Raw genomic sequence first — 55332 nt, 5'->3', positions numbered from 1 at the left:
ACGCTATCAAGAACGGCGCCAGCGACGCGGAGATCGAAAGGGCGATGAAGGAACTGCGCGAGGCGATGAACCAGTTCCTGCAGGAATTCGCCGAGCGCGCCAAGCAGAATCCCAACGCCCCGCAGATGCAGCAGAACGGCCAGGAACTGCGCCAGATCGACATCGATCGCATGATGGACCAGATCGAGAACCTGGCGAAGTCCGGCGATCGCGACAAGGCGCAGCAATTACTGTCGCAGCTGCAGGACATGATGAACAACCTCCAGGCAGGCCGCCAGCAGCAGGGTGGCCAGCAGGACAGCCAGATGCGCCAGCAGATGGACAAGCTCGGCGACATCCTGCGGCGCCAGCAGGAGATGATGAACGATACCTTCCGCATGGACCAGATGCAGCGCGGCGAGCGCCAGCGCGGCCAGAACCGCGACGAACAGCTCGGCGAAGGCGGTGGCGAGGATCAGGACATACCGGGCGCAGGCGAGGGCCGCGATCCGCTCGCCGGTCAAAAGCCGATGACGCCGCAGGAATTCGCCGATGCGCTGAAGCAGTTGCAGGAAGGCCAAGGCCAGTTGAAGAACGACCTCGAGCAGTTGAAGAAGGGGCTCGAAGGCATGGGCATGGAGCCCAATGAAGGCTTTGGCGAGGCCGGCAAATCAATGGGCAATGCCGAGCAGGCCCTGGGCGATGGTGAAGGTGATCAGGCCGTTGGCCACCAGGGGCGCGCGCTGGAGGCGCTGCGCAAGGGCGCCAAAGACATGATGAAGCAGATGCAGGCGATGCAGGGCGACGAAGGCGGCAGCCAGGAAGGCGGTCGCCAGCAGAACGCCGATCGCGATCCGCTCGGCCGGCCGCGTGCCAGCCAGGGTCCCGATTTCGGCGATTCGGTGAAGGTGCCGGACGAGATCGACGTGCAGCGCGCCCGCCAGATCCTGGAAGCGATCCGCAAGCGGCTCGGCAATGCGCTCAGCCCCGATATCGAGCGCAGCTATCTGGAACGGCTGCTGGAACTGAAATAGGGATCGCCGCCGCGGCATCCGCTGGGAGCGGCTGCAACATCATGCCCAAACTCGGCACAGTGACGCCCATCCTGCGCATCTTCGACATTGCCAAGGCCCACGAGTTTTACGTCGGCTTCCTCGGCTTCCAGGTGCTGTGGGAGCACCGCTTTGACGACAACGCGCCGCTTTACATGGCGGTCGGCCGTGACGGCTGCATCCTGCATCTGAGCGAACACCATGGCGACGGCGCGCCCGGCATCGCCATGCGCATCAAGGTCGAGGACATCGCCGCCCTGCATCGCGAGCTGATCGGCAAAGCATACCGTTTCGCCAGGCCGGGCCTGGAAAAGACGCCGTGGAAGACCCGCGAGGTGTCGGTTGCCGATCCGTTCGGCAACCGGCTGCATTTCTACGAGGATGCGGCCGGCTGAGTCTGCCTGTTGACGAACGCCTCGCGGATCGCCTCTTGCATGCCGTCGATCGCCTCGCCCGACGCATTCGGGTTGCGATGCATCACCACATTCGAGGAATCGATGTCGCCGAAACCGTCGGCGGACGTCAACTCGCGGCAGCCGTCCGGAATGTTGCTGCGCGAAATCGGTGCGATCGCCAGTCCCGAGGTGACGGCAAGCTTCAGGCCGCCGGTCGTGTCGCTGGTGTAGGCGACACGATAGCCGAGCCCGCGCTGCTCGAGCGATTTGATGGCGAAATCCTTGCACCAGCCGGCCCGGTTATAGAGCGCGATCGGCACCGGACGCTCCTCATGCATGTTATGCAGGATCGATGTCACCCACACCGTCGGATCGTTCATCAGCACTTCGCCGCCGGAAGGATCCTGCCATTCGAACACCACGCAAAGATCGAGCTCGCCGGCGGCAAGCGCCGCTATCTGCGCCCCCGAATGGGCATAGCGCACGGTGACCTCGACCTTGGTGTGACGCTTCGAGAATGCGCCGAGCGCGCGCGACAGGATGGCATGGCCATATTCCTCCGGAATGCCGATCCGCACCGGCCCGCCGAGCGGCGCCGCCGCCATCGACGCTGCCGTCTCGTCGAGCAAAGAGACGATGCGGCGGGCATTGACAATCAGCTCGCCGCCGCGCCGCGTCAGCGCCACGCCGCGCGACCCGCGCTCGAACAGGCTGTCGCCGATGACGCTTTCGAGCTTCTTCATCTGCATCGAAACCGCCGATTGGGTGCGGCCGGCCTGCTCGGCCGCCTTGGTGAAATTGCCTGCTTCGACAATGGCCACGAAGGTGCGCAGGAGATCGCTGTCGAGAGTGGGTCGCATCCCGTCCGCCATAAGGAATTTTGATTGCTGGTATCATTCCAATTCGTTTGCAACATGTCAAACACGGGATGATAGTTGCTACACCCATTGGATATGTGGCTGAGGATTCGGCCACGGACCAATCAAGAGTCCTCACTCATGCCCGCTGCCCGAAACGGTGGCGGGTTCTTTTTAGCTTGCTGCAAGCTTGCTTGCGCCCTGGTACGGGAGCTTGGGATCCTCATGCGCAATCGGATGGTGCTCGGCATGCTGAGCCTGTGCCTGGGCGTGTTGGTCTTCTCGCTGCAAGACCCGCTCGTCAAGGCGGTGTCGGGCGGCTACTCCGTGACTGAGGTGATGGCCATCCGCGCGATCGTCGCCCTGCCGATCCTGATTGTCCTCGTCCATGCCGATGTCGGGCTGCGAGCGATCCTGTCGCGGCGGTTCGGCATGCTGACCATGCGCGCCTTCATTCAGTTCACCTCCTACACCATGTACTACCTCGCCATCGCCGCCTTGCCCCTGGCCGATGCCGTGGCGCTCTATTTCATGGCCCCGCTGTGCATCATGGTGCTGGCCGGGCCCTATCTTGGCGAACGGGTCTCCTGGCAGGCGCTGGCGACCGTGTTGATCGGGCTGCTTGGCGTCGTCGTGATGCTGCGCCCCGGTGTGGGACTGTTCGACTGGGCGGCGCTGCTGTCGCTGGGCTCCGCGGTGCTCTACGGCTTCTCGCAACTGATGGCGCGCAAGATCGGCGACACCGAATCTTCGACTGTGATGGCTTTCTACCAGAACGGTGCCTATCTCGCCGGCGCCGCACTGGTCGCAAGCCTGTTCTGGCTTGCCGGCATCAATCATGCCGCCCATCCCAGCCTGGAATTCCTGGTGCGGCCCTGGCTGTGGCCGACGCTGCCGGATTTCCTCAAGATGGCCGCCTGCGGCTTCGTCGCCTCCGCCGGCATGATCTTGCTGTCGCAGGCCTACCGGATGGCGCCGGCAAACCGCGTCGCCACCTTCGAATACACCGGCATCCTGTGGTCGCCGCTGTGGGGTTTTCTGTTCTTCGCCGAAGTGCCGCGGTCGACGACCGTGATCGGCGCCGCCCTTATCATCGGCGCCGGCCTGCTTGCGCTCAACACCGGACGGCGCAAGCTCCCGGTACTCGTCGCTGCCGATCCCGCCTGATCAGGCGAAAATGCTCAGCGCCCGTTCGACGCGTGAACGGATTTCGGCCAGCGTGAACGGCTTCTGCACGACGTCGAGGATGATGCCGTTCAACTCCTCGGCGCGCTCGCGCTGATCGGCATAGCCGGTCATCAGCAGTATCTTCATCGACGGGAAAAATGCCGAAGCTGCAATCGCCATCTCGATGCCGTCCATCTCGGGCATGCGGATGTCGGAGACGACGAGATCATAGGCGCCCTTCGCGGCGCGTATCAGCGCCAGCCCTTGCGCGCCGTCGGCGGCGATGTCGATTGTGTGCCCGGCGCGTTCGAGCGCCCGGGCTGCGAGGGTGCGGACGGACTCATCGTCCTCAACGATCAGAAGCTTTGCCATGGCCGGCATGTTTGGCGAGCAAACGTTGACTTTTTCTGAAGGGCCCGGCGCTCCGGCATGGGTTATTTTCTTGAAGCCGTTAAGGCCTTTTTCAGTATTTGCCGCTGCCTCACGCATCGCCTTTGACGACGCCGACGAACGGCAGTTCGCGAAAGGCGTGCGCGACATCCATGCCGTAGCCGACGACGAAATAGTCGGGGCAGTCGAAGCCGACATAATCGGCATTGAGGGTGGTCTGGCGACGCATGCGCTTGTCGAGCAGCACCGCGATGGCGCAGCTTCTGGCGCCGCGTGACAGCATCAGGTCGCGGGTGAAGCTCAGCGTCTTGCCCGACTCCAGAATGTCGTCGATCAGAAGCACGTCGCGGCCGGCGACCTCGTTGTCGATGTCGCGCAGCACCCTCACCTCGCCGCTTGTGGTGCCGGCGCCGTAGCTGGAGATGAAGATGAACTCGACCTCCGGCGACAGGCCGACATCATGCATGGCGCGGATAAGGTCTGCGGCGAAGATGAACGAGCCCTTCAGCACCGAGATCACCAGAAGATCGTGATAGTCGTGCCCGGCGATCTCCTTGGCGAGTTCGAGATTGCGTCGGGCGATGGCCGACGCCGAAAACAGGACCTCGATGTCCTTGCCGCGCACAACTGGCATTCTTCGTCCCTTCAAGATTTTCAAAGGCCTTCGCGCACCGGAAGCGCTGACATCAGCCGTTTGCGGGCCGGCCTCACCTGTCGCACATGCTATTCCGCGAAGGTGACCGACACCGTCCTTACGCCGTTTCTAGGGACGTCTAGCCGGCTGGCAAAGCCGAATCTTTCACTTGGCGCCAATGAGCGGCTGGATGTCCCCAAAGTATAGCGCGTTGTGCGCCCATCATTGCCGGTGACGCGGATCTCGAGAGGCGGCAGCGTCGCCGGACTTGCACCGTCATTGGCGGCCTCGCCGTCGACGAACAGCACGGGGTTCGCCCCAGACGCGTCCACGCGTGACGTCACCCCTGAAATGCTCAACGCCGAGGCCGGTCCGCCCGCGGCGGGCGGCGCCTGGCGCACCAGTGCATGCCCGCCGGAGATCCAGAAGACGGCAAAGGCGGCGCCGACACCGGCGATCCAGAAGATCGGACCGCCGCGCGGCGCCGGCGGCCGCACCGGCGGCGGCTCGGGCTTGCGCAGCATGTCCATGCCTTCGAGGGATGGCATGGACATCACGCGCCGCGGTGAAATGGCTTCGGCATGGGGCATGGCCCGCGGCACCACCACATAGTCGGCATCGACGATATCCGCCGCGCCAGCGCGCAGGATACGCTCCGGCGCGGCATTTGCCGGCGGGTCGGTCATGATTTCGCCGGAAACCGGGCGCGCGGTTCGATCCTCAGCCATCATGGCCCCAGCATTGCAGCACGTTCGCTTTTCGTTTCTTTTGCGTAAAGGCAAATGGTTAACGCTTCCCCACCGGAGCCCTTGTGACGAGCCGAAACAACCCGCTAATTAACCGCCGGTTAACCATGCCGGCCGATGGTCTTTTCCCAGAACAGGCCGGCTTGCCGCCGACGGATTCCGATTTCAGGTCAAATCGACCTGAAATCTGAATCCGCCTCCGAATTAGAGTGATAGAGCATGATGTCGCCCGAAAACCGCCTCACACTTTTCGGCATCACGCTCTAGGAATTTCAGGTCGCCGAAAGTGATTCGCTTCGAAAATGTCGGCCTCCGCTATGGCATGGGTCCGGAAATCCTCCGCGACATTTCCCTGCACATACCGGAGCGCTCGTTCCAGTTCCTGAGCGGGCCTTCGGGCGCCGGCAAGACGACGTTGCTGCGGCTTCTCTTCATGTCGCTGAAGCCGACGCGTGGGCTGATCACCATCTTCGGCAAGGACCGCTCCCGCATCTCGCGCGCCGAACTGCCGCATCTCAGGCGCCGTATCGGCGTGGTGTTCCAGGATTTCCGCCTGCTCGACCACATGACCACCTATGAGAATGTCGCGTTGCCCTTGCGCGTGCGCGGGCGCGAGGAAGCGAGCTATCGCACCGACGTCACCGAGCTGTTGAAATGGGTCGGGCTCGGCGAACGCATGCATGTGCTGCCGCCGGTCCTGTCGGGCGGCGAGAAGCAGCGGGCCGCGATCGCCCGCGCCCTGATCGAGCAGCCGGAGATCCTGCTGGCCGACGAGCCGACCGGCAATGTCGATCCGCCGCTGGCGCGACGCCTGCTCAGGCTTTTCATCGAACTCAACCGCCTGGGCACCGCCGTGGTGATCGCGACCCACGATCTCGGCCTGATGGAGCAGGTCGATGCGCGCCGCATGATCCTGGCCGGCGGGAGGCTTGATATCTATGACTGAGCTTTCCGCCGAACACCTCGACGCACAGGCCGACGAAGCGGCCGCGCCAAGGCCGCGCGTCCAGCGCAAGATGGCGCCCATCGTGCCGGCGCAGAACATCGCCGGCCGCGCCCTGGTGCTGGTCATCGCCATCATGACCTTCCTGTCCTGCCTGACCTTCGGCGCGGTTACCCTGGTGCGCGACACCGCCTCGGTCTGGGAAAACCAGATCTCGCGCGAGGCGACGATCCAGATCAAGCCGGTCGACGGCCTCGACATGGAGGCAGCCCTTGCCCAGGCCTCGCAGATCGCCGGCGAATTCCCCGGCGTGAAGGCGACCAGGATCATCGACCGCGACGCCACCGCCAGATTGCTGGAGCCGTGGCTGGGTTCGGGCCTCAACATCGACGAACTGCCGGTGCCGCGGCTGATCATCGTCACCATCGACGAGAGCAACCCGCCCGATTTCGCCGCCATGCGCGCCGCGATCACGCCGAAGCTGCCGAGCGCATCGCTTGACGATCACCGCACCTGGGTGGACCGGCTGGTGGCCATGGCCCGCACCACGGTGACCATCGGTATCGCGGTGCTGGCGCTGATGCTCTCGGCGACGGTGCTGACCGTGGTGTTCGCCACGCGCGGCGCCATGGCCGGCAACGGCCACATCATCGAGGTGCTGCATTTCGTCGGCGCCGAAGCGCGTTTCATCGCCCGCGAGTTCCGTCGCCATTTCCTGATCACCGGCATGAAGGGCGCGGCCGCCGGCGGAGCCGCCGCGGTCGCCGTCTTCATCGTCTTTTCCTGGTGGTCCTCGCGCAACATGGCGACCCCGCAGGCCGACCAGGCGACTGCGCTATTCGGCAACTTCGCCATCGGCTCGGCCGGCTATCTCGGTGTCGTGCTGATGGTGCTGGTCATCGGCGCGCTGACGGCTGCAACCTCGCACGCCACCGTCGTCGCCTATCTCAGCGACATCGACGTGCGCCAGCCTGAAGCATGACGACGTCGAATGACCAGGATCGATCACGCATGAAGAACCGCCGTAACGCAAATTGCGATTTTTACCTACCAAAGGCCGCATTTCGGGATTAACCATGTCATGATGGAGGTGCGGGACTCGACCAGTACCGTTGGACCGATGCCGGCGTTGGCGGCGCGTCCGCATGGACGCGGCCGGGTTTCGGCCGTGCTGCGCGTTTCTTCTTTCGCCTTGCTTGCCCTGGTCGCCCTGTTTGCCGGCGGCTTCGGCTGGTTCGCCAACACCGTCAGCCATCTGACCACCCCTGCCAACCCGGCCAAGGCCGACGCGATCATCGTGTTGACCGGCGGCCAATCGCGCCTCGATGCGGCGATGGAACTGCTGGCGTCCGGCAAGGGCGCGCGGCTTTTGATCAGCGGTGTGCATCCCTCCGCCAGCCGGCGTCAGCTTCAGGCCGCGACCGGCGGTGACATCAGGCTGTTTTCCTGCTGCGTCGACATCGACCGCGCCGCGCTCGACACGATCGGCAATGCCGAGGAAAGCGCCAAATGGGTCGAGAGCCATGCCTACGGCACGGTGATCCTCGTCACCAACAATTACCACATGCCGCGCAGCCTGCTGGAAATGGGCCGGCTGCTGCACAAGGCCAAGCTCGAACCCTATCCGGTGGTCAACAGCAATCTCGACAATGGCGGCTGGCTGACCAAGCCGCGGGCGCTGCGCGTGCTGTTCACCGAATACAATAAATATCTGCTCGCATTGGCGCGCGGCATCGTTCCGGTGAAGCCGACGCCGGACGGCATCGCGTTGGCCGAGATCGCCGCCGGCAGCTGAACCTGCTCGTCATTTGGTGACGACGGATCCCGGCGCCTGCCGCAGGCGAGCGACTTCCTGTTCGAGCCGTTCGATCCGCCTGTCCCGTTCGGCCAGCGCCGCCGCCACATCGGCGGCCTCGAAACGCTGCGGAATGTGCTGCGGACAATTGGCATCCCAGGTCGCTACGGTGAACAGGATGACCTGTTCGGGCCGTGCCGCATAATCCCGCGGCATCAGCCTCGCCATCAACTCGGCGTCGCCTTCCACCACGCGCGCGCTGCCCCAGATCTTGACGCGCCGGCGATGGGCATAGTCGATGAGGAACAGGAAGGCCTGCGGATTGTCGGCGAGATTGCCCTGGGTGATGAACTGTCTGTTGCCGGCGAAATCGGCGAAGCCGATCGTCTTTTCATCGAGCACCTTGAGGAAGCCGGCCGGCCCGCCGCGATGCTGGATATAGGGCTGGCCAACACCGTTGGCCGTCGACAGGAAGACGCTGGTCTGCATCTCGATGAAGGCCGCAAGGTCCGATGTAATCACCGACTGCCAGCCACCGCGTTCCTCGACCCGGGAAAAGGCCTGGCGAGAGCCCTTGCGGGCCTGGATCGCCTTGACGGTCGGCGTGAAAGCGACGTCGCTGGTAAAAGCATGCGCGTCCATCGATAGCCTTTCTTACCCGGAGAGGTTAAAGCCCGAGTTCAGACAGCGACGGATGGTCGTCCGGCCGTCGGCCGAGCGGCCAGTGATATTTACGGTCGGCAGCGCCGATCGGCAGGTCGTTGATGCTGGCGATGCGCAGCCGCATCAGCCCATGTTCGTCGAATTCCCAGTTCTCGTTGCCATAGCTGCGGAACCACGAGCCGCTGTCGTCATGCCACTCATAGGCGAAACGCACCGCGATACGGTTGCCATGGAAAGCCCAGACCTCCTTGATCAGCCGGTAGTCGAGTTCCCGGCTCCATTTGCGCGTCAGGAAAGCCTGGATGGCATCGCGGCCTTGCAGGAACTCGGCGCGATTGCGCCAGCGGCTGTCTACCGTATAGGCAAGCGCGACACGGGCTGGATCGCGCGAGTTCCAGGCATCCTCGGCCATGCGCGCCTTCTGCGCGGCGGTTTCCGCGGTGAATGGCGGCAGCGGCGGGCGCTCTTGCGACATGACAATTCCTTCTTGACCCGGGTCGTCTGCGTCACGGCCAATATGGAGGCTTCCATCAGACAGATGTAGATGCCATATTTGTAATCTATCCTTCCAATTTCCGGAAGAATCGATGGACCGGCTCGAAGCCATGTCGCTCTTTGTCGCCGCGGCGGAGGCCGGCAGCCTGTCTGCCGCCGCGCGCCGTTTTCGCATTCCGCTGGCGACGGTCAGCCGCAAGGTTTCCGACCTGGAACGGCATCTCAAGACCCGCCTTCTGAACCGCTCGACGCGCCGGCTGACGCTGACCGATGCGGGCCAGGCCTATCTTGCCGCCTGCCGTCGCATCCTGGGCGAGGTCGGCGAGGCCGAGCGCATGGCGGCCGGCGAATACAGCGCCCCGACGGGCGAACTGGCCATCACCGCGCCGGTCGTCTTCGGCCGCCTGCATGTGCTGCCGGTCGTGACCGGCTTCCTCGCCGCCTATCCCGACGTAGACATCCGCCTGACCCTGGCCGACCGCATAACCCGGTTGGTCGAGGACCATTTCGACCTCGCCATCCGCATCGGCCGGCTTCCCGACTCCAGTTTTGTCGCCATGCGGATCGGTACGATCCGCCGTGTCGTTTGCGCGAGCCCCGGCTATCTGGCCGAACGCGGCGCCCCGACGGCGCTTGCGGACCTCGAGTCCCACAGCTGCATTACCTTCGAAGGGCCGGGCGCGCTCTCGACATGGAGCTTCACCGTCGGGAAGGCCGAGATGCCGATTCGGGTCCGCTCGCGGCTTCAGGTCAACACCGCCGAAGCTGCGATCGATGCCGCGCTCGCCGGCGTCGGGCTGACGAGGGTGCTGTCCTACCAGGTCGACGCGGCGGTGCGGTCAGGCGCGCTGTGCGTGCTGCTGCGGGAGTTCGAACCGGAACCCTGGCCGGTAAGCCTGGTGCACGCAGGCCACGGCTTGCTGCCGGTCAAGCTGCGCGCATTTCTTGACTTCGCCGCCCCGCGCCTGAAAGAAAGACTGGCGCGGCTGATGTAGCGCGGCTGGGCCGTGGGCGAAGCCGAAACGTCTTTCGGCGCCGTTCGTGGGCATCTTCGACCATTTCCTTTTTGCGCCCGCTTGGTGTAACCAACGCACACCTCCTTACCGGGCCTCCCCCAATGCTCCAAGTCCGATCGCTGGCGTTCAATTTCGTCTTCTACGTCAATCTGATCGTCCAGATGATCCTCTGGACTCCCTATTATTTCCTGTCGCCGCGCCATCGCGCCTGGTTCGTGCCGAAATTCTGGTCGCGCACCTCGATGTGGCTCTACGACAAGATCGCCGGGACCAAGAGCGACATCACCGGGCTGGAAAATCTGCCCGAAGGTTCCTTCATCCTGGCGCCCAAGCACCAGTCCTTCTGGGACGCGATCGCCTTCTTCCCCTATCTCCAGGATCCACTCTACATTCTGAAGCGCGAGCTGACCTGGATTCCGTTCTTCGGCTGGTACATCCTGAAAATGCGCATGATCCCGGTCGACCGCGGCAGCCGCTCCAAGGCGCTGAAGGCGGTGGTTGCGGCGACCAAGGAAGAAATCGCGCGCAACCCGCGGCAGCTCATCATCTATCCCGAAGGCACCCGCCGCGCGCCCGGCGACGAACCCGCCTACAAATACGGCATCGTCGAAATCTATGCGCAGCTCGGCATTCCCGTGGTGCCGGTCGCCCATGTTGCCGGCCTCTATTGGCCGCGCCGCAAGTTCCTGCGCTATCCCGGCACCATCAAGGCGCGCTTCCTGCCGCCGATCCCGCCGGGCCTGGACAAGGAGGAATTCATGCGGCGGCTGATCGGCGAAACCGAAACCGCCTGCGACCAGTTCCTCATCGACGCGTCCCGTGCACCCAATCCGCCCGCCTTGCCGCCGACGGCGGTCAAGCGGCTGCGGGAACTCGGCGCCAAAGCCTGAAGTGCGGCCTTCGGCGCGCCGATGGCGGCTCGCGCAACGTTCAAGCGAACACAGCCAGTGCGGTCGTCAGCACCAGCGTCGCGGCAAAGACCAGATTGATGATGCGCGAAGCCACCGGCCTGCGAAGAAAGCGCGCGAAAGCAGCGCCCGCAAGCAGCCACACGGCATGGATGGCGACGATCATGAATGCGAGAGCGGTCAGCTTCGGCCCGGTGCCGATGGCGCCGGCGCCCGAATCCGCGGACGCGCCGGCGAACACCGCGGCGATGGCCACATAAGCCTTCGGGTTGGCCACCGCCAGCAGGAACCCGCCGGTGAATGTCGGTCGCGCGGCCTCGCCGGCATCCGCCGCCAGGGGCGGCGCGCTGGCAATCTTGAACGCGAGATGGAGGATATAGGCAGCCGACGCCGCGACAAGCAGCGGCGCGAGCCGCGGCATCGCGGCAAGCATGGCGCTCACCCCGCTTGCCACGACCAGAAGCACGGTGATCGTGCCCAGGATGACCCCCAAGGCGTAGCTCAGGGAACGGCGAAGGCCGAACGCCGCGCCGACGGCGGTGACGCTTATCGTCGCCGGTCCTGGGCTGCCCATGACGGCCGTGGCGGCAAGCATCAGCGCAACGAGCTGACGCCACATATCCGGCTGCGAAAAAAGCGGGCCTGCCATCCGCGCCTCCTGTCTTGCCAAGCGTCAATGACGGTATGTCAAGGTCGGGGCGACCGTCTTGGACGATCGTGCGCGCTGCTGACGGCTCAGCCGCTCGCCTTGTCGAGCTCGGCCATGTCGTCGGCGCTCAGCTCCAGCGACACCGCCTTGATCAGGCTGTCCATCTGTTCAGGCTTGGTGGCGCTGGCGATAGGCGCGGTGACGCCCGGCCGGGCAATGACCCAGGCAAGCGCCACTTCCGCCTGTTTGGCCGAATGCCTGGCGGACACCGCGTCGAGTGCCGCGAGGATGCGCATACCGCGCGCATTGAGGTAATCTTTCACGCCGCCGCCGCGCGGGCTTTGACCGAGATCGGCCTCGCTGCGGTATTTGCCACTCAAGAAACCCTTGGCCAGGCTGAAATAGGTGATCACGCCGATGTCCTCCGCCATGCAGAGATCGCGCAGCGGGCCATCGAACGACGAGCGGTCGTAGAGATTGTATTCCGGCTGCAGCACTTCATAGCGCGGCAGGCTGCGCAGGCTTGCCACGTCGAGCGCGGCGCGCAACTGGCCGGCGTCGAGATTCGAGCAGCCGGCATACCGGATCTTGCCCTTGGCGAGGAGCTTTTCATAGGCGCCGAGGGTTTCCTCATAGGGCGTGGTTGGATCCGGCCAGTGCGACAGATAAAGATCGATGAACTCGGTCTGAAGCCGCTTCAGCGATGCATCGACGGCCTTTTCGATGTAAGCGGCGGACAGGTCCTTGTGGCCCTGCCCCATGTCCGAGCCCACTTTGGTGATCATCACGACCTTATCGCGGTTGCCGCGGTCCTTCATCCATTTGCCGATGATGGTTTCCGATTCGCCGCCCTCGTGGCCGGGCACCCAGCGCGAATAGGCATCCGCTGTGTCGACCGCGTTCAGGCCGGCGCCGACGAAGCGGTCGAGCAGGTCGAACGACGTCTTCTCGTCGGCGGTCCAGCCGAAGACATTGCCGCCCAGAACCAGCGGCGCGATGGAAAGGTCGGTGCGACCGAGACGGCGTTTCTGCAAGGCTGATCTCCGTGTTGGTGGGATTGGGCGGCTATCGCCCGTTGAGAGTCGGAGCCTAACCTAGGTCTCGCCGCATCGAGGTCAAAGACCTCGCCGGATTTTTCCGCAAGCCAGCGCTTCACAAAGGCGCGATCCGCCTGGCCACGTCTTCCAACCAGTGATCGCGGATGCCGAGCGCCCGGAGATGGTCCAGCGTGCTCGACACATAATCCTCATTATTGCCGGATTGGCCGACAGCGCCGCGCACCACATCAGCGGCGTGGGCCGCATCGAGCGCACCGGCATACTGCTCATGATTGCGGTCGACGATATAGGCCACGGCCTCGACCGTGCCGCCGCCGTCAAGGCGGACATTGAGCATGCGCTCGAGATAGACATTGGTGACCAGCTCGCGCTCACGCAGATAGGCGATGACCTCGTCCCGCAACTCGCCCGGCACCCGGAAAGCCAGCCCGACGCAGGAACCCCCGCGGTCAAGGCCGAGCACCAGCCCCGGACGTTCCCGCGTGCCGCGATGCACGAAGGAATAGACGCACAGCGCGCGACGATAGCCATGCAGGCGCGCCCGCCTTGTCTCGACATGCGCGAACCCCGGCCGCCATATCAACGAACCATAGCCAAACACCCAAAAATCGCCCATATCGCCGTGCCTGATTGCGTAAGAATGGCAACACCACACCGGAATCGGTGTTTTTTCCGTCCATCTCTGTCTACCTATTGTCGTTGCCAGAATCGACAGCCCGCCCACAGCCCCCATGCGTGAACGAGAACCGCAGCATGACGTCCACTGACGAACGCCAGCCGAAGCATCGCCGCCGCCTGTTCTGGCTTGCAGCGTTTGTCATCGCGCTGTTCGCCATCTACAGCGGCGGCTGGTTCTATCTCGCCGACAGGGTCCGGAGCGAAGCCGACAAGGCGATCGCCACGCTCAACAAGAGTGGCATCGAGGCCGGCTGCGCCAATCTCCAGGTCAGCGGTTATCCCCTGAGCTTCGCCGTCTCCTGCGACAATCTTGCTTATGAGGACGACGCCAAGAACCTTGCCGCCTCTGCCGGCTCCTTCAACGCCGTCGCCCAGATCATCCAGCCGCTGTCGCCGGTCGCGGACCTGCGCGGTCCGCTCAGGACCTCGGTTCCGGGCATGGTGCCGCTGTGGATCGACTGGGATGATCTTAAGGCCAACGTCAAGCTCTCATGGCCGCTGCCGCGACGCATTTCGCTCACGGCCGAGGGCCTGTCCGGCCAGACCGATCCGGCCGACGACACCGATCCGGTGCAACTGTTCAGCGCCGGCAAGGCGGCGGGCCAGCTGCAGCCGAACGGCAGGGATATCGACTATATCGGCAGCTTCGGCGATCTGGAGATCGACCCCGATGCGATCGGGGGCCGCGTCCTGCCGCCGCTCGACGCCAGTGGCAAGGCGACGCTGAAGAACGGCCTGGCCCTGATCGGCACGCAACTGAAAAGCCTGCGCGGCCAGGCCGTCGAGATCCGCAGGCTCGATTTGTCGTCGGGCACGGCGCACGTCACCGTTTCCGGGCCGCTGTCGGTCGACGCCGAGGGCCTGGTCGATGCCGATCTGATGATCAGACTGAAAGACCCGAAAGCCGTGGCCGCCATTCTCGGCGCCGCCATACCCGAGCAGAAGAACCAGATCGAACAAGGCTTTGCCGCCCTGGCGCTGCTCGGCAACGAACCGTCGATGCCGCTCAAGGTGGTCAAGGGCAAGGCCTCGCTCGGCTTTATCCCGCTGGGCAAGATCAAGCCGGTCGACTAAGCATCCCCAATGGACAGACCGGCAAAACTCCTGAGCGTCGGCGCGCTGACGCTCGACACCATTCTTCGCGTCGAAGCGCTGCCCATCCATCAGGGCAAGTTCATGGCCGCCGATGGCGTCCAGATCGCTTCCGGCATGGCCACGAGTGCCGCCTGCGCCGCACGCCGGCTGGGCGCCGAAGTGTGGCTTTGGGCGAGCGCCGGCGATGATCAGGTCGGCGACCAGCTGATATCGGGCATAGAGGCGGAGGGCGTCGATTGCAGCCTTGTCCGTCGCGTCCCCAGAGCGTCCTCGGCGCTGGCCGCGATCCTCGTCGATGGCCATGGCGAGCGCATCATCGTGCCTTTCTACGATCAGCGCGCCCAGGCCGATCCCGACGGCTTGCCGGTCGCCGATCTCACCGCTTTCGATGCCGTGCTGGTCGATGTGCGCTGGCCGGGTGCGGCAGCGCTGGCGCTCAGCGCTGCGCGCGCTGCCCGCCGCCCTGGGATCCTCGATGCCGACACCGCGCCATTGGCAGTGCTGGAGCGGCTGTTGCCGCTCGCCTCGCACATCGTCGCCTCCGAACCGGCGGCGCGCATCGTCTGCGGCCAGGCGCTGGACCCGCAGGCCGCATGCGCCGACCTTGCCTCGTGCACCGACGCTTTCGTCGCGGTAACCGCCGGCGGCGCCGGGACCTGGTGGTACGACAGGCAGGCCGGTTGCGTACGTCACGTCGCTGCGCCAAGGGTCAAGGTGGTGGATACGCTGGCAGCCGGCGACGTCTTTCACGGTGCCTTCGCCGCGGGGTTGGCGCAAGCCATGCCGATCGAGCAGGCGCTGCGCTTTGCCAGCGCGGCCGCGGCGCTCAAATGTCAGCGCTTCGGCGGCAGGCTGGGTGCGCCGGACCGGGCCGAGACACTGGCGATGATGGCGGCGACCTGGCCTGAAGGAGCCTAGTTCTTCGCTGGATGCTCGACCGCCTGGCGGCCGAAATCCGGCACGTCGATGTCCTGGCCGGCCTCGATGATCGAGCGTCGCACGGCGCGGGTGCGGGTGAACAGGTCGAACAGCTTGTCGCCGTCGCCCCAGCGGATCGCCCGCTGCAGAAAAGCCAGATCCTCCGAGAACCGCGCCAGCATTTCCAGGATCGCGTCCTTGTTGTGCAGGCACACGTCCCGCCACATGGTCGGATCGGAGGCGGCGAGGCGCGTGAAGTCGCGGAAACCGGAAGCGGAATATTTGATGACTTCCGTCTTGGTCACCGATTCCAGGTCATCGGCGGTGCCGACGATGTTGTAGGCGATGATGTGCGGCAAATGCGAGACGATGGCCAGCGTCATGTCGTGATGCTGCGGATCCATCGTGTCGATGTTGGCGCCACAACGGCGCCAGAATTCGGAAAGCCTTTCCAGCGCGTCCGGATCCGTGTCCGGCAGCGGGGTGAAAATGCACCAGCGGTTGTCGAACAGATCGGCGAAACCGGCATCGGGCCCAGATTTCTCCGTGCCGGCCAGCGGATGGCCGGGAATGAAATGCACCCCACCGGGTATATGCGGCTGCATCTGTGCGATCACGGAAGCCTTGGTCGAGCCGACATCGGTGACGATGGCGCCCCTCTTCAGCGCCGGCGCGATCTCTTGCGCCACCGCGCCGGACGAGCCGACCGGCACCGAGACGATAACCAGGTCGGCATCGCGGACCGCTTCCTTGGCATCTATGGCGTAGGAGGAGCCCAGCCCAAGCTCTTGCGCCCGCGCCAGCGTCGCGGCGCTGCGCGTCGAGATGGCGACATGGCCGGCCAGGCCCTCGCGGCGGATGACGCGGGCCAGCGACGAGCCAATCAGGCCGATGCCGACCAGCGCGATCTTTTCGAACATCGGTGATGCCATGGCGTTCTAGCTTTTCAGGAATGTCGTGAGTGCCGCGACAACGCCGCGATTGGCCTCTTCGGTGCCGACCGTCATACGCAGTGCGTTGGGAAAGCCATAGCCCGAAACACGCCGCAGTATGTAGCCGCGCTGGGTGAGATAATCGTCCGCCGCCGCGGCCGAATGCTTGCCGTCGTCAGGAAAATGAATGAGGAGGAAATTGCCGACGCTCGGCGTCACCCGCAACCCGAGCCCGGTCATCTGTTCGCTCAGCCAGGCCAGCCAGGTCTCGTTATGCGCGACGCTACGCTCGATATGGGCGCGGTCGCGGACGGCGGCGATGCCGGCCTCGATCGCCGTCGCATTGACGTTGAAGGGACCGCGTATGCGGTTGATCGCGTCGACGATGTGCATCGGCCCATACATCCATCCGATCCGCGCCCCGCCAAGTCCGATCTTGGAGAAGGTGCGGGTCATGACCACGTTCTGAGAGCTGCCCGCGAGCTCGATGCCGGCCTCATAGTCGTTGCGCCTGACATATTCGGCATAGGCGGCATCGAGCACCAGAAGCACGTTCTTCGGCAGGCCGGCATGCAGGCGGCGCACCTCCTGGAACGGCACGTAAGTGCCGGTTGGATTGTTGGGATTGGCGAGGAACACGATCTTCGTACGTGGCGTGACAGCCGCCAGGATCGCATCGATGTCGGCGCGCTCCTGGGTCTCCTTGACCGCGACAGGCGTCGCACCCGCCGACTGGATGTAGATCTTGTAGACCATGAAGGCGTGTTCGGTGAATATGGCCTCGTCGCCGGGCGCGAGATAAGTCTGCGCCAGCAGGCCGAGGATCTCGTCGGAGCCGTTGGAACAGATGATGTTCTGTGCGTTCAGACCATGCACCTCGGCGATTGCTTCGCGCAGGCGCCGGGCGGTGCCGTCGGGATAGACGTCGAGCTTCGCGGCGACCTCGCGCGCGGCCTCGATTGCCTTCGGCGAGGGGCCGAGCGGGTTCTCGTTCGACGACAGCTTGTGGACCTTGTCCACCCCGGCGGGGGCCGAGCTCTTGCCCGGCACATAGGCCTGGATGTCCATGATGCCCGCGCGCGGGGTTGGACGTGCCTTGTCCGGGGTCTGGCTCATATCGCAAAATCCGTCGAGAACGCTTCCGTCCTGGAAGCCGCTGCGGAAATACAAGCCATGGCCGGCAATGTCGAGAGGTGGCAGTGGTGCCAGCAGGCGGCATTGACGGCGAGGCAGGTGAGTTCTAGAAGGGCAGCGACAGTTCCGTGGTGATTTGGCCGGTCGGCTTGCAGCCACGTTAAACAATTCGCTAAAGGGCCGTTTGCGCGACGTAACCGGCTTTGCGAAGGCAATGCCGGTTTTTTATTGTCCGCGGCCGGCCGGACGAACGCGTCGGCGGCGCGGAGATCGGCAGCGATTTCCGCAAGGCAAGGGTGCAGCAAGAGAGACGAGATGGCCGCTCAGCGCGCTGGCAGAACCAACAACGAGGCAGACCAACCGTCGAGTCCGGTCGTGCGCTTCGGCGCCGACAAGCCGCTCAAGCTCGACGCCGGCACGCTGCTGTCGCCGTTCCAGATCGCCTACCAGACCTACGGCACGCTGAATGACGCCCGTTCCAACGCCATTCTCGTATGCCACGCTTTGACCGGCGACCAGCATGTGGCCAGCACCAATCCAGTGACCGGCAAGCCGGGTTGGTGGGAAGTGCTGATCGGCCCCGGCAAGATCATCGACACCAACCGTTTCTTCGTCATCTGCTCAAACGTCATCGGCGGCTGCCTCGGTTCCACCGGCCCGGCATCCACCAATCCCGCCACCGGCAAGCCTTATGGGCTCGACCTTCCGGTCATCACCATCCGCGACATGGTGCGTGCCCAGCAGATGCTGATCGATCATTTCGGCATCGAAAAACTGTTTTGCGTGCTCGGCGGGTCGATGGGCGGCATGCAGGTGCTGCAATGGGCGTCGAGCTATCCGGAGCGTGTTTTCTCGGCGCTGCCGATCGCCACCGGCGCGCGGCATTCCTCGCAGAACATCGCTTTCCACGAGGTCGGCCGGCAGGCCGTGATGGCCGACCCCGAATGGCATGGCGGCAAGTATTTCGACCACGGCAAACGCCCGGAAAAGGGGCTCGCCGTGGCGCGCATGGCCGCCCACATCACCTACCTGTCGGAAGCAGCCTTGCACCGGAAGTTCGGCCGCAACCTGCAGGACCGCGAAGCGCTGACCTTCGGCTTCGACGCCGATTTCCAGATCGAGAGCTATCTGCGTCACCAGGGCATGACTTTCGTCGACCGCTTCGACGCCAATTCCTATCTCTATATGACGCGGTCCATGGACTATTTCGACCTCGCCGCCGACCACGGCGGCAGGCTGGCCGATGCTTTTGCCGGCACCAAGACCCGCTTCTGCCTGGTGTCGTTCACCTCGGATTGGCTGTTCCCGACCGAGGAGAGCCGCTCGATCGTCCATGCGCTGAATGCCGCCGGCGCGTCGGTGTCCTTCGTCGAGATCGAGACCGATCGCGGGCACGACGCCTTCCTGCTCGACGAGCCGGAACTGTTCGCCGCCATCAATGGCTTCATCGGCTCGGCCGCGCGAGCGAGAGGGCTCGGCGCATGACCCCGCAAAATTGCAGACCTGTCCATCAAGGGTCACGCACCACGACAAGGGGCAAGCCATGAGCGTCAACCGCGCCCAGCGCGTCGATCTCGAGGTGATCGCCGGTCTGATCCCGCCGCAATCGCGGGTGCTGGACGTCGGCTCCGGCGACGGCTCGCTGCTCGAGCTTTTGCAGGAAACCAAGCAGATCGACGGCCGCGGACTGGAGCTGTCGCAGCGCGGTGTCAACGAATGCGTGGCGCGCGGCCTTTCCGTCGTTCAGGGCGACGCCGACAAGGATCTTGAATTCTATCCCGACAAGGGTTTTGATTTCGTCGTCCTGTCGCAGACCTTGCAGGCGACCCGCAACCCGAAGCTCGTTCTCGACGAACTGCTCAGGATCGGCGAACACGCCATCGTTTCCTTCCCCAATTTCGGCCACTGGCGGGTGCGCCTGTCGCTGTTCGTCAAGGGCCGCATGCCGGTGACCAAGGACCTGCCCTATTCCTGGTACGACACGCCAAATATCCACTTCTGCACCATCCGCGACTTCGTCAATCTGTGCGAGGAGCTTGGCGCGACCGTGGAAAGGGCGACCGCGCTCGACGCCAACGGCCAGAAGATCGGCCTGTCGATGCCATGGTGGTTCTGGAACTTCTTCGGCCAGCAAGCGGTGTTCTTGTTGAAGCGATAAGGGCCATCCCGGAGGTGGCTATCACACCCCCTTTTCGGGCGAAGTCGAGCTGCAAGCTGATCTCTGCGACGAAGGTCATCAGCAGGTTGGAACGCATAGCCCGGCGAAGGCTCAGCGATCGAGCTCCGGGAAATAGGGATCCGACAAGAACCGTCTGTCGCGTTCGCCTTGCAGGCAGTCGATCGGAGCCTCGGCTTCGGCGGGAATGATCCTGGTCTCGTTCTGAACGCCGCTCACTTCGAGAATCAGCTTGCGCCGGATTGCCGTCGAAAATTCGGCGGCTGTATAAATCGGCAGCACGAAGGAGCCCGGCCCGCCGGTGACGCACTGGGCGTAATACCGGTCGAGGTGGCTGAAGGTGGGCGATGGATTGATCAGGATCGGCAGGCCGTTGATGACGATGCCTCTGGCGTTTGCCGCATCCCGCGTGGCGGTGACGGGCGGCCCGATATTGTTCGGTCCGTCACCGGAAATATCGATGACGCTGCGTTCGCTTTCGTAAGCGGTGCGGTCGAAGAGCCCCGCGCCGAAGGCGAGCGCGCCGGAGATCGACGTGCCGCGGAAGCTGCGGAACGGGCGGGCTGCAATCTTGTCGGCAAAAGCGTTGGCGCTCTCAGCGCCGTCGATGGCCTGCCAGCCGATGAGCGCGTCGTCGCGCACAGTGCCGGCCCATTCGAAATAGGTGAGCGCGATGCGACCGGCGTTCCCGGCGCGGACCGCCTTGATGAAGTCGGGATGACGCAGCGCCTCCACATAGCCGGCGCGCTGCAGGGCGAACTCCTTCTCGTCCATCGACAATGAGATATCGACCGCCAGCACCAGTTGGACATCAACGGCCAGGCTGTCCGGCGCAGGCGCAGTCACGGCGGCCTCGGTGCAGGCCAGGCAGGCAAGCAGGCTGAGAGCATCAAGCATGGCCGGCTCAAGCTATGTTTCCGGTGCGATCTTCCCTCGCGATCACGGCGAAATAAAGCTGCCACCTGGCGTGGCGCGGGCTGGTCCGAATAGATGCCGGAAGTGCTATTTCTTGCGGCGAGGAGCGGCCGGCGGCGGCTCGATCGCGCCTGCCCTTATGCGCGCGGGCTTCAGGGCCGGCACGCCGGACGCCTTCACGATGGTCAGTGCGCGCGGGAAGAATTGATTGTTGTGCTGGCCGCGGCCTATATTGAGGATCGTCGCCCCGCCCAGCCGCTTCTCCAGCATCGACAACACCCGCCGCAGTGTCGGTCCGTCGAAGGCATCGAGAGCCTCATCGATGATCACCCATTTTGGTTGGCGCAGCACGAGGCGGGCAAAGGCCAGCAGGCGCAGTTCGTCGTCGGCCAGTTCATGCTCCCAGCGCGCGCTGCGGCCGAGCGACGACGACAGGTGTTCCAGGCCGATCTCGGCCAGCACGGCTGAGATATCGGCATCGCTTGCCGGCGCAACCCCGTCCACGCGGTCGAGCACTTCGCGCAGCGTGGCGGTTGGGAAGTAAGGCGTGCGCGGCACGAAGATGGGCGTCTCTCCCGCCGGCATGCCGATGCGCCCGCTCCCCCATGGCCACAGGCCGGCAATGGCGCGAAAGAACAGCGTCTTGCCCGCGCCAGGCTCGCCGGTGAGCATGACGCGTTCGCCGGCGTGGATCTCGACATGCTGGTCGGCGAGCCTCGTGCAGCCCTCCGGCGAGGCCACTTCGAGTTTCTCGAAGGTCAGCTTGCCGTTTGCATTCTCGCCGAATTCGATGCGCCTTTCCTGGCCGTGCAGCACATCGGTCTCATCCAGCGCAATGCGGAAATCGGCGACGCGCATCAGCGTCGCGCGCCAATCGGCGATGCTGCCGATATTGTTGATGAACCAACGCAATGAAGAATGGACCTGATTGAAGGCGCCGACCGCCATCATCAGTCCGCCGAAGCTGATATCGCCCGCGAAATAGACCGGCGAAGCGACCAGGATGGGAGCCACCACGGTGATCCAGCCATAGGTGTCCGTCACCCAGGCGAGATTGATCTGGGCGTTATAGATGCGTCGCATGGCGCCGAGCACGGTGCCCAGGTCGGTTTCCAGCCGCCGCCTGGCATCGGGCTCGCTTCGGGCGAGCGCGATGGCATCGATGTTCTCGTTGACGCGCACCATCGAGGAACGCAGCTCCGCCTCGCGTGTGTAGCGGTCGCTGTTGAGGTGGATCAGTGGCCGTCCGACCAGCCAGCTCAGCCAGGAAGCCGTTCCGGCATAGAGGATGGCCGCCCACACCATGTAGCCCGGTATGGCGAGCGATGTCCCGCCGACATGGAAGACGAAGCCCGAGGACAGCTCCCATAACACGCCGACGAAGGAGGCGAGCAGGATTAGGGATTGCAGCAGGCCAACGCCAAGATCCGTCGACAGGTCGGAAAGATGGCTCGCGTCCTGCTGCATGCGCTGGTCGGGATTGACCCCGATGGCGCCTGCATGCGCCAGGCGAAAAGCGCGCGCCGGCCGCATCCATCCATCGACCAGATCGAGCGTCAGCGCCTCGCGCAGCTTCAGCCGGATCGTCTGATTGAGCCAGGTCTGGCCGACATTGAGCACAAGAAGCCCACCGGCAATGGCGGCAAAAATGGCGAGCTGGTGCAGGAAGGCCTGCATGTCGCGGCGTGCAAGCGCATCGTAGAAAGGCTGGTTCCAGCGGTTGAGCAGAACCTGGCCGATCGAGGTCGCGACAATGACGGCAACCATTCCGATGGAGGCCCAGCGTAGCCCTTTGCGGACCGGCGACCCGGCAAGCGCCAGCTTGATGGTTGCCACCTGATCACGCAGGCTCGAAGCTTCGACCGCAGCGATAGGCCGGGCAGAGGCATCATTGTCCGGATCATCGGCCATGAGCTGAAGTCCTTGCGTTCAAAAGCGGTGCTGAAAACCGGATGAAGTGTAGTGACGCCACCGGTCACTCAGCCAGGCTGCGAGCCCGTCAGCGACAGATAGGTCGCGAAATGCCGTCCGGCGCAAGTTTCCGGCATGATCACGAAGGTGTCATTCGCGGACCCGGCGATGTCGTGGCCCCGGTCTCTATTCGCCGGCCGAGCCGCGTTGCTGCATGCGGCGAAAGCACCGGCACGAAAACCCGTCGCGAAGCGCGCTGGGCGGCCGGCACGCCCTGATAGAGCCGCTTCTGCGCCTCGACCACGATAACGCCGGAAAAGATCGGCCACAGCCGCCGGCCGGCGCGCTCCAGCATATTGTGGAAGCGCATCATGAAACGCCGCCGCGATGGCGGAAAGAACAGGGCGTCGGACCAGGCGGCGGGCGTGAAATTCGCCTCGCGCAGCAATTCGGTGAGCTGACCGCGCGAGAAGGGCCTGCCATTGCCGAACGGCGTATGTTCGAACCGCGCCCAGACGCCGCGCCGGTTGGGCACGACGATGACCACCCGGCCGGCCGGCGACAGCACGCGCCAGATCTCGTTCAGCGTTTCGCGCGGGTTTTCGACATGCTCGAGCGAATGCACGAGCAGCATGCGGTCGATGCAGGAATCGACCAGCGGAAGCTCCTCGTCGAAGACCAGCGCCGTCGCGGTCGGCCCCGCCGCTGGCCAGACCACGGCGCCCTGCGTCGCCGGCATGAAGGCGAAGACCCGCTCGGCGTCGCTGCCGAACCGTTCCAGCCAAGGCAAGGTGTAGCCCAGCCCGACAAGCCGCTCATTGGGCACCGTGGCCCATATCGATGACAAGGCCATGGTGATCGAATGCTCGGCAAAGCGACCGAGCGCTGTCGAATAGAAGGAGCGGAGATCGACGATGTCGGAATGCATGTCAGGGATGTAGCCGCGATATCGGCGGGTTTCAACAAAAGGCCGCGACGTCCCAAGATCCCGGATGTCGAATGACATCCTGACATTAGTCATCTCCGGGATGACATCCGCGCGTCGGCGTCCTATGTCTGCGGCGAAAGATGGAGAGATGCGATGGCGGTCGAAATCGAACAGTTCATGTGCCGCAGCGACAATTTCGGCGTGCTGGTGCATGACCCCAAAAGCGGTCAGACCGCGCTTATCGATGCGCCGGAAGAAGCGGCGATCCTGGCTGCGGTCAAGCGCACCGGCTGGACGCCGACGATGATCCTGACCACGCATCACCATGCCGACCATGTCGAGGCCAATCTGGCGCTGAAGCAGCGCTTCAAGCTGCGCATCGTGGGTCCCGAAGCCGAAAAGGCCAAGATTCCCGGCATTGACGACACTGTCGAGGACGGTTCGATCCTGCATCTCGGCGAGGAGCGCATTGAAGTGATCGCCACCCCCGGCCACACCGCCGGCCACGTCTCCTATCACCTGCCGGCATCGAAAGTGGCGTTCACCGCCGACACGCTGTTCGCGCTCGGCTGCGGGCGGCTGTTCGAATGCAAGCCGCCGGTGATGTATGGATCCCTGAAGAAGCTCGCGGCACTGCCTGCCGCGACCGTGATCTATTGCGGGCACGAATACACGCTCGCCAACGCCCGTTTCGCGCTGAGCGTCGACCGGACCAATTCGGCATTGAAGGAACGCGCGGCAAAAATTGAAGCGCTGCGCGCCGATAACAAGCCGACACTGCCGACCACGATCGGCGAGGAATTGTCGACCAACCCTTTCCTGCGCTGGCACGATCCGGCAATCCGCAGGCATCTCGGCATGGAGAAGGCGTCGGATGTCGAGGTTTTTGCCGAGGTCCGCAAGCGCAAGGATAATTTCTAGGCCAAGCGACACTGGTCGAAACCATGACGAGTTCCGCAGAAATCATCGCCATCCTTGGCATGAAGCCGCATCCGGAAGGCGGCTGGTACACGGAAACCTTTCGCGACGGTGGCGGCGGAGCTCGAGGCCACTCGACGGCGATCTATTTTCTGCTGGAGCAGGGCCAGGTTTCCGCCTGGCATCGCGTCAGGGATGCAGCCGAGGCCTGGCACTTCTACGCCGGCGCGCCGCTGGCGCTGTCGATATGGGAAGAAGGCGGCCCAAAGGCTAACCGGGTGATCGAGCAGGTGCTCGGCATCGAGCTTGCGGCCGGCGAGCGGCCGCAAATCGTCGTGCCGGCGGGCTGGTGGCAATCGGCGCGCAGCCTGGGCGAGTGGACCCTGGTCGGCTGCACCGTGGCGCCGGGCTTCGACTTTGCGGCGTTTGAACTGGCGGAGCCTGGTTGGCGGCCTAAACAGCTCTGACCCAGCCGGAAACCCTTAGCGCAGCAGGAAACCAAGCGTGATCACGAGCTGCGCGGCGTAGTAAAGCACCCAGACCGCCAAACGCATCCAGGCGCGATGTGGCGAAATGGCGGCCGCCAGGAAGCGTTCCGTGGCCAGCAGCGCGTCGGACGCCATGAACAGCACGGCACCGCCGATAACAGCGGCACTGCTCGTCGTCAGCGCCGAAATGCCCATGGCGAGGATGGCCGCGACATAGCCCGCGATCGGCGCTCGCAGGGCCGGGCCGACGCGGCGCCACAGCGCCGCCAGCATGAGAATAACGAATACCGCCATCGCAAGTGCGATTGCCGCGCGCCAAGGTTCGGCCCCCAGCACTCCCATCCCCCCGCCGCTGCGCAGGAACAGCACGACGTAGACGATATGCGCGGCGAGAAAGCTGCCCAGCCCGCCCAGAAACATCTTTTCGCCATCCCGCGACAGGAAGGCGTCGCCGATGGCGCTCAGCGCAAGAGCGGCGACCAGTAGCAGCGGCCCGCCCTGCATCGCCGCCAGCACGGCAAGCATGGCCACGGCGAGCGTTTTTGCCGCCGAACGGGCGAGCGTCGGCGCCATGCCTGATGTGAAGGCGTAGACAACCGCCGCCACCAGCGAAAAGATCAGCGTCGCATTGGCGTTGGCGTCGATGCCGCCTGGAAACGGCATCGTCACGCCCGGGCTCCGCCTTCGGATGCACCGGCTCCGCTTTCGGAAGCAGCGGGCTTGCGCAGGAACAGCGACTTTGCCGCAAGTGCGGCCCCCCCGGTGATGAGCACGCAGGCCGCGACAATGCGCAGCGACGGCTCGGCGACGCCGGCCGCGATCAACACCAGCGTCGACAGGAGCGGCGCGGCATAGCTTGCCGCGCCCAGCACCTGGATATTGCCGCGCTTGACGCCGACATCCCAGGCATAGAAGGCCGCCCCCACTGGCATCAGGCCGAGCCCGAGCACGGCAAGCCATTGCCCGGCACTCGCGGGCAGCACCGTCTCTTCCAGCGCCAGATGGCAGGCAAGCGACAACAGCGCGGTCGCCGCGCAGAACCAAGTGACGATGCTGGTCGGCACTGACGGGAAACGCCGCGACAGGAGCGAATAGGACGACCACAGCACGGCGCAGACGGCAGCCATGGCGTAGCCGAAGGCATAGCGCGCGTCGAAGGCGAGGCCGCCGCCCTTGGTGACGATGAGGACGGTGCCGGCAAGGCCAAGCAGCGCGCCGACGATATGGTTCCAGGCCAGCCGCTCGCCCGGCATCAGCGCCGAGCCGAGCACGATCAGCAGCGGCCACAGATAGGCGATCAGACTGGCCTCCACCGCCGGCGCGTTGCGCAGCGCGGTGAAGTAGAAAAAGTGGTAGCCGAAAAGGCCGGCAATGCCGATCACCCAGACCTGGCGAGGTATCCTCTGGCTTTTATCCGCGGCCGGCATGAAAAGGCGCGCGAAAAGCCCGACCCCGGTGCCGATCGAGAAGGTGATCGCCGACAAGAGGAACGGCGGCACCTTGCCGGATGCGTCCGTAAGCAACGCCAGCAGTGCCCACATGGCCACGGCCGAAAAGCCGATCAGTGTCGCGCGCCCCATTCTGTCTCCAGCGGCGCGCGTGGCGCCTTATTGTATTGCTTCGAAACGCCTGGCGCTGATGGTCAAGGTGCCGATCTGCGTCCCGACCGTCGCGCGGATCGGCGCATATACCCCGGTTTGGCCGAGCGGCGCAAATGTCACCATTATGCGGCTTTTGTTCTTGAGGTAGTTGAGCGCCTTGCGGCCCTTGCGGTAGCCCGCCACCGGCTCGAAACCCATCCGGCATGTGACGGTGTCGCCCTTGTAGCCGGGCACCGAGATCGACCCTTTTGAAGCGTAGCTCAGCGTCAGGTTGGCGCGCATCTCGCCGTCATACAGCCTCACGGTGCGGCCGCAGACCTTGTCGAGGCTGCCGGCATGGATGACGGTTGCCGCCATCGGATCGAGCACCGATGCCAGGTCGCCGGCGCCAAGCGGCACCCAACTGTCGGGATCGCGCTTTTCCGGCGCGGGAACGACCGTCGTCGAGATGACGTTGCCATTGGCAAAACGAATGTCGATGGCGGAGGCTTTCTTGCCGGAAGTGTAGTCCGCGCGGAACGCCTGCGGCACCATCTTCTGGCCCGAAATCGTACCCTTGGACGAGATCGTGCCGCGCGTGTCATCGAACAGCTTGGCGAGACCAGCCGCGGAAACGCTGCCGTCGATCGAGTAGACGCCGTTCTCATAATGGCTTGAAAAGCTTGATTTCGCGATAGAAAGGCCCAGAAACGACACTGTGTATTCGCCCCTGAAGGACTGCGGCGAGGCGGCCGTCGCAGGCGACGGCGAGGCGACGGCCAGCGCGGCGGCAAGGGCATGGGGCAAGCGAAGCATGGCGCGATCGGATCCTTGATTTCAACCGGAGGCGGACAACTCCGGTCTGGCATGTCCCTATGGAACCGCTTATACGACGAATTCCGGCCTTAGTATGAAATGCCGCTGGGCCAGGCTGGAGCTTGACGCATGGGCGAAATGCAACTATGGAACGCCAACTTTTTCCATAAGGCCGCTTGACCAGAACCGCGCGCCACCCGGCGTGGGCACGAAGGTTTGGCAGGTCCCCGAGAGAACTGAAGGTTAGAACCATGTCCCGCACCTGCGAACTCACTGCCAAGGCAGTCCAGACCGGCAACAATGTGAGCCACGCCAACAACAAGACCAAGCGTCGCTTCCTGCCGAACCTCGTCAATGTGACGCTGATTTCGGAAGCGCTGAACCAGAATGTGCGCCTGCGCATTTCCGCCAACGCGCTGCGTTCGGTCGAGCATCGCGGCGGTCTCGACGCCTTCCTGGCCAAGGCTGACGTCAAGGAGCTGTCGCAGCGCGCGCGCCTCTTGAAGAAGCAGATCGCCAAGAAGCTCGCCGAGCAGGCTGCCGCGTAAACTGCCTTCAGGCGGGGGACAACCGCCCTGGCCAACCTCTTGTTGGCCTTGGACATCGGGTCGCCGTCCGCAAGGCGGTTTCGGAAATCCGATGCTCGAACAAAGCGAGCGCGATCCGGTTTCGGCATGACGCTCCGCTGGTTCCATTACCCAGGATAAAAAAATGACTTCCTTCTCGCGATACCTGCCCTTCGTGGCCGCCATGGCGCTTGTCGTCGTGGCATCGAATATCCTCGTGCAGTTCCCGATGCAGGGTCGGATCGGCGGCTTGTCGCTGGCCGACCTGCTCACCTGGGGCGCGTTCACCTACCCGTTCTCCTTTCTGGTCACGGACCTTGCCAACCGCCGCTACGGGCCTGCAGTGGCGCGCCGGATCGTCTTTGTCGGCTTCATGACGGCGGTGGTCTGCTCGATCTTCGTGCCACCCTTCCTGTTCCGCCATGGTTTCATCGAATTCGAGACCGCCGCCGACCGGCTGGTGCGCATCGCGACGGCGTCCGGCGCGGCTTTCCTCACCGCGCAATTGCTCGACGTGACCGTGTTCAACCGTTTGCGCCGACAGAGCTGGTGGCGGGCGCCGATCATTGGCACACTGGTCGGCTCGGTGTTCGACACCGTCGTGTTCTTCAGCGTCGCTTTCTCCGCGGCTTTCGCCTTCGTTGGCCCAAGCGACAGCTTTGCGCTTGAAACGGCGCCGCTGATGGGCGTGCTGCCGGTCGAGGCCATGCGTTGGGTCTCATGGGCGCTTGGCGACCTCAGCGTGAAGCTGATCATCGCCGTCGTGGCATTAATTCCCTACCGGCTGCTCGCCGCCCGCTGGAGCCAGCCGGCTGTTGCTGCGGTCTAGTCCGTGATTCCCTGGATCCAGCTGGACTCCGCGAAAATCCCGGATGGCGCGCAGGAGCTTCGGCTCAAGCGGCGCGGTTCCGAATTCTCGATCATGCTGGGCACCAACGAGTTGATGAACAGCCGCCTCAGCGGCTCGGAAGAAGCGTTGGCCAGGCTCTCCTGTCAGAGGATCGCCGGCCGCAGACAGCCGAGAATGCTGATCGGCGGCCTTGGCATGGGTTTTACGCTGCGCGCCGCTCTCGCCGAGTTGGGCGAGAATGCCGAAATCACTGTCGCGGAGTTGGTGCCAGCGGTCGTCGCGTGGGCACGAGGGCCGATGGCCGAGCTGTTTGGTGGCTGCCTCGACGATCCGCGCGTCATCGTTCGGGAGGCCGATGTCGGGCAGTTGATAAGACCCCGGCCCGCGGCCTGGGACGCCATCCTGCTCGATGTCGACAACGGCCCGGACGGCATCGTTCACAAATCCAACGACGCGCTGTACAGCCTGCTGGGCCTGGCGGCAGCGCGCACCGCACTGAAGCCCGGCGGCGTGCTTGCGGTGTGGTCGCAAGGGCCGGACAGCGGCTTCTCCCGGCGGCTGAAGCAGGCAGGTTTCGCGGTCGAGGAGGTGAGCACGCGCGCCAACGGCAAGCGCGGCGCGCGCCATGTCATCTGGATCGCCACCAACGGCTCGCGACCCTGAGCGGACGCCGTCATTTGATGAATAGTCGACCCCCACTCCGTCGAGTTGCGCTCGACGGAGTGGGGGAAGGCGTCCGACCAAATCGAAGCCGGCGTTGAATACCTTCAACTTCAGCTTCGCAGTTGGAGCGCCAGATCAGTCCTGGTGCAAAATGAATTCCAGATAGAGATTGCGCTGCAGGATCGAGTGGTTGTCGTCGGAGATCAGCGACACCATCAGCGCGCCGTCTTCGCGCTTCCAGACGTCGAGCCCTTCCATATTGTCGATCTGGTAGCCCATATCGGCTTCCAGCAGCACCGGACCGTCGGCGACCGCGCCCTTCTCCACGGTCTCGCCATCAACGCGCCGCAGCCGCATCTTGAGGCCTCCTGCCATCGTGAAACTGCGCTCCAGCAGCAGAAGGTCGCCATCCGGCAGGAAAGCCCCATCGGTGATATCGAAATCGCCGTTGCGCTTGACGGTGAAGACGCCCTTGTGCGGACCTTCGATGATGGCGGCATAGATGTTGCCGGCCTTGTCCAAGCTCTTTTCCGACACCACGACCAGGCCGCCTTGGTGGCGGCCATTGGCATTGGCGTGGGTGACGGTCTCGAAGCCTCGGTTCCGGCGCAGCTCCCATGCCGGAACCAGGAAATCCATCTGCCTGAACGGCGCCTTCATATCGTCGGGGGCAATTTTGAACTGGGCGACGCGATGGTTGCGCTCGAAACCCACGGTGGCAATGCCGTCCTTGACGGAAAGCCCCTCGGCATCGACTTCCGATTTCTCGTCGATCGGCTGGCCCGATGCATCGACCATCTGTTCCATGCGGAAGTCCCCGATGCCTGACGGGCGCTTGTCCGCATCATGGGTCACGGTGCCGAAGAACCAGAATCCGGTATCGGCGACGCCGACGAAGTCGCGACCGCCTTTCAGGAAACGGAAGGCCGACAGCGCGCCGAAATCGCGCGACGGCGACGTCATCTCCAGCCCGCCGACGAATTCGAGCGGACCGAATTGCTTGTCGGCACGGCCTATACGGAATTCGGTGATCGGGCGGGCTAAGACCTCGACCGGTTCAACCGAGGTCGCGCCGGCCGAACTGGATGGCACCGGGGCTGCACCGGCAAACAGGGCGATGGCGGCGAAAAGTGCTTGTCGAAATCCGCCGTGCGAAAAGATCATCCGGCGCGCCGCATGCCGCCGCGCCGCGTATCGCGTGCGCTTTCCTCGGCGAACAGCGAAGCCAATTGCTCGGTCATGGCGCCGGCCAGTTCCTCGGCATCGACAATGGTGACGGCGCGCCGGTAATAGCGGGTGACGTCATGGCCGATGCCGATGGCAAGCAGCTCGACCGGCGAGCGCGTCTCGATCAGCTCGATGACGGCGCGCAGATGGCGCTCGAGATAATTGCCCGGATTGACCGACAGTGTCGAATCGTCGACCGGCGCGCCGTCGGAGATCATCATCAGGATCTTGCGCTGTTCGGGTCGGGCGATCAGCCGGTTATGCGCCCACAGCAGCGCCTCGCCGTCGATGTTTTCCTTGAGCAGGCCCTCGCGCATCATCAGTCCGAGATTGCGCCGTGCCCGCCGCCAGGGATGGTCGGCCGACTTGTAGATGATGTGGCGCAGGTCGTTCAGCCGGCCCGGATTCGGCGGCTTGCCGTCCTTCAGCCACTTCTCGCGGGCCTGCCCGCCTTTCCAGGCGCGCGTGGTGAAGCCCAAAATCTCGACCGAAACGCCGCAGCGTTCCAGCGTGCGCGCCAGAATGTCGGCGCAGGTGGCGGCCACGGTGATCGGCCGGCCGCGCATGGACCCCGAATTGTCGAGCACCAGCGTCACCACCGTGTCGCGGAATTTGGTGTCGCGCTCCTGCTTGAAGGACAGCGGCTGCATCGGATCGATGACGACGCGCACCAACCGTGCCGGGTCGAGATAGCCCTCTTCCAGGTCGAAATCCCACGACCGGTTCTGCTGCGCCATCAGGCGGCGCTGCAAACGGTTGGCCAGCCGGCCGACGACGCCGGACAGGTTGGCGAGTTGCTTGTCGAGGAAAGCGCGCAGCCGGTCGAGTTCTTCTTCCTCGCAAAGCTCCTCCGCCCCCACCGTCTCGTCGAAAGCTGACGTGAAGACCTTGTAATCGATCTCCTTCGGCAGGTTGGTGAAAGGGTTGTCATTGCGGCGCGCCTCGCCGGGCGTCTCGGCATCGGCATCGTCATCGTCGGACAAATCGTCGGCAGTGGCGTCGGAGGCTTCGGTCTCGGCCGACTGCTCGTCGTCAGCGGAAGCCTCGGCATCCTCGGACTGCGACTGTTCGGAGCCGGAATCGTCCTCGCCGCCTTCCTCGCTCTGTTCCTCGCCTTGCGGCTGGTTATCGTCATTGTCCTCTGAGTCTTCGGTCTCCTGATCGTCGCCGAGTTCCTCGGCCATTTCCATGGAGGCGAGCATATCGCGCACGACGCGGGCGAAGGCCTGCTGGTCGTCGAGCTTGGACGACAGCCCGTCGAGGTCGGCGCTGGCCTTTTCCTCGACCCAGGGGCGCCAGAGCTCGACCAGCCGCTCGCCGCTCTTGGGGATCGGCCGGCCGGTCAGCTTCTCGCGCACCATCAGCGCCAGCGCCTCCTCGATCGGGGCGTCGGCCTTGTCCTTGACGTCGACGAGATTGGCCTTGGCGTATTTGTCCTCCAGCATCGAGCCTATATTGTCGGCGACCCCTTGCATGGCGCGGCTGCCGATCGCCTCGACGCGCGCCTGCTCGACCGCGTCGTAGATGGCGCGGGCCGCCTTGCCTTCCGGCGCCAGTCTGCTGTGGATGCGCACGTCATGGCAGGCGCGCTTGAGCGCCATGGAATCGCCGAGGCCGCGGGTGATGGCTATGTCGGTCTTGGACGCCTTCTTGGGCAATTCCGGCAGCCGGGCGCGGCTGCCTGCGAGCGCCGGGCGGTCCTTGGCGAAGCCGACTTCCAGCTCCTTGTCGCCGGCGATGGCGCGCATGCAGACGGTGACGGCGCGCTTGAAGCTGTCGGCTTCAGAGCCCGTCTTCGACTTGTTGCGCGTATTGTCGCCCGGACCCGCCATCGAGGCTCTGCTTAGCCCAGCACCACATTGGCGGCGCTCTCCGGCAGATCCTCGCCGAAGGCGCGCTGGTAGAACTCGGCCACCACCGAGCGCTCCAGTTCGTCGCATTTGTTGAGGAAGGTCAGCCGGAACGCCATGCCGATATTGCCGAAGATCTCGGCATTCTCGGCCCAGGTGATGACGGTACGCGGGCTCATCACGGTCGACAGATCGCCATTGATGAAGGCCGAGCGCGTCATGTCGGCGACGCGCACCATCTTGTTGACGATGTCCTTGCCCTTGCCGTCGCGATAGTGCTTGGCCTTGGCCAGCACGATGTTCACCTCGTTGTCGTGCGGCAGGTAGTTCAGCGTGGTGACGATCGACCAGCGGTCCATCTGCGCCTGGTTGATCTGCTGGGTGCCGTGGTAGAGGCCGGTGGTGTCGCCCAACCCGACCGTGTTGGCGGTCGAGAACAGCCGGAACGCCGGATGCGGACGGATGACGCGGCTCTGGTCGAGCAGCGTCAGCCGACCAGACGATTCCAGCACGCGCTGGATGACGAACATCACGTCCGGCCGGCCGGCGTCATACTCGTCGAAGCACAGCGCCACATTGTGCTGATAAGCCCAAGGCAGGATACCGTCGCGGAATTCGGTGATCTGCAAGCCGTCCTTGACCACGATCGCGTCCTTGCCGACGAGGTCGATGCGGCTGACATGGCTGTCGAGATTGACGCGCACGCAAGGCCAGTTGAGGCGGGCCGCGACCTGCTCGATGTGGGTCGATTTGCCGGTGCCGTGATAGCCCGAGACCATGACGCGCCGGTTGTAGGCGAAGCCGGCGAGGATCGCCATCGTCGTCGCCTTGTCGAAAAGATAGTCGGGATCGATGTCGGGCACATGTTCGCTGGTGACCGAATAGGCCGGCACCACCATCTTGGAGTCGAAGCCGAATTTGTCCTTCACCGACACCGTGGTGTCGGGCAGGTTGGCGATGTCGCGATCGACCTTGTTCATCTCTATCCACGTCTCCACGGGCGAAACGACTGATTTCGCCGGCAATCGATTTTCTCCGGGGGCGGTCTTAGAGCCTTTTCCACCCTTATGAAAGTTGGAAAACGACACGAACCGTTGGGTCGCTCAGCACAAACCCGCCTGCTTGAGCACGCGATAGGCCTGGAGCACATCGCGGAACCGGTCTTCCGAACCTCTGTCGCCGCCATTCGCATCCGGATGGTGACGCTTCACCAGTTCCTTATAGCGCGCCTTGATCTCCTTGCCAGTCGCCTTTGTATCAAGGCCAAGCGTTTCCAGCGCCTTGGCCTCAAGCGGCTTGGCCTTGCGCTCGCGCACCTCCCGGGGATCCTTCGGCCCCTTGAACAGGTCGAACGGGTCGCGCATCCGGTTGTAGTAGCCGGCGCGGCCGGAGCGCATCTGCGCCATATCGGGAGACGAGCGCGTCGAGGCGCCGTTGACGCCCATCTTCCAGGTCGGCCGATGGCCGGTCATCGCCTCCTTCTGGAAACGGGCGACCTCGGTGTCCGGAACGCCGGAAAAATAGTTGAAACCCTTGTTGTACTCGCGCACATGGTCGAAGCAGAAGCGGAAATACTCGCCCTCCTTCATGCGCCCGACCGGAGCGCGATGGGTGCCCGCCTCCTTGCAGCCATCCCACTGGCAGATCGGCGCGTGCGACTTCAGCTCCGCGTCCTTCTCCTGGCGGATGCGGATCTTCTCGAAATATTTGGGATACGGCTTCATCTAACCCATTTATGGGGCGTTCGCAGATGCGAAACAAGAATTGACATTTTCGCGATGATCGCCCTAACCGCTGAATCGCGGCATAAAGCAGGCGAAGGATCGATTTTGTTGAAGCGCGGCATGCAACGAAGTCGGTTGGGCTTTCGCGATCCCGCTGGCGATATGTGGTGAAGGGAGACGGCAATGTCCATACAGGCAACCATGGAAGACAAGTTGAGCAAGGCATTTTCGCCGGAGCGGCTGGTCGTCATCAACGAAAGCCATCTGCACGCCGGCCATCATCATGTGGAATCCGGCCACCAGGCTACGTTCGACGGCACCGGCGAGACGCATTTCCGCGTCCGCATTGTTTCGCAGGATTTTGCCGGCATGAGCCGCATCGAGCGCCACCGCGCGGTCAACGCGCTTTTGGCCGACGAATTGAAGGCTGGCCTGCACGCGCTGGCGATCGAACCGGCGGCTCCCGGCGAAAAGACGCGCTGGTAGGCCGGTCCTCCTCGCTCCTCGCGGTGACGTTCAGAGCTCCGTTTCGATGCCGCAATCACCCAACCGCCGATTTCAGGAATGCCAGTGCCGCCCCGGTCAAGGCGTCGCCATCCTCGCCGAAATCGCGGTTGATCGACATATGCGTATAGGCGCTGCCGTCGAACAGCGTCACCTTGGTGCCGGTGGCGCGCAAGCGCTCGGCGAACGCCTTGGAGTCCCCGTCCCGGCCCGAAGCGCCTGAGTAGGCGATGAAGGTCGGTGGGTGCTTGCGGCCATCTACATAACTGGCCGGCGACAATGCCGCCCATTGCGCGGGATCGGGGAAGGCCCGCGCATAGGCCCCCGCCATGCCGCCATTCCTGGCAAGCGCGGTGAGGTCATAGGCCCTGGTGTCGTCGAGAAGCAGTGCGGCGACACCCGGCAGACCGCCACGCATGCCGGTCAGCGCAACGAGGTGACAACCGGCCGAATGGCCCATGGCCACGATCCGCCTGGCATCGCCGCCATGCCGGGCAATGTTGGCGCGGACATAGGCATAGGCCTTTTCGACATCGTCGGCCTGGGTGGCGACCTCCGCTTCGGGCAGCATGCGATAGTCGATGGAGACCAGGCAGAACCCGTTGGCGAGCAGGAAGGCCGGCTTCGCGTTGACCTGCGAGCGCTTGCCGGAGCGCCAGGCGCCGCCATGGACGAAGAAGACGACCGGCAATCCGCGTGCGCTATCCGGCGCATAGATATCGAGCTTGGCCGGCCCGTAATCGAAGGTTGTCGGCACGGGTTGGCGCTGGCCCCATGCGGCCGATGTGCCCAATGGCAACATCGCCGCCGCGGAGACCAGAATAAGGCCTCGTCGATCGATCATCGCAATCTCCCGATCGTTGGGCCCGATATGTAGACGAGGAATGCCCGCACGCACCACGAGCATCCCGTTAGACTTGGGAGTGCTCAACGATCTGATTCAACACCGTACCAGCCGCATCAATGCACTCGCTTTGCCGTTCGGTTCACGAAATCGATATTTGCCCTTGACGGTCTCCTCTGGCCATCACCACCTGAGATATCAGACGAGCATTGTAACTGTGTGCTGTCCAAGTTCGATGCAGATACACGCTCTCTCTCCAATGTGGAGGGAACCACAATGCATCCCGGTAGTTGAATGAGATGAGCCGGGCGGCAGCCAGAATGGCTCTGAGGGCAACCATCATGGGTGAGAACCAGTCCGACGTCTTCGATCTGTTTTCGGAGATTTATGCAAACGCGGGCCAGGAGGAAATAAGCCTCCAGCAGTATCTCCTTGCCTGCCGGGAAGACAAGTCAATGTATGCCTCGGCGCCGGAACGGATGGTCGAGGCAATCGGCGAGCCGAACCTGGTCGACACCAGCAAGGACGAGCGGCTCGGCCGCATTTTCTCCAACCGCACGGTCAAGGTGTATCCCACCTTCTCCGATTTCTACGGAATGGAGGATACGATCGAGCGCATCGCCGGCTATTTCCGCTATGCGTCCCAAGGGCTCGAGGAGCGCAAGCAGATCCTCTATCTCCTCGGGCCTGTCGGCGGCGGCAAGTCCTCCCTGGCCGAACGGCTGAAGAAACTGATGGAGGAACGCCCGATCTACACGCTTAAGGCCGGCAATCAGATCAGTCCGATTTTCGAATCGCCGCTCGGCCTGTTCCATCCCGATCGCATGGGCGACCTGCTGGAGGACAAATACGGCATAGCCCGGCGTCGCCTCAACGGCATTATCTCGCCCTGGGCGGCCAAGCGGCTTGATGAATTGTCTGGCGACATTTCCAAATTCAGCGTGGTGAAGTTGATGCCCTCGCGGCTGCGCCAGATCGCTATAGCCAAGACTGAGCCTGGCGACGAGAACAATCAGGATGTCTCGGCTCTGGTTGGCAAGGTCGACATCAGGCAATTGGAGGATTTCAGCCAGTCCGATCCGGACGCTTATTCCTACAGCGGCGGGCTGAACCGGACCACGCAAGGCCTGCTCGAATTCGTCGAGATGTTCAAGGCGCCCATCAAGGTCCTGCATCCGCTGCTGACGGCGACCCAGGAAGGCAGCTACAACGGCACCGAGAATTTCGGCGCATTCCCCTATCAGGGCATCATCGTTGCCCATTCCAACGAATCGGAATGGCAACAGTTCAAGAACAACAAGAACAACGAGGCCTTTCTCGACCGCATCCTCGTGGTCAAGGTGCCGTATTGCCTTCGGATCACCGAGGAGAGGCATATTTACGAGAAACTGTTGCGCGAGAGCGAGCTGGCCGGCAGCCCCTGCGCACCTGAAGTGCTGGATATTCTCAGCCGGTTCACGGTCTCGACCCGTCTTGCCGAGCACGACAATTCGCCGCTCTACACCAAGATGCGCGCCTATGACGGCGAAAACCTCAAGGAGGTCGACCCCCGGGCCAAGTCGGTTCAGGAATATCGCGACGCCGCCGGCGTCGACGAGGGCATGACCGGCGTAAGCACGCGCTTCGCCTTCAAGATCCTGTCGCAGACATTCAACTACGACACCAACGAGGTCGCGGCGGATCCCGTGCACCTGATGTACATCCTGGAAGAGGCGATCAAGCGCGAGCAGTTCCCAAAGGAGACGGAAGCGAGCTATCTCGAATTCATCAAGTCGGAACTGGCGACGCGCTATGCCGAGTTCATCGGCCACGAGATCCAGAAGGCCTATCTGGAATCATACAGCGAGTATGGCCAGAACCTATTCGACCGCTACATCGCCTATGCCGATGCCTGGATCGAAGATCAGGACTACAAGGATCCCGATACGGGCCAGATCCTCAATCGCGAGATATTGGACAAGGAGTTGTCGCAGGTCGAAAAACCGGCCGGCATCGCCAACCCCAAGGATTTCCGCAACGAAGTGGTCAAGTTCACGCTGCGTGCCCGGGCACGCAACCACGGCCGCAACCCGTCATGGACAAGCTACGAAAAGCTGCGCGAGGTCATCGAGAAGCGCATGTTCGGCCAGGTCGAAGATCTTCTGCCGGTGATCAGTTTCGGCTCCAAGCAGGACAGCGTCACGGAAAAGCGGCACAATGAATTCGTGCAGCGCATGGTGCAACGCGGCTACACCGAGCGGCAGGTACGGCGGCTGGTCGACTGGTACATGCGCGTGAACAAGGCGGGCTGAGAAAAGCCCGGATGGTTCCATGCCGATCTTCATCGACCGCCGCCTCAATCCGAAGGACAAGAACCTGGGCAATCGCCAGCGCTTTCTCAGGCGCGCGCGGGAAGAACTCAAGCGGAGCATCCGTGACCAGATAAGGACGGGCCGGATCGCCGATGTGGACAGCGGGCATGCCGTGCCGATGCCTCACAGAGGCACCAGCGAACCGACCTTCAGCGATGCCAGGGACAGTGGCCAGCGCCAGCACATCCTGCCAGGAAACAGGACGTTCATTCCCGGTGACCTGGTGCCCAAACCCGGGCAGGGCGGCGCAGGTTCCTCGTCGCCGGGAAACACGGCATCCGAGGACGACTTTCGCTTCGTGCTTTCGCGCGAGGAAGTTCTCGACCTCTTTTTCGAGGATCTCGAACTGCCGGATCTGGTCAAGCTCAATCTCAAGCAGATACTCGCATTCAAGCCAAGGCGGGCAGGTTTCGCGGCAACAGGATCACCGACCAACATTAATGTCGGGCGCACGATGCGAAACAGCCACGCCCGCCGTATCGCGCTTGGGCGCCCAAAGCAGCCGGAGCTGGATGCGATCCTCCAGCAGCTCGCCAAACTGGAATCGAAGCCGCCAAACGCCGCGACCCGCGAACGCATCTTGACTTTGCGGGAGGAACTCGAGCGGCTGGAGCGCCGCCGAAAGCGTATTGCCTTTGTCGATCCCGTCGACATCCGCTTCAATCGCTTCGACCCGCAGCCGGTGCCGAATGCCAGCGCCGTCATGTTCTGCCTGATGGACGTCTCCGGGTCGATGGGCGAGCGCGAGAAGGATTTGGCCAAGCGCTTCTTCGTTCTGCTGCACCTGTTCCTGACCCGACGCTATGAGCGCACGGAGATCGTCTTCATCCGCCACACGCACGAGGCCCAGGAGGTGGACGAAGAGACATTCTTCTACTGCACGCAAAGCGGAGGCACGGTTGTTTCCACCGCGCTGGAGGAAATGCAACGCATCATAGAACAACGCTATCCGGCCACGGAGTGGAACATCTATGCCGCCCAGGCTTCGGATGGTGACAATTTCGCCACCGACTCGCAGCGCTGCATAGAACTGCTCCATGGCAAGCTCATGCGCCTGTGCCAGTATTTCGCCTATGTGGAGATCATCGACGAACGCGAAAGTCATATTTTCGGCTCGACCGAAAATGGCACCTCGCTCTGGCGCGCCTATAGCGCCGTCGAGCAAAAATGGCCGAACTTCCAGATGAGGCGCATCGCCGCTCCGGCCGATATCTACCCGGTATTTCGCCAGCTTTTCGCCAGGCAGCCGGCTATGGCCAAGAGCGCGTAAGGGGTGCCGGATGGCTGGCCAGGCCAACAAATCGGGGTTGCTTTTCTCCGGATCCGACTGGGATTTCAAAAAGCTGTCGCGGGTCTATGAGGAGATCGAGGCGATTGCGGTCGACCAGCTTCATCTCGACACCTATCCGGTGCAGATGGAGGTCATCTCTTCCGAGCAGATGCTCGACGCCTACTCGTCGGTCGGCATGCCGCTGATGTACCGGCATTGGTCGTTCGGCAAGCATTTCCTCTACAACGAGCTTCTCTATCGCAAAGGCGGTCGCGGGCTGGCCTATGAATTGGTCATCAATTCCAATCCCTGCATCGTCTACCTGATGGAGGAAAACACCATGGCGCTGCAGGCCTTGGTGACCGCCCATGCAGCACTTGGACACAATCACTTCTTCAAGAACAATTACCTTTTCCGCCAATGGACGGATGCCGGAGGAATCCTGAGCTATCTGGACTTTGCCAAGGGCTACATCGCCCGGTGCGAGGAGCGGCACGGCCTGGCTGCCGTGGAAGCCATTCTCGATTCCGCACACGCGCTGATGGAGCAAGGCGTGTTCCGGTATCACCGGCCGCCGAAACTGTCGTCGGAGCAGCAGCGCGAGGGACTTCGCGAGCGCCTCGAATACGAGGAGCGTTCCTACAATGACTTATGGCGCACCCTGCCGCCCGCGCAGGACGCCGACAACTCCGAAGCGGGCGATGAAGGCGTGTCGGAGCGGAAGAAATCGCTCAATCTGCCCGAGGAAAACCTGCTCTATTTCCTTGAGAAGAACAGCCTTGTCCTCGAACCCTGGCAGCGCGAGATCCTCAGGATCGTCCGCGTCATTGCGCAGTATTTTTACCCGCAGCGGCAAACCCAGGTGATGAACGAAGGCTGCGCCACTTTCGTGCACTACACGCTCATGAACATGCTGTTCGACCGTGGCCGGATCACCGAAGGCGCGATGCTCGAAATCCTGCGCAACCACTCGAACGTGATCTTCCAGCCATCCTTCGACGACCAGCGGTTTTCCGGCATCAACCCCTACGCGCTCGGGCTTGACATGATGCAGGACATTCAGCGCATCTCGACCGAGCCGACAGCCGAAGATCGCGACTGGTTCCCGGACATAGCCGGCCGTGGCGACTGGCTTGAGACGCTGCTCGACGCCTGGGCCAACCACCGCGACGAATCCTTCATTCGCCAGTATCTCAGCCCGACCTTGATACGAAAATGGCGGCTCTTCGTCCTGGCCGATGGAGCCGACCAACCGCACTACGAAGTCGCATCGATCCACAACGAGCGCGGCTACAACAACATACGCGCCGCGCTGGCCCACAGCTATGATGTGGGCGCGAGCCGGCCCGACATCCAGGTTGTGGACGTGGACCTGCTCGGCGACCGGCATTTGCGGCTACAGCACAAGGTGAAGAATGGGGTCGTGCTGGAGAATGACAGCCGCGACGCGACCCTTCGCCACATCCGGCATCTCTGGGGCTATGAAGTCAGCCTGGCGGCCGTCGACGCCGACACCGACGCAATGGTCGGCGAACGCTCGACCAAGGACTGTTGAGCATCAGGGATGACGCGGTTGTGCGTGTCTGCGACACGATGGACCGTTCAGCTGTCGCCTGCCGGCCTGATCCTGAGCCTGGCGACGCGGTTCTTGTCGCGTTTCATGACGATGAAACGCTTGCCGTGGAAGGTGAAGGCCTGCTTCTCCTCGGGGATCGACTGCGTCTCATGGATGACTAGGCCGGCGATGGTGGTTGCCTCCTCGTCCGGCAGGTCCCAGTCGAGCGCCCGGTTCAGGTCGCGGATCGGCACGGTTCCGTCGACGACGACGGAACCGTCCGCCTCCTGCTTGACGCCCTGTATGTCGACATCGTGCTCGTCGGCGATCTCGCCGACAATCTCCTCGATGATGTCCTCCAGCGTGACCAGCCCTTCGACCTCGCCATACTCGTCGACGACGACGGCGAAATGCGCCTTGCGGCGCAGGAAGGCGTTGAGCTGTTCCTGCAATGTCGTCGTATCGGGCACGAACCAGGGCTTTGACGCGATCTTCATCACATCGATCCTGGAGAAGTCGTTGCCGACATCGTTGAGGGCGCGCAGCAGGTCCTTGGCGTGCAGCACGCCGACAATGTTGTCGAGCGACCCCTTCCACAAAGGCATGCGGGTGTGCGGGCTCTGCAGGATCTCGCGCACCACGGCTTCCGGTGCATTGTCGGCGTTGACCGAGCGCATATTGGTGCGGTGGACCATGACGTCGGAGACTTCGAGCTCCTCGAGGTCGAACAACCCGCCGATGCGATCGCGCTCCTCGCGCACCACCTGGCCGTCACGGCGGAAATCGTCGACGGCGCCGCGCAGCTCGTCCCCGCTCGAACGCTGCGGCTCGATGCGCGACAGTTCATAGCCGAAAGCGGCAAGCAGGCGCGTGCGCATGGCGACGGCCAACAGGATGAGGACGGCAAGGAAAGCGACGACGATCCAGCCGGCCCCGTTCATTTCGGACGGCTTCCTTGCCTGTCCGGACGGCTTCCTTGCCGGCCCGGACGGCTTTCCGTCGCGCTCGGGTGGTTCTCCCTGAGGAACGACAGCACTTCCGAGGCCGGCACGTCCTTGGCGATGAAGGCCTCTCCGATGCCGCGCGTCAGGATGAAGGTCAGCGCGCCGCGCGACACTTTCTTGTCCTGGGTGATGAAGCCAAGCAGTGCATCGGCGTCGGGCAGTTCGCCGGGAATGTCAGCCATCCGCCACGGCAGTCCCACCGTGTTGAGATGCGCCTCGACGCGCGCCGCATCGTCTGGACTGGCCAGGTTGAGCCGCGACGAGAAGCGATGCGCCAGCGCCATGCCGATGGCGACCCCCTCGCCATGGACGAGGCGGGCGCCGTCATATCGGGTGGCGGCCTCCAGCGCATGGCCGAAAGTGTGGCCGAGATTGAGCAGCGCGCGGTCGCCGGTCTCGAACTCGTCGCGGGCAACGACATCCGCCTTGGCGCGGCAGGCCTCGGCGATGGCCTCCACCCTCTCCGGTCCGCCGGCGAACACGCTGGCCCAGTTTTTCTCCAGCCAGGCGAAGAATTCGGGCCGGTCGATCAGCCCGTATTTGGCGAGTTCGGCATAGCCGGCGCGAAATTCGCGGATCGGCAGCGTATCGAGCACTCCGGTATCGGCCAGCACCAGCTTCGGCTGATGGAAGACGCCGACCAGGTTCTTGCCGCGCGCGCTGTTGATGCCGGTCTTGCCCCCGACCGAGGAATCGACCTGCGCCAGGAGCGAGGTCGGGATCTGCACGAAGTTCATGCCGCGGCGCACGATGCCGGCGGCAAAGCCGGCCAGGTCGCCGATAACGCCGCCGCCGAGGGCGATGACGACGTCGCCGCGTTCCAACTTCGCGGCCAGGACGCCGTCCACCACCTCTTCGAGATGCGCGAAACTCTTGGTTTTCTCGCCGGGCGGCAGCGTGATCACGGCGGGCTCGATGCCGCTCTCGAGCAAGCCGGCCTTCAGCGTATCGAGATGCGCCGCCGCGACGTTTTCGTCGGTCACGACCGCGGCGCGTCGGCCCGGCAGGCGGCGCGACATCTCGGCGCCGGCGTGCGACAAAAGCCCCGGCCCGATCAGGATGTCGTAAGCCCGCTCGCCAAGTCCGACCTCGACGGCAACGGCAGCAGCGGCGCTCATGGTTCGACCTCGCCCGCGGGAGTGGTCTGGGCTATATCGAAATGCCGGCACAGCGCCTCCACCACCTCGGCCGCGATGACTTCCTTGCGGTCGTCGCGGGTCGGCACGGTGACGTCCGATGTCGCATAGACCGGATAGCGTTCACTCATCAGCCGCTCGAGCACGCCACGCGGATCGGGGCTCTTCAGCAGCGGCCGGTTCTGTTTCTTGGAGACCCGGTCCATCAAAAGATCGAGTTCGGCCTTCAGCCATACCGACACGCCATGCGCCGCTATCGCCTCGCGCGTCTGTGCGTTCATGAAGGCGCCGCCGCCGGTCGACAGCACCTGCGGGCCGTTTTCCAGCACACGCAGGATGACGCGCTGCTCCAGCGCCCGGAACTCGGTTTCGCCATAGCGCTCGAACAATTCCGGAACGGTCATGCGCGAGACGCTTTCGATCTCCTGGTCGCTGTCGATGAAAGGCAACGCCAGCACGGTGGCGACCTTGCGGCCGATCGCCGTCTTGCCGGCGCCCATCAGGCCGACAAAGACGATGGAGCGGCCGCCAAGCCTGCCCAGCAGCGCGGCATAGCTCCCGCCCGGAGGATTTGCTGGTAGCGCGTTCATCAGCCTCGAAGCCCTCTTTGCCGGCGTATCGACATGAAAAGCCCGGTTGCGTCAAGCGCACTGAGGCAGGCTGGCCTCCCGCGGGCGAGCAACCGGCTGCATTGGAAGTTGCCGGCGCGCTTCAGCTTCTCGCTTGAATTGGCCGGATTGGCGTCCCATAAGGGCACAGGGTTTGGAAACGCAGAACAAGAAGACGGGCGAAGATTGATGCCGACACTGTTTCGCCTTGTCGTGATAACAGCGATTCTGGCGGGCATCGCCTATGGTACGATGTTCGCGTTGGTGATGTTCGTCGAGCCGAAAAAGGCGGAAATGAGCGTGCGCATCCCTGCGGAAAAGCTGAACCCAAAGAAAAACTGAGCCCGAAGAAAAACTTCAGGAAATGAACAGCGCTGCCCGCATCGAAGCCTTTCTGGAGATGATGAGCGCCGAGCGGGGTGCCGCCGAAAACACGCTTTCCTCCTATCGCCGCGACCTCGATGACGCTTCGCAGGAAATCCCTGGCGGTCTTGCCGGCGCCGGCGCCGCGGACATCCTCGCCTATCTCGACGACATCGCCGCACGCGGCTTCGCCCCGACATCGCAGGCACGCAAACTGTCGGCGATCCGCCAGTTCTTCAAATTCCTCTACGCCGAGGGTCTGCGCGGCGACGACCCGACCGGCACGCTGGACAGCCCGAAAAAAGGCCGTCCGCTGCCGAAGACCATGAGCGAGGCCGACACCGGCCGGCTGATCGACCGCGCCGCGCAGGAGGCCGGCGATGCCGGGCTTGGCGAGAGCGACAGGCTGGCGGCGCTGCGTCTGCACGCGCTGGTCGAAGTGCTTTATGCGACAGGCCTGCGCGTTTCGGAACTGGTCGGCTTGCCGGTGACGGTGGCGCAACGCGACGATCGCTTCTTCATGGTGCGCGGCAAGGGCGACAAGGAGCGCATAGTGCCGCTGTCGGCCAAGGCGCGCGCGGCGATGCGAGCCTGGCTCGCCGCCCGGGCCAAGGTGCCCGCTTTCGCTGACAGCCCGTTCCTGTTTCCTGCCGCGTCGGACAGCGGCTACCTCTCGCGCCAGGTCTTCGCTCGCGACCTCAAGGGGCTGGCGGCCCGGGCCGGCATCGCCTCGGCCAAGGTCTCGCCACATGTGCTTCGCCATGCTTTCGCCAGCCATCTCTTGCAGAACGGGGCCGATCTCAGGGCCGTGCAGCAACTGCTCGGCCATGCCGACATATCGACGACACAGATCTATACCCATGTGCTGGAGGAGCGATTGGTGCGGCTGGTCAACGATCATCACCCGCTTGCCGACTAGACCTCATATCGCTATGTGAGGGCGACGTTCCATCGCCCGGAGCCCCGGATTTCAGGGTCCCGCCAGTCTTTGCTTCCGACGTATCGGTCCGCCCAAGCATGTACAACTACCTCGATTTCGAAAAGCCGGTGCAGGATCTGGAACTCAAGATCCTGGAACTGAAGAAGCTTGCCGAGAACGGCGAGGCGGTCGATGTCGCCGACGAGATCAGCAGGCTCGAGAAGCGGTCGCGCGATGCCCTGCGCGATCTCTACAAGGCATTGACCCCATGGCAGAAGGTGCAGGTGGCGCGCCACTCCGACAGGCCCCACTGCGTCGACTACATCAAGGGCCTGTTCAGCGATTTCACGCCGCTCGCCGGCGACCGCAATTTCGGCGAGGACCAGGCGATCGTCGGCGGCTTTGCCCGGTTCCGCGGCGAACCGGTAGCGATCCTCGGCCAGGAGAAGGGCTCCGACACGGCGAGCCGGCTGAAGCACAATTTCGGCTCGGTGCGCCCCGAAGGCTATCGCAAGGCCGTGCGGCTGATGGAGCTTGCCGACCGCTTCAAGATCCCGCTGCTGACATTGGTCGACACGGCCGGCGCCTATCCCGGCGTCGGCGCCGAGGAGCGCGGCCAGGCCGAAGCCATTGCCCGTTCGACCTCGGCCTGCCTTGCGCTCAAGGTGCCATCGATTTCGGTTGTCATCGGTGAAGGCGGTTCGGGCGGCGCCATTGCCATCGCCACCGCCAACCGCGTCTACATGCTGGAACATGCCATCTATTCGGTGATCTCGCCCGAGGGCGCGGCCTCCATCCTGTGGCGCGACACGACGCGCTCCAAGGACGCGGCGACCAACATGAAGATCACCGCCCAGGACCTTCTGGAACTGAAGATCATCGACGCCATCATTCCCGAACCGATCGGCGGCGCCCAGCGCGCACCCGAAACGGTGATTGCCGCGACGGGCGATCTCATCGCCAGGACGATGAAGGATTTTGCCGGCGCCAACATGGATTTTCGCGAGCAGCGCCGCGAGAAGTATCTGGCAATGGGCCGCAGCCTCTGACCACGATTTGGCGGCTCAACCGGGCCGCCGCAAGCCGCCTCCACGGCAACGCTCCACGGCAATGTGGCGGCGATGAGCAATTTCGCCACAAAAATGCCGCCGGATTCGGTTCAATGGAATTGCCGTGAGGGGTGGCCGAGGCTTGCGGTAAGGAATTTTCAAGGTTAACGGGCTTACGGTCCGTCTGTGTTCAGCATGCGGGCTCGGCCGTTTCGAAGCCATTGGCCCGAAAGAGAAGACGTAGCCTTATCCATGTTTGCCAAGCTTGCCCGCACCGGAATTCTCATCACCGCGATAGCCGTCGCCGGCTGCAATGATTCGTCGATGAAGGATTTTGCCCCGGAGGCCAACAAGCCCCTGCCCGACAAGATCCTGGCCGACATGAGGGCCAAGGGCATGGTGCGCACCTCCTCGGTGATGGCGCGCATCTTCAAGGAAGAGGGCAAGCTCGAAATCTGGAAGGCCAAGACCAACGGCCGCTACGACATGGTCGCCAGCTACGATATCTGCAAATGGTCGGGCAAGCTGGGGCCGAAATACACCGAGGGCGACCGCCAGGCGCCGGAAGGTTTTTATACCGTGCGTCCGGCGCAGATGAACCCGCGCTCGAACTATCATCTGTCCTTCAACATCGGCTATCCCAACGCCTATGACCGCGCCAACGGCCGCACCGGCTCCAACCTGATGGTGCACGGCGCCTGCTCGTCTTCGGGCTGCTATTCGATGACCGATGCCCAGATCGAGCAGATCTATGCGTTCGGCCGCGATGCCTTCCAGGGCGGCCAGACCGAGTTCCAGATCCAGGCCTTCCCGTTCCGCATGACCGCCGCCAACATGGCGCGCTACCGCAACGACCCGAATTACGAATTCTGGAAGATGCTGAAGGTCGGCTACGACAATTTCGAGATCACCAAGGTACCGCCGAAAGTCGACGTTTGCGAGAAGCGCTACGTCTTCAACCAGGTGGCTCCCGAAGGCACCACATTCAATCCGACCGGCCCCTGCCCTGCGTCCACGCAGCCGGATTCGCTGAAAAGCGCCTACAGTGCTTATCAGAGCACGTATGAGGCTGCGTTCAACGGCGCCCTCAAGGCAAGCACGCCGGCGCCCAAGCCCACCATCGCCGGCATCAAGGAAGCCAGCATCGTCTCCGACTGGTCCAAGCGCCGTGCGCGCGGCGAGCGCGTGCCGATCGACCCGCCATCGCTCAACTCGGACGGCTCGGTCACCGAGACGGCGCGCATGGGCCGCATCGATTCGCCCGCCGGCCGCAAGATGGCCGCGCTCGATGCCGAAAAGGCCGCGAAGCAAAAAGCCGAGGAGCAGCGGCTGGCCGCGATAGAAGCTGCCAAGCAGGCCAAGGCGCAAGCGCTGGCCGAAAAGGAAGCCGCCAAGGCGCAGGCGCTGGCCGAAAAGGAAGCGGCCAAGACCGCCAAGGAAGCCCCTGTCGCCACCGCGACGATCGAAGCGCCGGCCGAGCCCGCACCGCCGGCCGAAACGCAGGCCGCGAGTGCCGACGAGAGCCGCGTGACGAGGCTGAAGAACAAGCTGCTCGGCATGTTCGGCGGCTGACATTTTTCGCCGTGACCGACGTCACCGTCTACGATCTGAAGGGGCTGAACTGCCCTTTGCCGGTGCTGAAGGCGAAGAAGCGGCTGGCCGGGATGCGCCCCGGCAGCCGGCTCTGGCTGGAAACGACCGATCCGCTCGCCGTTATCGACATTCCGGCGTTCTGCGCCGACTCTGGTCATCATCTCGTAGAGACATCCGCCATATCAGGCGGTCACCGCTTCCTGGTCGAGCGCGGCGAATAGCTGTCGTAAAGGTCAGCGTCCCGCGATCGCCAGGGGATTGTTCTCCAGCGCCGCGCGGTCGGGCGTGTCGATCGAGGGCCGGTTGGTGAAGGCGGCAAACAGTCGCCTTACATAGTCTTCGGGCATGTCGAGCGTGATCAGCACCAGCCGGGTGCCGCGCTGGCCGTCCGGCCAGGACGGCAATCGAGCCGGCGGATGCAGGATTTTCTGCACGCCATGCACCACCAGCGGCCGCGACGGATCTTCCTCGAGTTCGATGACGCCCTTCATGCGCAGCAGGCGCTCGCCATGCGTGGAGCGCAAAAGATCGAGGAACATCTCGATGGCCGAGAACGGCACCGGGCCGTCATGCACCAGGGAGTGGGTGCGAATGCGCTGATCATGCCGGTGCCCGTGGTCGTGGCCGTGCCCGTGGTCATGCCCGTGGTCATGCCCGTCATGATCATGATGATCATGGTTATGCATCGCTTCTTCGCCGAGCCAGCGCCGCACATCGGCTGATTTGGTCGCCGGGTTATAGAGGCCGCAGTCGAACAGCGCTGCGACGCTCGTTTTCGCATCGTCGACAGCCAGCAGTTCGGCGCCCGGATTGATCTGCCGCAGCCGCGTCCGCAGCGCTTCCGGTCCATCCGGACCAGCGACCAGGTCGGTTTTGGAGAGCACGATGCGGTCGGCGACGGCGACCTGCTTGACCGCCTCGACATGGGCGTCGAGCGTGGCATCGCCGTTGACCGCGTCGACCAAGGTGATGACGCCGTCGAGCCGGAAAGCCTGGACCAGTGCCGGATGCGCCATGATCGATTGCAGCACCGGTGCCGGATCGGCAAGGCCGGTGGTCTCGACGATGACGCGGGCAAGGCGGGCGATGCGGCCGGTCTGCAGCCGGTCGACCAGATCGGCCAGCGTGTCGACCAGTTCGCCGCGTACCGTGCAGCAAAGGCAGCCGTCCGAAAGCTGGATGATGCCGTCGGACGCCTGTTCCACCAGCAGGTGATCGATCGCCACTTCGCCATATTCGTTGATGATGACGGCCGTGTCGGCCAGCGCCGGGTCCTTCAGGAGCCGGTTGAGCAGCGTCGTCTTGCCGGCGCCGAGAAAACCGGTCAGCACGGAAACAGGGATGGGAAAACCACTCATTGCCTAGTTCGCAACCTTGACGGGTTGGTCGCCCTGCGCAGCCGAGCCCGCCACCGTCGGGCCGGCGCCGGGCGCCGGTCTGTCCGGCCGCCAGGTCGGAATAGGCACGTCGGCATATTCCTGGCTGCCCTGGGCGAGCATGGCCAGCGGGGTCGGGCCGGTCGCGCCGCCAAGCCCGACGGCAACCAGCGTCGGCACATGGTCGAGCTTTTCCTGGTAGGGCGATTTCGGCACGTTCTTGGCGACGGCGGGCGGCGCCTCGGACTGCTCCGCCGGCGCCTTCTTCTTGCAGACCTCGTCCCGCACGTCGTTGGGCGAGATGGTATCACCGTATGGCGCCAGCGTGGCGATCGTGGCTGAGCCGGCGGCAGGCGTATCGAAACCCTGGTCGAGCAGTTTGGCCGCGGCCTCGGCACGGGTGATCGCCGACTTCTCGCCGAGCACCACCGCCACCAGCGTGCGGCCGTTGCGGGTCGCCGAACCGATCATGTTGAAGCCGGAGGGGCAGACGAAGCCCGTCTTCATGCCGTCGGCCCCGGGATAGCGGCCGATCAACAGGTTGTAGTTGGGGATCGCCCTCTTGCCCACAGCAAGCCCCTCGATCGAGAACCACGGCGCATACTGCGGAAACTCGCGGCGGATCGCCGTCACCAGCACGGCCAGGTCGCGCGCTGTGGTGTACTGGTCCGGCGAATAAAGCCCGTTCGGATTGACGAAATGCGTTCCGTTCATGCCGAGCCGGACCGCTTCGGCGTTCATGCGCTCGGCAAAGGCTGCCTGCGATCCCCCGATATTCTCGCCGACGGCCATGGCGATGTCGTTTGCCGACTTGACCAGCATCATCTTCAGCGCATTGTCGAGCCGCATCACCGAGCCTGGCTTGAAGCCCATCTTGCTCGGCGGCTCGGCGGCGGAATGTTTCGTTACCTTGATCGGCGAATCGAGCCGGACCTCGCCGGCCGCTATCGCCCGGAAGGTCACATAGGCCGTCATCAGCTTGCTCAGCGATGCCGGGTACCAGCGCTTGAACGCGTCCTGATGCTGGAGGATCTTGCCGCTGTTCAGGTCGAACAGCACGACCGGGTTGGCCAGCACCGGCCCGGCCAGCGCCGAGAACGCCACGGCGCCCGCGCAGAATAGTTTGAGGAAATGCCTGTGCCGCATGATCGAATCCGAAATCGCCTCTTGCCGTAGTCGCCCCTGGCTCCGTAAGATTTACGCGATCGCCAGCAAAATGAGTCCGCCCTCAAAAACGGACCGCATTGTTGCGGTGCTATTTACTCTATGTGACGTCAACATGGCAAAGTGCCTGACGATCACAATTGCAAGGCAGCGGACCTGCCCCAACAGCGAGATGGAACCATCATGCCAATCCTGAACCGTGCCGCCGAAATGCAGGACGAGGTTGCCGGCTGGCGACGACATCTGCACCAGACCCCGGAATTGAATTTCGACGTCTTCAAGACAGCCGCCTTCGTCACCGAGAAGCTGAAAGCCTTCGGCTGCGACGATGTGGTGACGGGGCTGGGCAAGACCGGCGTCGTGGGCATCATTCGCGGCCGCCAGGGCGAAGGCGCCACCATCGGCCTGCGCGCCGACATGGACGCGCTGCCGCTCAACGAGATCACCGGCAAGCCCTATGCTTCGACCGTTCCCGGCAAGATGCATGCCTGCGGCCATGACGGCCATACGGCGATGCTTTTGGGTGCGGCGAAATATCTCGCCGAGACGCGCAATTTCGCCGGTTCGGTGGCGGTCATCTTCCAGCCGGCCGAAGAAGGCGGCGGTGGCGGCAACGAGATGGTCAAGGACGGCATGATGGAGCGTTTCGACATCGCGAAAGTGTTCGGCATGCACAACATGCCGGGCCTGCCGGTCGGCCAGTTCGCCATCCGGCCGGGCCCGATCATGGCGGCGACCGCGGAATTCACCATCACCGTGAAGGGCCGCGGCGGCCATGCGGCGATGCCGCACGGCACGATCGATCCGATCGTCATCACCAGCCAGCTGGTTGGTGCCCTGCAGACGATCGCCTCGCGCAGCACCGACCCGGTCGAAGCCGTGGTGGTGTCGGTGACCAAATTCCATGCCGGCGACGCCTACAACATCATCCCGGAATCGGCGGAGATCGCAGGCACGGTGCGCACCTTGCGCAAGGAAATCGCCAAGAAGTCGGAAGAGCGCATTCGTGCCATCTGCGACGGATTGGCCACGGCCTTCGGCGCGAAGATCGAGGTCGATTACCAGGCGAACTACCCCGTAACCTTCAACCATGCGGAAGAGACGGTTTTTGCCAGCGACGTCGCGGCAAACGTCGCCGGCGACGCTCATGTCCACCGCGGCATCCAGCCGGTGATGGGCGGCGAGGACTTCTCCTACATGCTTGAAGCCAGGCCCGGCGCCTTCATTTTCATTGGCAATGGCGACACCGCCGGCCTTCACAACCCGGCCTATGACTTCAACGACGAAGCCATCCCGCACGGCATGAGCTACTGGGTGAAGCTGGCCGAAACCGCGCTCGCCGCCTGAGGCCTGGCGGCGGCAGGGGCCGGCCGATTGTGTTCGGCCCGCCCCTTGGCGAAACGATCGGAAGCGGCTATGTGTCGGGCCGCGTGGTCCCGTAGCTCAGTAGGATAGAGCGGCAGATTCCTAATCTGTAGGTCACAGGTTCGATTCCTGTCGGGATCACCACGTTTTGCTGCTTAAGCCGGATACTGTCGGACCTGAATCGGACTGAAACCAGAGCCGATCACTGGGGTCGCATCGGTCATCTGTACGGAACCTGCATGCGGATTTCTACCGTTCGAACAACGTCAGAAAAGCGCTTGCAGACGTTCCGACAAATCGGAAATTGGTTGATTGGTTGGAGCCCGGTCGACGGACCGCAGCGGTCCCGTCCGGGATGAGGTTCAGAGCCGTTCCAGCGTCAGCATGCCCGGATCGCCCTTCCAGGCTTTGGAAAGTTCGTCCGCGGCTTTCGTTGCGGCGGCAGTATCGCCTTGGGCTTCCGCCGCCTGCTGCAGCCCGAACAGTGCCCAGGCGCTGCTGCGTGCGCGGTGGAGCGCCGCCACAAACTCCTTCGCCGCGTCCGCCGGCTGACCGTTCTTGAGGAGGGCGGCACCGAGGGACTGCCGCACGGGATAATACCAGTACGGAGGCTCCATGTAGGGGATCGTGTCCTCCGTTTCGACCGCTTTCTTCCAGAAGGCTATCGAGCCGCCGACGTCATTCTCGGCCTGCGCAGCGCGGGCACGTACGACATCTTCGGCCACTTGCAGGACCGACAATGCCGGGATTCCCCAGGCATCGTGCACCGACCAGTCGGTTTCCTGAGCGATCTTGTGGATGGCGTCCGCCTCGACTCGCGCGCCCGAGGCGTCCTTCTTCTCGGCCAGGGCGACGCCGCGCGCATAGTGCCACATCGATGTGATGTAAGGCGGCGCGCCGGCCGGCTCGGCCTTAGCCAGGATCGCATCGGGTTCGGCATATTGCGCCCAGGCGAAATACGGAGCTGCCTTCACCGGCTGCACGATCGGTATTGCCGTGGCCACCTCGTTAGTCAGAAACTTGTCCAGCTTCTCAGCCTCTGCAAGCACCGTCTTCGAGTCACCGAGGAGCTGGGCCGAAACCAATACGAAGTGCACGTTGTGGGAATAGTAGCCGAGCGGATAGACACCGGTAGCGCCGGTTTCGGCGAGATAGGTCTCGTCCACTTTCGAGGCAGCTTCGTTGGACTTCAGCGAATCCGTGTAGCGGCCGACGCGATAGTAGATGTGGCTCGGCATATGGACGATGTGTCCGGCCCCCGGCATCAGCGCTGCTAGCCGGTCCGCGTAGGGCTCGGCGCGCTCCGGACGATCCGAGGCCTCAACAAGATGAATGTAGAGGTGAATCGCCATCGGATTGTCGGGCTTCCTGGCGAGAACGCCTTCCAGCCGCCTCTGGATGTCGGCGGTGCGGCCCTTGGGTTCCTTGCCGCCCGGCTGCCAATAGTCCCAAGGCTGCGTGTCCATGCCGGCCTCTGCGGCCAGCACAGCGAGCTCGAGATCGTCAGGATATTTGTCGGAAAGCGCCGCAGTTGCATCGGCGAAGGCGGCGTTCAGGGTGTTTCGATCGGCCTTGGGATCTTCGGAATACCGCGTGGCGACCGCCTCGATCAGTCCCCGCTCCTTCTCGGTGGCACCGGATGAAAGCGCCTGCGCCTTTCGAAGAGCAGTGATCGCTGGTGCATTTGCGGTGGGATCCATCGGCACGTTGATGTTCGGGCCCAGGACCAGTGCCTCGCCGAGGAAGCACATCGCACAGTCGGGATCGAGGCTTTGTGCCTTGCGGAAGGCGCGTCGCGCCTCCGCGTGATTGAAGTTGGTGGCGAACCGCAGCCCCTGGTCAAAGTATTTTTGGGCATCGGCGCTCTTTGTGCTGATCGGATAGCTCAGGGAGCCCAGGTCATCCCACAATGGCGGCTGGGCCTCCTCGTAGGCCTTCAAGTCTTGCGGGGCCAGTGATTGGCCGGCAGCGGCCAGAGCGACGCAGTGTGTGATGTCGAGTTCCCCCGGCAACGATACTCTTGGCGCCGCAAGCTGCGACTGCAACGGACTGTCCGCGGCGTAAGCAATGGCAGCACCTGTGCCGAAACTCATTAAGGCAATAGCTGTCCATCCTGCACTTGGCAGGCAAGCACGCAGTTTCATCTGAACCTCCTGGCGTTCGGTACGATCGGCAAGCTCCGATCAGCCCTGTCTTTCCAATTCTCGATCGGAGGTGCGGGCGTTGATGATCCGCCTCGCGCCGCCGTTTGGCAATATATTTCATACTGCTAATGTAATAGCGGACGCGATGTTTTCTGCTCACCTCTTCGGCCCGAAGGCACTAGTCGGACACCAGAGGTTCAGGCACGCGCCGTTGCAAAAACCAAATATCGTCTGACCGCCCGCCCCGCTTGAGACGTATCGGATCGAGACCGGCGCCTGTTGTTGTGAAGTGCCACGGCCCCGATTCAGCGCAGAGTGCAACCCTTGGACCGTCAGGGCTTCACCCGAACGGGTGACACCGCGACTTCAATGCGTGGAGGACCCTTGGTATCGGGACAAGAGCTTCGCGAGTTCCGCCTGACTTCCGGTGCTTGTTTTCGAGAATATTGCACGGAGCTGGGTTCTGGCGGTTTCACGGCCAATTCCCAGGGCAGAGCTTGCCGCGCCGATACCTCGGCCATCGGCAAGGCGGCAGGCCAGCCGCGTTTCGGCTGCTGTTAGTTGAAAGGCGTGCCTTATCAGTTGCTTGGGTAGCGCCGGTTCGGCCACAAGATCGGTAAAATAGAGGAGCGCGTCTCCGCCGTTAAAGAGGTCATGGACGAACGAGGTCATCGGAATGGCTTCAGCAAGAAGCCATGGCGAACCCTCGCGAGCAATCAAAACGGGCTCCCCGTCGCTCAAGTCGCCGCATTGGCTGACCACGCCTGCGATCAATTTCTGCAAGCGTGAATCACTGGGCCGATCTGCCGCCCGGAGACGACCACCGTGGATAACGAGGCCAGTACCAAGCAGAGCTTCCGCGTGTTTATTGTAGCGGGTGACGCGGCCTCGGCAATTCAGCAACAGCGCTGCGCTTCCCATCCGATCCAGAATGGCCAGGTTCGGTTCGACTGCCGTTTCCCAAACCTTTTCCGCAGCACTGATGATGCGAACCATCGACGGAACGATCGCCAAGAAATCCTCGGCTTCATTCCGGTAGAATGGCCCCTTATGAGCGTCACGAAACATCGAGAGCATCCACCTTCGATCCTTCACCATGAAGTCTATTGCAGCCCACCATTCCCGGTCGCCTGGACGCGCGATTTCTTGGTAATAAGGGAGAACCTCGCGCTCATCACGAGTGGTGATCTCATCCTCGACAACGAAGCTGTCTGTCAGTTTTGCCAACCTCTTGCGCGGTCTACGTTCATGCGGATCGGGAGCACCTTCGATTCTTTCGATCCAAAGGGCGGCGAATTCGGCATGTTCGGTCGAATCGGGTCTGAGCGCGGTCGGCGATCGCTGATCGCTACGAAACGGGTGAGTTGGATCGCAGGTGCGGATAACGCAACTTGTGGCTCCCAGGGAGTGGGCCAGCATTTGAAGCGCTGCGGGCCACTGCCTAAACTCGAACGCGGCGTCGTAGCAAGCCTCGATCGCAGCGGCAATGTTCCGATTGTCGGACATAGGATTTGCGTCGCGATCCCGGTTTCTCGCCCTTTTTCTCCTCATGGCCCGTCGACGGCCCTCCAGCTACAGGCCCCGCAACCGGCTCCGGCCAGGGATGTTTATTTCCCGCGGCCATGCTCGACAGACGGTCAGCTGAGGACCTATCGTCAGACTGACGCATCGAATGAGAGATAGCTACATTAGCATAATAGCCACGCAACTTCACCGATGCTTCTCGACGAAATCTCTGCACGCAGGTGAAAGCCGTTCGATCTGGCTTTCAAGGTCGCATTTACCCATCGGTTTCGTCGGGCAAAACCGTGCGTAGTCGCGGCGACATCCCTTGCCTTCGAAAATTTTGAAAGATCTTACCTGCGTAGGGTTTGTTGCGTTGACTGAACTGGGTATCAGCCCGGTTTCGATCTCCATCGCACCGTCACGACTTGACCCCTTGCTTCCACCCTTGCCCCCACCCTTGCCGCC

The 55332-nt window shown here is 63.5% G+C and carries 57 protein-coding genes, 1 tRNA gene and 1 riboswitch (1 of these 59 only partly in view); of the genes, 28 read left to right on the top strand and 30 right to left on the bottom strand.

From position 1 onward, the window contains the following. Window positions 1–1013: the final stretch of a TIGR02302 family protein gene (locus FJ942_RS22630; protein WP_140898999.1), read on the top strand. The gene continues 1582 nt to the left of window position 1, outside the view; only the last 1013 of its 2595 coding nucleotides appear in the window; its start codon lies beyond the left edge, outside the window; its stop codon occupies window positions 1011–1013. A 41-nt stretch (window positions 1014–1054) separates the two neighbouring features. Further along, on the top strand, window positions 1055–1426 hold the full coding sequence (locus FJ942_RS22625) for a glyoxalase superfamily protein (RefSeq protein WP_140500793.1): 372 nt from the start codon (window positions 1055–1057) through the stop codon (window positions 1424–1426). Here FJ942_RS22625 and FJ942_RS22620 read toward each other — a convergent pair. After that, window positions 1405–2286 carry a LysR family transcriptional regulator gene (locus FJ942_RS22620; RefSeq protein WP_140558119.1) on the bottom strand — a complete coding sequence of 294 codons (882 nt, stop codon included), beginning with the start codon at window positions 2284–2286 and terminating at the stop codon, window positions 1405–1407. The two genes, FJ942_RS22625 and FJ942_RS22620, sit on opposite strands and share 22 nt — an antisense overlap. Window positions 2287–2508: 222 nt before the next feature. Here FJ942_RS22620 and FJ942_RS22615 point away from each other — a divergent pair, with 222 nt between their 5' ends. After that, window positions 2509–3450: a DMT family transporter gene (locus tag FJ942_RS22615; protein WP_181170005.1), complete on the top strand. Its 942-nt coding sequence runs from the start codon at window positions 2509–2511 to the stop codon at window positions 3448–3450. Here the strand turns inward: FJ942_RS22615 and FJ942_RS22610 are convergent, their stop codons facing one another. From FJ942_RS22610 to FJ942_RS22600, 3 genes are all read right to left on the bottom strand, one after another. Next, window positions 3451–3822, bottom strand: coding sequence for a response regulator (locus tag FJ942_RS22610; RefSeq protein WP_181170003.1), 372 nt, complete (start codon window positions 3820–3822; stop codon window positions 3451–3453). Between the two features lie 109 nt (window positions 3823–3931). Then, window positions 3932–4474, bottom strand: a complete 543-nt coding sequence (gene hpt / locus FJ942_RS22605; protein WP_023677924.1) for a hypoxanthine phosphoribosyltransferase — start codon at window positions 4472–4474, stop codon at window positions 3932–3934. A gap of 89 nt (window positions 4475–4563) precedes the next feature. Next, window positions 4564–5205, bottom strand: coding sequence for a hypothetical protein (locus tag FJ942_RS22600; protein ID WP_140500790.1), 642 nt, complete (start codon window positions 5203–5205; stop codon window positions 4564–4566). 301 nt (window positions 5206–5506) lie between these two features. Between FJ942_RS22600 and ftsE the strand changes: the two genes are divergently transcribed. The 3 genes from ftsE to FJ942_RS22585 all read left to right on the top strand — a co-directional run bounded on the left by ftsE (window position 5507) and on the right by FJ942_RS22585 (window position 7958). Beyond that, entirely contained in the window at window positions 5507–6166 is a 660-nt protein-coding gene (gene ftsE / locus FJ942_RS22595) for a cell division ATP-binding protein FtsE (RefSeq protein WP_027023302.1), read from the top strand. Further along, window positions 6159–7145, top strand: coding sequence for an ABC transporter permease (locus tag FJ942_RS22590; protein WP_140500789.1), 987 nt, complete (start codon window positions 6159–6161; stop codon window positions 7143–7145). The genes ftsE and FJ942_RS22590 overlap by 8 nt, the downstream gene beginning before the upstream one ends. A gap of 99 nt (window positions 7146–7244) precedes the next feature. After that, on the top strand, window positions 7245–7958 hold the full coding sequence (locus FJ942_RS22585) for a YdcF family protein (protein WP_140500788.1): 714 nt from the start codon (window positions 7245–7247) through the stop codon (window positions 7956–7958). 9 nt (window positions 7959–7967) lie between these two features. On the opposite strand, the gene FJ942_RS22580 is transcribed toward FJ942_RS22585, so the two are convergent. Both FJ942_RS22580 and FJ942_RS22575 read right to left on the bottom strand, forming a co-directional pair. Then, a complete protein-coding gene (locus FJ942_RS22580) occupies window positions 7968–8600 on the bottom strand; it encodes a pyridoxamine 5'-phosphate oxidase family protein (protein WP_140500787.1) in 633 nt (210 codons plus the stop codon). A 25-nt stretch (window positions 8601–8625) separates the two neighbouring features. After that, window positions 8626–9096, bottom strand: a complete 471-nt coding sequence (locus tag FJ942_RS22575) for a DUF1348 family protein (RefSeq protein WP_140500786.1) — start codon at window positions 9094–9096, stop codon at window positions 8626–8628. A gap of 112 nt (window positions 9097–9208) precedes the next feature. On the opposite strand from FJ942_RS22575, the gene FJ942_RS22570 reads away from it, so the two are divergent. Together FJ942_RS22570 and FJ942_RS22565 are read left to right on the top strand one after the other, a co-directional pair. Then, a complete protein-coding gene (locus FJ942_RS22570; protein ID WP_140500785.1) occupies window positions 9209–10111 on the top strand; it encodes a LysR family transcriptional regulator in 903 nt (300 codons plus the stop codon). A gap of 122 nt (window positions 10112–10233) precedes the next feature. Beyond that, window positions 10234–11022, top strand: coding sequence for a 1-acyl-sn-glycerol-3-phosphate acyltransferase (locus FJ942_RS22565; RefSeq protein WP_140500784.1), 789 nt, complete (start codon window positions 10234–10236; stop codon window positions 11020–11022). Window positions 11023–11062: 40 nt separating this feature from the next. On the opposite strand, the gene FJ942_RS22560 is transcribed toward FJ942_RS22565, so the two are convergent. The 3 genes from FJ942_RS22560 to FJ942_RS22550 form a co-directional block, all read right to left on the bottom strand. Beyond that, window positions 11063–11689 carry a LysE family translocator gene (locus FJ942_RS22560; protein ID WP_140500783.1) on the bottom strand — a complete coding sequence of 209 codons (627 nt, stop codon included), beginning with the start codon at window positions 11687–11689 and terminating at the stop codon, window positions 11063–11065. 86 nt (window positions 11690–11775) lie between these two features. Further along, complete coding sequence (locus FJ942_RS22555) at window positions 11776–12723, bottom strand: aldo/keto reductase (RefSeq protein WP_140500782.1); 948 nt, start codon at window positions 12721–12723, stop codon at window positions 11776–11778. A 118-nt stretch (window positions 12724–12841) separates the two neighbouring features. Continuing rightward, on the bottom strand, window positions 12842–13363 hold the full coding sequence (locus FJ942_RS22550; RefSeq protein WP_140500781.1) for a gamma-glutamylcyclotransferase: 522 nt from the start codon (window positions 13361–13363) through the stop codon (window positions 12842–12844). Window positions 13364–13500: 137 nt separating this feature from the next. Here FJ942_RS22550 and FJ942_RS22545 point away from each other — a divergent pair, with 137 nt between their 5' ends. Together FJ942_RS22545 and FJ942_RS22540 are read left to right on the top strand one after the other, a co-directional pair. After that, complete coding sequence (locus tag FJ942_RS22545) at window positions 13501–14499, top strand: DUF2125 domain-containing protein (protein ID WP_140500780.1); 999 nt, start codon at window positions 13501–13503, stop codon at window positions 14497–14499. Window positions 14500–14508: 9 nt separating this feature from the next. Continuing rightward, window positions 14509–15438, top strand: coding sequence for a sugar kinase (locus tag FJ942_RS22540; RefSeq protein WP_140500779.1), 930 nt, complete (start codon window positions 14509–14511; stop codon window positions 15436–15438). On the opposite strand, the gene FJ942_RS22535 is transcribed toward FJ942_RS22540, so the two are convergent. Next, on the bottom strand, window positions 15435–16370 hold the full coding sequence (locus tag FJ942_RS22535) for a prephenate/arogenate dehydrogenase family protein (protein ID WP_181167284.1): 936 nt from the start codon (window positions 16368–16370) through the stop codon (window positions 15435–15437). The genes FJ942_RS22540 and FJ942_RS22535 overlap by 4 nt on opposite strands. A 6-nt stretch (window positions 16371–16376) precedes the next feature. Further along, window positions 16377–17486 carry a histidinol-phosphate transaminase gene (gene hisC, locus FJ942_RS22530; protein ID WP_140584036.1) on the bottom strand — a complete coding sequence of 370 codons (1110 nt, stop codon included), beginning with the start codon at window positions 17484–17486 and terminating at the stop codon, window positions 16377–16379. Between the two features lie 136 nt (window positions 17487–17622). Then, a riboswitch (SAM riboswitch) is annotated at window positions 17623–17700 on the top strand. 119 nt (window positions 17701–17819) lie between these two features. Here hisC and FJ942_RS22525 point away from each other — a divergent pair. Together FJ942_RS22525 and metW are read left to right on the top strand one after the other, a co-directional pair. Beyond that, window positions 17820–18989: a homoserine O-acetyltransferase gene (locus tag FJ942_RS22525; protein WP_140513895.1), complete on the top strand. Its 1170-nt coding sequence runs from the start codon at window positions 17820–17822 to the stop codon at window positions 18987–18989. Window positions 18990–19047: 58 nt separating this feature from the next. Further along, complete coding sequence (gene metW / locus FJ942_RS22520; protein ID WP_140500775.1) at window positions 19048–19662, top strand: methionine biosynthesis protein MetW; 615 nt, start codon at window positions 19048–19050, stop codon at window positions 19660–19662. Between the two features lie 111 nt (window positions 19663–19773). On the opposite strand, the gene FJ942_RS22515 is transcribed toward metW, so the two are convergent. From FJ942_RS22515 to FJ942_RS22505, 3 genes are all read right to left on the bottom strand, one after another. Next, window positions 19774–20577 (bottom strand): DUF1194 domain-containing protein, encoded by an 804-nt coding sequence (locus FJ942_RS22515; RefSeq protein ID WP_140898995.1) that lies wholly within the window; start codon window positions 20575–20577, stop codon window positions 19774–19776. Window positions 20578–20682: 105 nt separating this feature from the next. Beyond that, entirely contained in the window at window positions 20683–22506 is a 1824-nt protein-coding gene (locus FJ942_RS22510; RefSeq protein ID WP_140898993.1) for an ABC transporter ATP-binding protein/permease, read from the bottom strand. A 139-nt stretch (window positions 22507–22645) separates the two neighbouring features. Further along, window positions 22646–23434, bottom strand: coding sequence for a methyltransferase domain-containing protein (locus tag FJ942_RS22505; RefSeq protein ID WP_140513898.1), 789 nt, complete (start codon window positions 23432–23434; stop codon window positions 22646–22648). A 153-nt stretch (window positions 23435–23587) separates the two neighbouring features. Between FJ942_RS22505 and gloB the strand changes: the two genes are divergently transcribed. Then, window positions 23588–24355, top strand: a complete 768-nt coding sequence (gene gloB, locus FJ942_RS22500; RefSeq protein WP_140513899.1) for a hydroxyacylglutathione hydrolase — start codon at window positions 23588–23590, stop codon at window positions 24353–24355. 23 nt (window positions 24356–24378) lie between these two features. Continuing rightward, complete coding sequence (locus FJ942_RS22495) at window positions 24379–24819, top strand: cupin domain-containing protein (protein ID WP_140513900.1); 441 nt, start codon at window positions 24379–24381, stop codon at window positions 24817–24819. A 15-nt stretch (window positions 24820–24834) separates the two neighbouring features. Here the strand turns inward: FJ942_RS22495 and FJ942_RS22490 are convergent, their stop codons facing one another. Genes FJ942_RS22490 through FJ942_RS22480 form a run of 3 tightly spaced genes read right to left on the bottom strand, consistent with a single transcriptional unit; the run spans window position 24835 to window position 27236 of the window. Then, on the bottom strand, window positions 24835–25509 hold the full coding sequence (locus FJ942_RS22490; RefSeq protein ID WP_140500769.1) for a lysoplasmalogenase family protein: 675 nt from the start codon (window positions 25507–25509) through the stop codon (window positions 24835–24837). Continuing rightward, window positions 25506–26420, bottom strand: coding sequence for an EamA family transporter (locus FJ942_RS22485; RefSeq protein WP_140513902.1), 915 nt, complete (start codon window positions 26418–26420; stop codon window positions 25506–25508). Before FJ942_RS22485 ends, FJ942_RS22490 begins: the two co-directional genes overlap by 4 nt. A 27-nt stretch (window positions 26421–26447) precedes the next feature. Further along, window positions 26448–27236 (bottom strand): DUF3108 domain-containing protein, encoded by a 789-nt coding sequence (locus FJ942_RS22480; protein ID WP_140500767.1) that lies wholly within the window; start codon window positions 27234–27236, stop codon window positions 26448–26450. A gap of 251 nt (window positions 27237–27487) precedes the next feature. Between FJ942_RS22480 and rpmB the strand changes: the two genes are divergently transcribed. The 3 genes from rpmB (at window position 27488) to FJ942_RS22465 (ending at window position 29315) form a co-directional block, all read left to right on the top strand. Further along, window positions 27488–27784 carry a 50S ribosomal protein L28 gene (rpmB, locus tag FJ942_RS22475; protein WP_140500766.1) on the top strand — a complete coding sequence of 99 codons (297 nt, stop codon included), beginning with the start codon at window positions 27488–27490 and terminating at the stop codon, window positions 27782–27784. 163 nt (window positions 27785–27947) lie between these two features. Further along, the gene (locus tag FJ942_RS22470; RefSeq protein ID WP_140898991.1) at window positions 27948–28631 is read left to right on the top strand and encodes a queuosine precursor transporter; all 684 of its coding nucleotides are present in this window, start codon (window positions 27948–27950) and stop codon (window positions 28629–28631) included. A gap of 3 nt (window positions 28632–28634) precedes the next feature. Then, a complete protein-coding gene (locus tag FJ942_RS22465) occupies window positions 28635–29315 on the top strand; it encodes a hypothetical protein (protein WP_140898989.1) in 681 nt (226 codons plus the stop codon). Between the two features lie 135 nt (window positions 29316–29450). Here FJ942_RS22465 and FJ942_RS22460 read toward each other — a convergent pair whose 3' ends face one another. The 4 genes from FJ942_RS22460 to FJ942_RS22445 all read right to left on the bottom strand — a co-directional run bounded on the left by FJ942_RS22460 (window position 29451) and on the right by FJ942_RS22445 (window position 34116). Continuing rightward, window positions 29451–30479, bottom strand: a complete 1029-nt coding sequence (locus FJ942_RS22460; protein ID WP_140898987.1) for an esterase-like activity of phytase family protein — start codon at window positions 30477–30479, stop codon at window positions 29451–29453. Next, on the bottom strand, window positions 30476–32374 hold the full coding sequence (gene cobT / locus FJ942_RS22455) for a cobaltochelatase subunit CobT (RefSeq protein ID WP_140525765.1): 1899 nt from the start codon (window positions 32372–32374) through the stop codon (window positions 30476–30478). Before cobT ends, FJ942_RS22460 begins: the two co-directional genes overlap by 4 nt. 11 nt (window positions 32375–32385) lie before the next feature. Beyond that, entirely contained in the window at window positions 32386–33372 is a 987-nt protein-coding gene (cobS, locus tag FJ942_RS22450) for a cobaltochelatase subunit CobS (protein WP_140500761.1), read from the bottom strand. Between the two features lie 123 nt (window positions 33373–33495). Continuing rightward, the gene (locus FJ942_RS22445) at window positions 33496–34116 is read right to left on the bottom strand and encodes a J domain-containing protein (RefSeq protein WP_140500760.1); all 621 of its coding nucleotides are present in this window, start codon (window positions 34114–34116) and stop codon (window positions 33496–33498) included. 183 nt (window positions 34117–34299) lie between these two features. Here FJ942_RS22445 and FJ942_RS22440 point away from each other — a divergent pair, with 183 nt between their 5' ends. Next, the gene (locus FJ942_RS22440; protein WP_140560160.1) at window positions 34300–34602 is read left to right on the top strand and encodes a BolA family protein; all 303 of its coding nucleotides are present in this window, start codon (window positions 34300–34302) and stop codon (window positions 34600–34602) included. A 55-nt stretch (window positions 34603–34657) separates the two neighbouring features. On the opposite strand, the gene FJ942_RS22435 is transcribed toward FJ942_RS22440, so the two are convergent. Continuing rightward, the gene (locus tag FJ942_RS22435) at window positions 34658–35464 is read right to left on the bottom strand and encodes an alpha/beta hydrolase (RefSeq protein ID WP_140898985.1); all 807 of its coding nucleotides are present in this window, start codon (window positions 35462–35464) and stop codon (window positions 34658–34660) included. A gap of 341 nt (window positions 35465–35805) precedes the next feature. On the opposite strand from FJ942_RS22435, the gene FJ942_RS22430 reads away from it, so the two are divergent. From FJ942_RS22430 to FJ942_RS22420, 3 genes are read left to right on the top strand one after another with little or no spacing between them, the layout of a single operon-like run. Next, window positions 35806–37755, top strand: coding sequence for a PrkA family serine protein kinase (locus FJ942_RS22430; protein WP_140500854.1), 1950 nt, complete (start codon window positions 35806–35808; stop codon window positions 37753–37755). A gap of 19 nt (window positions 37756–37774) precedes the next feature. Continuing rightward, entirely contained in the window at window positions 37775–39085 is a 1311-nt protein-coding gene (locus FJ942_RS22425; protein WP_140500757.1) for a YeaH/YhbH family protein, read from the top strand. A gap of 10 nt (window positions 39086–39095) precedes the next feature. Next, window positions 39096–40640, top strand: a complete 1545-nt coding sequence (locus FJ942_RS22420; RefSeq protein WP_140500756.1) for a SpoVR family protein — start codon at window positions 39096–39098, stop codon at window positions 40638–40640. 47 nt (window positions 40641–40687) lie between these two features. On the opposite strand, the gene FJ942_RS22415 is transcribed toward FJ942_RS22420, so the two are convergent. Genes FJ942_RS22415 through FJ942_RS22405 form a run of 3 tightly spaced genes read right to left on the bottom strand, consistent with a single transcriptional unit; the run spans window position 40688 to window position 43370 of the window. Continuing rightward, window positions 40688–41581 carry an HlyC/CorC family transporter gene (locus tag FJ942_RS22415; RefSeq protein WP_140500755.1) on the bottom strand — a complete coding sequence of 298 codons (894 nt, stop codon included), beginning with the start codon at window positions 41579–41581 and terminating at the stop codon, window positions 40688–40690. Further along, window positions 41578–42762, bottom strand: coding sequence for a 3-dehydroquinate synthase (gene aroB, locus FJ942_RS22410; protein ID WP_140898983.1), 1185 nt, complete (start codon window positions 42760–42762; stop codon window positions 41578–41580). Before aroB ends, FJ942_RS22415 begins: the two co-directional genes overlap by 4 nt. Beyond that, the gene (locus tag FJ942_RS22405; RefSeq protein WP_140898981.1) at window positions 42759–43370 is read right to left on the bottom strand and encodes a shikimate kinase; all 612 of its coding nucleotides are present in this window, start codon (window positions 43368–43370) and stop codon (window positions 42759–42761) included. Before FJ942_RS22405 ends, aroB begins: the two co-directional genes overlap by 4 nt. A gap of 207 nt (window positions 43371–43577) precedes the next feature. Here FJ942_RS22405 and FJ942_RS22400 point away from each other — a divergent pair, with 207 nt between their 5' ends. The 5 genes from FJ942_RS22400 (at window position 43578) to FJ942_RS22380 (ending at window position 47533) form a co-directional block, all read left to right on the top strand. After that, a complete protein-coding gene (locus FJ942_RS22400) occupies window positions 43578–43730 on the top strand; it encodes a histidine kinase (protein WP_140513945.1) in 153 nt (50 codons plus the stop codon). Between the two features lie 22 nt (window positions 43731–43752). Further along, window positions 43753–44670: a site-specific tyrosine recombinase XerD gene (locus FJ942_RS22395; RefSeq protein WP_140898979.1), complete on the top strand. Its 918-nt coding sequence runs from the start codon at window positions 43753–43755 to the stop codon at window positions 44668–44670. 98 nt (window positions 44671–44768) lie between these two features. After that, on the top strand, window positions 44769–45719 hold the full coding sequence (locus FJ942_RS22390; protein WP_140500751.1) for an acetyl-CoA carboxylase carboxyltransferase subunit alpha: 951 nt from the start codon (window positions 44769–44771) through the stop codon (window positions 45717–45719). A gap of 252 nt (window positions 45720–45971) precedes the next feature. Then, complete coding sequence (locus FJ942_RS22385) at window positions 45972–47291, top strand: murein L,D-transpeptidase family protein (RefSeq protein ID WP_140500750.1); 1320 nt, start codon at window positions 45972–45974, stop codon at window positions 47289–47291. Between the two features lie 11 nt (window positions 47292–47302). Continuing rightward, the gene (locus FJ942_RS22380; RefSeq protein ID WP_181168327.1) at window positions 47303–47533 is read left to right on the top strand and encodes a sulfurtransferase TusA family protein; all 231 of its coding nucleotides are present in this window, start codon (window positions 47303–47305) and stop codon (window positions 47531–47533) included. Between the two features lie 12 nt (window positions 47534–47545). Here FJ942_RS22380 and FJ942_RS22375 read toward each other — a convergent pair whose 3' ends face one another. Further along, entirely contained in the window at window positions 47546–48670 is a 1125-nt protein-coding gene (locus tag FJ942_RS22375) for a GTP-binding protein (RefSeq protein WP_140676387.1), read from the bottom strand. 3 nt (window positions 48671–48673) lie between these two features. After that, window positions 48674–49834, bottom strand: a complete 1161-nt coding sequence (locus tag FJ942_RS22370; protein WP_140513916.1) for a D-alanyl-D-alanine carboxypeptidase family protein — start codon at window positions 49832–49834, stop codon at window positions 48674–48676. 201 nt (window positions 49835–50035) lie between these two features. Between FJ942_RS22370 and FJ942_RS22365 the strand changes: the two genes are divergently transcribed. Together FJ942_RS22365 and FJ942_RS22360 are read left to right on the top strand one after the other, a co-directional pair. Further along, entirely contained in the window at window positions 50036–51199 is a 1164-nt protein-coding gene (locus tag FJ942_RS22365; protein ID WP_140513917.1) for a M20 aminoacylase family protein, read from the top strand. An 85-nt stretch (window positions 51200–51284) separates the two neighbouring features. Further along, window positions 51285–51361, top strand: a tRNA-Arg gene (locus FJ942_RS22360). 218 nt (window positions 51362–51579) lie between these two features. Here FJ942_RS22360 and FJ942_RS22355 read toward each other — a convergent pair. The 3 genes from FJ942_RS22355 to FJ942_RS28700 form a co-directional block, all read right to left on the bottom strand. Beyond that, the gene (locus tag FJ942_RS22355; RefSeq protein ID WP_140525778.1) at window positions 51580–53361 is read right to left on the bottom strand and encodes a hypothetical protein; all 1782 of its coding nucleotides are present in this window, start codon (window positions 53359–53361) and stop codon (window positions 51580–51582) included. A 366-nt stretch (window positions 53362–53727) separates the two neighbouring features. Further along, window positions 53728–54867: a helix-turn-helix transcriptional regulator gene (locus FJ942_RS22350; protein ID WP_140625667.1), complete on the bottom strand. Its 1140-nt coding sequence runs from the start codon at window positions 54865–54867 to the stop codon at window positions 53728–53730. A 204-nt stretch (window positions 54868–55071) separates the two neighbouring features. Continuing rightward, window positions 55072–55332: hypothetical protein (locus tag FJ942_RS28700; protein ID WP_210243347.1), on the bottom strand; the 261-nt coding region annotated here is incomplete at its 5' end.

The organism is Mesorhizobium sp. B2-4-2, assembly GCF_006442845.1.
Classification (GTDB): Bacteria; Pseudomonadota; Alphaproteobacteria; order Rhizobiales; family Rhizobiaceae; genus Mesorhizobium.
This window is presented reverse-complemented; position numbering and strand designations above follow the sequence as displayed.

Coding starts and splice junctions, on each gene's coding strand:
- FJ942_RS22480 (WP_140500767.1), bottom strand. CDS start 27,236: ATGCTTCGCTTGCCCCATGCCCTTGCCGCCGCGCTGGCCGTCGCCTCG.
- FJ942_RS22370 (WP_140513916.1), bottom strand. CDS start 49,834: ATGCGGCACAGGCATTTCCTCAAACTATTCTGCGCGGGCGCCGTGGCG.
- FJ942_RS22510 (WP_140898993.1), bottom strand. CDS start 22,506: ATGGCCGATGATCCGGACAATGATGCCTCTGCCCGGCCTATCGCTGCG.
- rpmB (WP_140500766.1), top strand. CDS start 27,488: ATGTCCCGCACCTGCGAACTCACTGCCAAGGCAGTCCAGACCGGCAAC.
- FJ942_RS22570 (WP_140500785.1), top strand. CDS start 9,209: ATGGACCGGCTCGAAGCCATGTCGCTCTTTGTCGCCGCGGCGGAGGCC.
- FJ942_RS22420 (WP_140500756.1), top strand. CDS start 39,096: ATGGCTGGCCAGGCCAACAAATCGGGGTTGCTTTTCTCCGGATCCGAC.
- FJ942_RS22585 (WP_140500788.1), top strand. CDS start 7,245: ATGATGGAGGTGCGGGACTCGACCAGTACCGTTGGACCGATGCCGGCG.
- FJ942_RS22485 (WP_140513902.1), bottom strand. CDS start 26,420: ATGGGGCGCGCGACACTGATCGGCTTTTCGGCCGTGGCCATGTGGGCA.
- FJ942_RS22565 (WP_140500784.1), top strand. CDS start 10,234: ATGCTCCAAGTCCGATCGCTGGCGTTCAATTTCGTCTTCTACGTCAAT.
- FJ942_RS22575 (WP_140500786.1), bottom strand. CDS start 9,096: ATGTCGCAAGAGCGCCCGCCGCTGCCGCCATTCACCGCGGAAACCGCC.
- FJ942_RS22505 (WP_140513898.1), bottom strand. CDS start 23,434: ATGCATTCCGACATCGTCGATCTCCGCTCCTTCTATTCGACAGCGCTC.
- hpt (WP_023677924.1), bottom strand. CDS start 4,474: ATGCCAGTTGTGCGCGGCAAGGACATCGAGGTCCTGTTTTCGGCGTCG.
- FJ942_RS22560 (WP_140500783.1), bottom strand. CDS start 11,689: ATGGCAGGCCCGCTTTTTTCGCAGCCGGATATGTGGCGTCAGCTCGTT.
- cobS (WP_140500761.1), bottom strand. CDS start 33,372: ATGAACAAGGTCGATCGCGACATCGCCAACCTGCCCGACACCACGGTG.
- aroB (WP_140898983.1), bottom strand. CDS start 42,762: ATGAGCGCCGCTGCTGCCGTTGCCGTCGAGGTCGGACTTGGCGAGCGG.
- FJ942_RS22375 (WP_140676387.1), bottom strand. CDS start 48,670: ATGAGTGGTTTTCCCATCCCTGTTTCCGTGCTGACCGGTTTTCTCGGC.
- FJ942_RS22535 (WP_181167284.1), bottom strand. CDS start 16,370: ATGGCATCACCGATGTTCGAAAAGATCGCGCTGGTCGGCATCGGCCTG.
- FJ942_RS22525 (WP_140513895.1), top strand. CDS start 17,820: ATGGCCGCTCAGCGCGCTGGCAGAACCAACAACGAGGCAGACCAACCG.
- hisC (WP_140584036.1), bottom strand. CDS start 17,486: ATGAGCCAGACCCCGGACAAGGCACGTCCAACCCCGCGCGCGGGCATC.
- FJ942_RS22355 (WP_140525778.1), bottom strand. CDS start 53,361: ATGAAACTGCGTGCTTGCCTGCCAAGTGCAGGATGGACAGCTATTGCC.
- FJ942_RS22580 (WP_140500787.1), bottom strand. CDS start 8,600: ATGGACGCGCATGCTTTTACCAGCGACGTCGCTTTCACGCCGACCGTC.
- FJ942_RS22625 (WP_140500793.1), top strand. CDS start 1,055: ATGCCCAAACTCGGCACAGTGACGCCCATCCTGCGCATCTTCGACATT.
- FJ942_RS22405 (WP_140898981.1), bottom strand. CDS start 43,370: ATGAACGCGCTACCAGCAAATCCTCCGGGCGGGAGCTATGCCGCGCTG.
- FJ942_RS22615 (WP_181170005.1), top strand. CDS start 2,509: ATGCGCAATCGGATGGTGCTCGGCATGCTGAGCCTGTGCCTGGGCGTG.
- FJ942_RS22385 (WP_140500750.1), top strand. CDS start 45,972: ATGTTTGCCAAGCTTGCCCGCACCGGAATTCTCATCACCGCGATAGCC.
- FJ942_RS22440 (WP_140560160.1), top strand. CDS start 34,300: ATGTCCATACAGGCAACCATGGAAGACAAGTTGAGCAAGGCATTTTCG.
- cobT (WP_140525765.1), bottom strand. CDS start 32,374: ATGGCGGGTCCGGGCGACAATACGCGCAACAAGTCGAAGACGGGCTCT.
- FJ942_RS22610 (WP_181170003.1), bottom strand. CDS start 3,822: ATGGCAAAGCTTCTGATCGTTGAGGACGATGAGTCCGTCCGCACCCTC.
- FJ942_RS22620 (WP_140558119.1), bottom strand. CDS start 2,286: ATGCGACCCACTCTCGACAGCGATCTCCTGCGCACCTTCGTGGCCATT.
- FJ942_RS22470 (WP_140898991.1), top strand. CDS start 27,948: ATGACTTCCTTCTCGCGATACCTGCCCTTCGTGGCCGCCATGGCGCTT.
- FJ942_RS22390 (WP_140500751.1), top strand. CDS start 44,769: ATGTACAACTACCTCGATTTCGAAAAGCCGGTGCAGGATCTGGAACTC.
- FJ942_RS22460 (WP_140898987.1), bottom strand. CDS start 30,479: ATGATCTTTTCGCACGGCGGATTTCGACAAGCACTTTTCGCCGCCATC.
- FJ942_RS22495 (WP_140513900.1), top strand. CDS start 24,379: ATGACGAGTTCCGCAGAAATCATCGCCATCCTTGGCATGAAGCCGCAT.
- FJ942_RS22515 (WP_140898995.1), bottom strand. CDS start 20,577: ATGCTTGATGCTCTCAGCCTGCTTGCCTGCCTGGCCTGCACCGAGGCC.
- FJ942_RS22415 (WP_140500755.1), bottom strand. CDS start 41,581: ATGAACGGGGCCGGCTGGATCGTCGTCGCTTTCCTTGCCGTCCTCATC.
- FJ942_RS22430 (WP_140500854.1), top strand. CDS start 35,806: ATGGGTGAGAACCAGTCCGACGTCTTCGATCTGTTTTCGGAGATTTAT.
- FJ942_RS22350 (WP_140625667.1), bottom strand. CDS start 54,867: ATGTCCGACAATCGGAACATTGCCGCTGCGATCGAGGCTTGCTACGAC.
- FJ942_RS22545 (WP_140500780.1), top strand. CDS start 13,501: ATGACGTCCACTGACGAACGCCAGCCGAAGCATCGCCGCCGCCTGTTC.
- FJ942_RS22540 (WP_140500779.1), top strand. CDS start 14,509: ATGGACAGACCGGCAAAACTCCTGAGCGTCGGCGCGCTGACGCTCGAC.
- FJ942_RS22550 (WP_140500781.1), bottom strand. CDS start 13,363: ATGGGCGATTTTTGGGTGTTTGGCTATGGTTCGTTGATATGGCGGCCG.
- gloB (WP_140513899.1), top strand. CDS start 23,588: ATGGCGGTCGAAATCGAACAGTTCATGTGCCGCAGCGACAATTTCGGC.
- FJ942_RS22600 (WP_140500790.1), bottom strand. CDS start 5,205: ATGATGGCTGAGGATCGAACCGCGCGCCCGGTTTCCGGCGAAATCATG.
- FJ942_RS22435 (WP_140898985.1), bottom strand. CDS start 35,464: ATGATCGATCGACGAGGCCTTATTCTGGTCTCCGCGGCGGCGATGTTG.
- FJ942_RS22365 (WP_140513917.1), top strand. CDS start 50,036: ATGCCAATCCTGAACCGTGCCGCCGAAATGCAGGACGAGGTTGCCGGC.
- FJ942_RS22400 (WP_140513945.1), top strand. CDS start 43,578: ATGCCGACACTGTTTCGCCTTGTCGTGATAACAGCGATTCTGGCGGGC.
- FJ942_RS22445 (WP_140500760.1), bottom strand. CDS start 34,116: ATGAAGCCGTATCCCAAATATTTCGAGAAGATCCGCATCCGCCAGGAG.
- FJ942_RS22590 (WP_140500789.1), top strand. CDS start 6,159: ATGACTGAGCTTTCCGCCGAACACCTCGACGCACAGGCCGACGAAGCG.
- FJ942_RS22425 (WP_140500757.1), top strand. CDS start 37,775: ATGCCGATCTTCATCGACCGCCGCCTCAATCCGAAGGACAAGAACCTG.
- metW (WP_140500775.1), top strand. CDS start 19,048: ATGAGCGTCAACCGCGCCCAGCGCGTCGATCTCGAGGTGATCGCCGGT.
- FJ942_RS22395 (WP_140898979.1), top strand. CDS start 43,753: ATGAACAGCGCTGCCCGCATCGAAGCCTTTCTGGAGATGATGAGCGCC.